Source organism: Oceanospirillum maris DSM 6286 (assembly GCF_000422865.1).
In the GTDB taxonomy this organism is placed as follows: Bacteria; Pseudomonadota; Gammaproteobacteria; order Pseudomonadales; family Halomonadaceae; genus Oceanospirillum; species Oceanospirillum maris.
In genome coordinates this window covers 1-57,671 of the sequence record NZ_AUGW01000012.1, presented here as the reverse complement: position 1 = coordinate 57,671, position 57,671 = coordinate 1, and the positions used below count along the sequence as shown (strand labels likewise).

57 protein-coding genes and 1 pseudogene (1 of these 58 running past the window's edge) are annotated in these 57,671 nt (G+C 47.4%); 18 read left to right on the top strand and 40 right to left on the bottom strand.

What is annotated here, in order from left to right; translation table 11 throughout:
- Positions 1-390: the 3' portion of a DUF934 domain-containing protein gene (locus G517_RS0105030; RefSeq protein ID WP_028303508.1), read on the top strand. The gene continues 99 nt to the left of window position 1, outside the view; the window shows 390 of its 489 coding nt (coding positions 100-489); its start codon lies off the left edge, out of view; the stop codon is at positions 388-390.
- 88 nt (positions 391-478) lie between these two features.
- Here G517_RS0105030 and G517_RS0105025 read toward each other — a convergent pair whose 3' ends face one another.
- Positions 479-1,282: a flagellar motor protein MotB gene (locus tag G517_RS0105025; protein WP_028303507.1), complete on the bottom strand. Its 804-nt coding sequence runs from the start codon at positions 1,280-1,282 to the stop codon at positions 479-481.
- A gap of 39 nt (positions 1,283-1,321) precedes the next feature.
- Positions 1,322-2,095: a motility protein A gene (locus G517_RS0105020; RefSeq protein ID WP_028303506.1), complete on the bottom strand. Its 774-nt coding sequence runs from the start codon at positions 2,093-2,095 to the stop codon at positions 1,322-1,324.
- Between the two features lie 314 nt (positions 2,096-2,409).
- On the opposite strand from G517_RS0105020, the gene G517_RS0105015 reads away from it, so the two are divergent.
- Positions 2,410-3,015, top strand: coding sequence for a MarC family protein (locus tag G517_RS0105015; RefSeq protein ID WP_028303505.1), 606 nt, complete (start codon positions 2,410-2,412; stop codon positions 3,013-3,015).
- A gap of 128 nt (positions 3,016-3,143) precedes the next feature.
- Entirely contained in the window at positions 3,144-3,788 is a 645-nt protein-coding gene (gene pdxH, locus G517_RS0105010; RefSeq protein WP_028303504.1) for a pyridoxamine 5'-phosphate oxidase, read from the top strand.
- Between the two features lie 79 nt (positions 3,789-3,867).
- On the opposite strand, the gene G517_RS0105005 is transcribed toward pdxH, so the two are convergent.
- The gene (locus G517_RS0105005; RefSeq protein WP_028303503.1) at positions 3,868-6,627 is read right to left on the bottom strand and encodes a bifunctional acetate--CoA ligase family protein/GNAT family N-acetyltransferase; all 2,760 of its coding nucleotides are present in this window, start codon (positions 6,625-6,627) and stop codon (positions 3,868-3,870) included.
- 109 nt (positions 6,628-6,736) lie between these two features.
- On the opposite strand from G517_RS0105005, the gene G517_RS0105000 reads away from it, so the two are divergent.
- A complete protein-coding gene (locus G517_RS0105000) occupies positions 6,737-7,666 on the top strand; it encodes a histone deacetylase family protein (RefSeq protein WP_028303502.1) in 930 nt (309 codons plus the stop codon).
- A 76-nt stretch (positions 7,667-7,742) separates the two neighbouring features.
- Here the strand turns inward: G517_RS0105000 and G517_RS21190 are convergent, their stop codons facing one another.
- The 3 genes from G517_RS21190 to G517_RS17820 form a co-directional block, all read right to left on the bottom strand.
- Positions 7,743-9,053, bottom strand: coding sequence for a methyl-accepting chemotaxis protein (locus G517_RS21190; protein WP_051206081.1), 1,311 nt, complete (start codon positions 9,051-9,053; stop codon positions 7,743-7,745).
- Positions 9,054-9,082: 29 nt separating this feature from the next.
- Entirely contained in the window at positions 9,083-9,610 is a 528-nt protein-coding gene (locus G517_RS0104990) for a PAS domain-containing protein (RefSeq protein ID WP_028303501.1), read from the bottom strand.
- 332 nt (positions 9,611-9,942) lie between these two features.
- Complete coding sequence (locus G517_RS17820; RefSeq protein WP_245543196.1) at positions 9,943-10,686, bottom strand: DUF599 domain-containing protein; 744 nt, start codon at positions 10,684-10,686, stop codon at positions 9,943-9,945.
- A 149-nt stretch (positions 10,687-10,835) separates the two neighbouring features.
- Between G517_RS17820 and rarD the strand changes: the two genes are divergently transcribed.
- The gene (rarD, locus tag G517_RS0104980) at positions 10,836-11,753 is read left to right on the top strand and encodes an EamA family transporter RarD (protein ID WP_028303500.1); all 918 of its coding nucleotides are present in this window, start codon (positions 10,836-10,838) and stop codon (positions 11,751-11,753) included.
- Positions 11,754-11,888: 135 nt separating this feature from the next.
- Positions 11,889-12,062, top strand: coding sequence for a hypothetical protein (locus G517_RS20710; protein ID WP_157833151.1), 174 nt, complete (start codon positions 11,889-11,891; stop codon positions 12,060-12,062).
- A gap of 109 nt (positions 12,063-12,171) precedes the next feature.
- On the opposite strand, the gene rimO is transcribed toward G517_RS20710, so the two are convergent.
- On the bottom strand, positions 12,172-13,494 hold the full coding sequence (gene rimO, locus G517_RS0104970; protein WP_028303499.1) for a 30S ribosomal protein S12 methylthiotransferase RimO: 1,323 nt from the start codon (positions 13,492-13,494) through the stop codon (positions 12,172-12,174).
- A 189-nt stretch (positions 13,495-13,683) separates the two neighbouring features.
- Here rimO and G517_RS0104965 point away from each other — a divergent pair, with 189 nt between their 5' ends.
- Complete coding sequence (locus tag G517_RS0104965; RefSeq protein ID WP_028303498.1) at positions 13,684-14,064, top strand: rhodanese-like domain-containing protein; 381 nt, start codon at positions 13,684-13,686, stop codon at positions 14,062-14,064.
- A 140-nt stretch (positions 14,065-14,204) separates the two neighbouring features.
- Here the strand turns inward: G517_RS0104965 and sohB are convergent, their stop codons facing one another.
- The gene (sohB, locus tag G517_RS0104960; RefSeq protein WP_028303497.1) at positions 14,205-15,269 is read right to left on the bottom strand and encodes a protease SohB; all 1,065 of its coding nucleotides are present in this window, start codon (positions 15,267-15,269) and stop codon (positions 14,205-14,207) included.
- Positions 15,270-15,452: 183 nt separating this feature from the next.
- On the opposite strand from sohB, the gene G517_RS0104955 reads away from it, so the two are divergent.
- A complete protein-coding gene (locus G517_RS0104955; RefSeq protein ID WP_028303496.1) occupies positions 15,453-15,767 on the top strand; it encodes an SCP2 sterol-binding domain-containing protein in 315 nt (104 codons plus the stop codon).
- A 120-nt stretch (positions 15,768-15,887) separates the two neighbouring features.
- Here the strand turns inward: G517_RS0104955 and gor are convergent, their stop codons facing one another.
- A complete protein-coding gene (gor, locus tag G517_RS0104950) occupies positions 15,888-17,249 on the bottom strand; it encodes a glutathione-disulfide reductase (RefSeq protein ID WP_028303495.1) in 1,362 nt (453 codons plus the stop codon).
- Between the two features lie 129 nt (positions 17,250-17,378).
- Positions 17,379-19,277, bottom strand: coding sequence for a propionyl-CoA synthetase (locus tag G517_RS0104945; RefSeq protein WP_028303494.1), 1,899 nt, complete (start codon positions 19,275-19,277; stop codon positions 17,379-17,381).
- 424 nt (positions 19,278-19,701) lie between these two features.
- Between G517_RS0104945 and G517_RS0104940 the strand changes: the two genes are divergently transcribed.
- Both G517_RS0104940 and G517_RS0104935 read left to right on the top strand, forming a co-directional pair.
- The gene (locus G517_RS0104940) at positions 19,702-20,031 is read left to right on the top strand and encodes an ArsR/SmtB family transcription factor (protein WP_245543195.1); all 330 of its coding nucleotides are present in this window, start codon (positions 19,702-19,704) and stop codon (positions 20,029-20,031) included.
- A gap of 352 nt (positions 20,032-20,383) precedes the next feature.
- On the top strand, positions 20,384-21,073 hold the full coding sequence (locus G517_RS0104935) for a hypothetical protein (RefSeq protein WP_028303492.1): 690 nt from the start codon (positions 20,384-20,386) through the stop codon (positions 21,071-21,073).
- Positions 21,074-21,412: 339 nt separating this feature from the next.
- Here the strand turns inward: G517_RS0104935 and G517_RS19975 are convergent, their stop codons facing one another.
- The 12 genes and pseudogenes from G517_RS19975 to G517_RS0104880 form a co-directional block, all read right to left on the bottom strand.
- The gene (locus tag G517_RS19975; protein WP_051206080.1) at positions 21,413-23,527 is read right to left on the bottom strand and encodes a hypothetical protein; all 2,115 of its coding nucleotides are present in this window, start codon (positions 23,525-23,527) and stop codon (positions 21,413-21,415) included.
- A 27-nt stretch (positions 23,528-23,554) separates the two neighbouring features.
- Positions 23,555-27,595 (bottom strand): hypothetical protein, encoded by a 4,041-nt coding sequence (locus tag G517_RS19970; RefSeq protein ID WP_102043347.1) that lies wholly within the window; start codon positions 27,593-27,595, stop codon positions 23,555-23,557.
- Between the two features lie 230 nt (positions 27,596-27,825).
- Positions 27,826-28,443, bottom strand: a complete 618-nt coding sequence (locus G517_RS20875; RefSeq protein ID WP_211224247.1) for a hypothetical protein — start codon at positions 28,441-28,443, stop codon at positions 27,826-27,828.
- A gap of 40 nt (positions 28,444-28,483) precedes the next feature.
- Positions 28,484-29,623, bottom strand: coding sequence for a hypothetical protein (locus tag G517_RS20870; RefSeq protein WP_211224246.1), 1,140 nt, complete (start codon positions 29,621-29,623; stop codon positions 28,484-28,486).
- Complete coding sequence (locus G517_RS0104915) at positions 29,623-29,802, bottom strand: hypothetical protein (RefSeq protein WP_157833150.1); 180 nt, start codon at positions 29,800-29,802, stop codon at positions 29,623-29,625. Before G517_RS0104915 ends, G517_RS20870 begins: the two co-directional genes overlap by 1 nt.
- Before the next feature lie 344 nt (positions 29,803-30,146).
- Positions 30,147-30,770, bottom strand: a pseudogene (locus G517_RS17795) (IS5 family transposase); the annotation flags it as partial.
- Between the two features lie 63 nt (positions 30,771-30,833).
- Positions 30,834-31,394 carry a type II toxin-antitoxin system HicB family antitoxin gene (locus G517_RS19965; RefSeq protein WP_084632080.1) on the bottom strand — a complete coding sequence of 187 codons (561 nt, stop codon included), beginning with the start codon at positions 31,392-31,394 and terminating at the stop codon, positions 30,834-30,836.
- A gap of 156 nt (positions 31,395-31,550) precedes the next feature.
- Entirely contained in the window at positions 31,551-33,143 is a 1,593-nt protein-coding gene (locus G517_RS0104900) for a phage portal protein (protein ID WP_036590444.1), read from the bottom strand.
- An 80-nt stretch (positions 33,144-33,223) separates the two neighbouring features.
- Entirely contained in the window at positions 33,224-33,724 is a 501-nt protein-coding gene (locus tag G517_RS0104895) for a hypothetical protein (RefSeq protein ID WP_028303488.1), read from the bottom strand.
- Between the two features lie 6 nt (positions 33,725-33,730).
- Entirely contained in the window at positions 33,731-33,922 is a 192-nt protein-coding gene (locus G517_RS0104890; protein ID WP_028303487.1) for a hypothetical protein, read from the bottom strand.
- Positions 33,923-34,085: 163 nt separating this feature from the next.
- Entirely contained in the window at positions 34,086-34,286 is a 201-nt protein-coding gene (gpW, locus tag G517_RS0104885) for a gpW family head-tail joining protein (protein ID WP_028303486.1), read from the bottom strand.
- 17 nt (positions 34,287-34,303) lie between these two features.
- Positions 34,304-34,963, bottom strand: a complete 660-nt coding sequence (locus G517_RS0104880; protein ID WP_157833149.1) for a terminase gpA endonuclease subunit — start codon at positions 34,961-34,963, stop codon at positions 34,304-34,306.
- 206 nt (positions 34,964-35,169) lie between these two features.
- On the opposite strand from G517_RS0104880, the gene G517_RS0104875 reads away from it, so the two are divergent.
- From G517_RS0104875 to G517_RS0104850, 5 genes are all read left to right on the top strand, one after another.
- On the top strand, positions 35,170-35,466 hold the full coding sequence (locus G517_RS0104875; protein WP_028303484.1) for a hypothetical protein: 297 nt from the start codon (positions 35,170-35,172) through the stop codon (positions 35,464-35,466).
- Between the two features lie 265 nt (positions 35,467-35,731).
- Positions 35,732-36,214 carry a hypothetical protein gene (locus G517_RS19960; RefSeq protein ID WP_051206077.1) on the top strand — a complete coding sequence of 161 codons (483 nt, stop codon included), beginning with the start codon at positions 35,732-35,734 and terminating at the stop codon, positions 36,212-36,214.
- A gap of 16 nt (positions 36,215-36,230) precedes the next feature.
- Positions 36,231-36,503, top strand: coding sequence for a helix-turn-helix transcriptional regulator (locus G517_RS0104865; protein ID WP_211224244.1), 273 nt, complete (start codon positions 36,231-36,233; stop codon positions 36,501-36,503).
- A gap of 413 nt (positions 36,504-36,916) precedes the next feature.
- Positions 36,917-37,210 (top strand): type II toxin-antitoxin system RelE/ParE family toxin, encoded by a 294-nt coding sequence (locus tag G517_RS0104855; protein WP_211224243.1) that lies wholly within the window; start codon positions 36,917-36,919, stop codon positions 37,208-37,210.
- A 2-nt stretch (positions 37,211-37,212) separates the two neighbouring features.
- Positions 37,213-37,521, top strand: coding sequence for a helix-turn-helix domain-containing protein (locus tag G517_RS0104850; RefSeq protein WP_028303480.1), 309 nt, complete (start codon positions 37,213-37,215; stop codon positions 37,519-37,521).
- 50 nt (positions 37,522-37,571) lie between these two features.
- Here the strand turns inward: G517_RS0104850 and G517_RS19955 are convergent, their stop codons facing one another.
- Positions 37,572-38,426, bottom strand: a complete 855-nt coding sequence (locus G517_RS19955; RefSeq protein ID WP_051206075.1) for a BRO-N domain-containing protein — start codon at positions 38,424-38,426, stop codon at positions 37,572-37,574.
- 376 nt (positions 38,427-38,802) lie between these two features.
- On the opposite strand from G517_RS19955, the gene G517_RS0104840 reads away from it, so the two are divergent.
- Together G517_RS0104840 and G517_RS0104835 are read left to right on the top strand one after the other, a co-directional pair.
- On the top strand, positions 38,803-39,606 hold the full coding sequence (locus tag G517_RS0104840) for a protein kinase family protein (RefSeq protein WP_028303479.1): 804 nt from the start codon (positions 38,803-38,805) through the stop codon (positions 39,604-39,606).
- The gene (locus G517_RS0104835; protein WP_028303478.1) at positions 39,607-40,437 is read left to right on the top strand and encodes a DUF3037 domain-containing protein; all 831 of its coding nucleotides are present in this window, start codon (positions 39,607-39,609) and stop codon (positions 40,435-40,437) included.
- Between the two features lie 85 nt (positions 40,438-40,522).
- On the opposite strand, the gene G517_RS20430 is transcribed toward G517_RS0104835, so the two are convergent.
- The 17 genes from G517_RS20430 to G517_RS17765 all read right to left on the bottom strand — a co-directional run bounded on the left by G517_RS20430 (position 40,523) and on the right by G517_RS17765 (position 56,999).
- Positions 40,523-41,203: a YbjQ family protein gene (locus G517_RS20430; RefSeq protein ID WP_211224242.1), complete on the bottom strand. Its 681-nt coding sequence runs from the start codon at positions 41,201-41,203 to the stop codon at positions 40,523-40,525.
- A gap of 179 nt (positions 41,204-41,382) precedes the next feature.
- On the bottom strand, positions 41,383-41,652 hold the full coding sequence (locus G517_RS0104825; protein WP_036590443.1) for a hypothetical protein: 270 nt from the start codon (positions 41,650-41,652) through the stop codon (positions 41,383-41,385).
- The gene (locus tag G517_RS0104820; protein WP_028303475.1) at positions 41,649-42,035 is read right to left on the bottom strand and encodes a hypothetical protein; all 387 of its coding nucleotides are present in this window, start codon (positions 42,033-42,035) and stop codon (positions 41,649-41,651) included. Before G517_RS0104820 ends, G517_RS0104825 begins: the two co-directional genes overlap by 4 nt.
- 9 nt (positions 42,036-42,044) lie before the next feature.
- The gene (locus tag G517_RS0104815; RefSeq protein ID WP_028303474.1) at positions 42,045-43,118 is read right to left on the bottom strand and encodes a hypothetical protein; all 1,074 of its coding nucleotides are present in this window, start codon (positions 43,116-43,118) and stop codon (positions 42,045-42,047) included.
- Between the two features lie 2 nt (positions 43,119-43,120).
- Positions 43,121-43,948 carry a hypothetical protein gene (locus tag G517_RS0104810; protein ID WP_028303473.1) on the bottom strand — a complete coding sequence of 276 codons (828 nt, stop codon included), beginning with the start codon at positions 43,946-43,948 and terminating at the stop codon, positions 43,121-43,123.
- On the bottom strand, positions 43,948-45,309 hold the full coding sequence (locus G517_RS0104805; protein WP_028303472.1) for a hypothetical protein: 1,362 nt from the start codon (positions 45,307-45,309) through the stop codon (positions 43,948-43,950). The genes G517_RS0104810 and G517_RS0104805 overlap by 1 nt, the downstream gene beginning before the upstream one ends.
- Positions 45,309-50,123 (bottom strand): hypothetical protein, encoded by a 4,815-nt coding sequence (locus G517_RS0104800; RefSeq protein WP_028303471.1) that lies wholly within the window; start codon positions 50,121-50,123, stop codon positions 45,309-45,311. Before G517_RS0104800 ends, G517_RS0104805 begins: the two co-directional genes overlap by 1 nt.
- Before the next feature lie 49 nt (positions 50,124-50,172).
- The gene (locus G517_RS20705; RefSeq protein ID WP_281167501.1) at positions 50,173-50,439 is read right to left on the bottom strand and encodes a DUF1799 domain-containing protein; all 267 of its coding nucleotides are present in this window, start codon (positions 50,437-50,439) and stop codon (positions 50,173-50,175) included.
- Positions 50,440-50,522: 83 nt separating this feature from the next.
- Positions 50,523-50,885 (bottom strand): hypothetical protein, encoded by a 363-nt coding sequence (locus tag G517_RS0104790; protein ID WP_028303470.1) that lies wholly within the window; start codon positions 50,883-50,885, stop codon positions 50,523-50,525.
- 89 nt (positions 50,886-50,974) lie between these two features.
- A complete protein-coding gene (locus G517_RS0104785) occupies positions 50,975-51,910 on the bottom strand; it encodes a phage tail tube protein (RefSeq protein ID WP_028303469.1) in 936 nt (311 codons plus the stop codon).
- Complete coding sequence (locus G517_RS20700) at positions 51,897-52,034, bottom strand: hypothetical protein (RefSeq protein WP_157833148.1); 138 nt, start codon at positions 52,032-52,034, stop codon at positions 51,897-51,899. The genes G517_RS0104785 and G517_RS20700 overlap by 14 nt, the downstream gene beginning before the upstream one ends.
- 19 nt (positions 52,035-52,053) lie before the next feature.
- Positions 52,054-52,452, bottom strand: coding sequence for a phage tail terminator protein (locus G517_RS0104775; RefSeq protein ID WP_028303468.1), 399 nt, complete (start codon positions 52,450-52,452; stop codon positions 52,054-52,056).
- Positions 52,449-53,036: a phage tail protein gene (locus G517_RS0104770; protein WP_028303467.1), complete on the bottom strand. Its 588-nt coding sequence runs from the start codon at positions 53,034-53,036 to the stop codon at positions 52,449-52,451. The genes G517_RS0104775 and G517_RS0104770 overlap by 4 nt, the downstream gene beginning before the upstream one ends.
- Complete coding sequence (locus G517_RS0104765; protein ID WP_028303466.1) at positions 53,036-53,359, bottom strand: hypothetical protein; 324 nt, start codon at positions 53,357-53,359, stop codon at positions 53,036-53,038. The genes G517_RS0104770 and G517_RS0104765 overlap by 1 nt, the downstream gene beginning before the upstream one ends.
- A complete protein-coding gene (locus tag G517_RS19945; RefSeq protein ID WP_051206071.1) occupies positions 53,359-53,709 on the bottom strand; it encodes a DUF2190 family protein in 351 nt (116 codons plus the stop codon). The genes G517_RS0104765 and G517_RS19945 overlap by 1 nt, the downstream gene beginning before the upstream one ends.
- Positions 53,710-53,812: 103 nt before the next feature.
- On the bottom strand, positions 53,813-56,026 hold the full coding sequence (locus G517_RS0104755) for a ClpP-like prohead protease/major capsid protein fusion protein (RefSeq protein ID WP_051206069.1): 2,214 nt from the start codon (positions 56,024-56,026) through the stop codon (positions 53,813-53,815).
- Positions 56,027-56,093: 67 nt separating this feature from the next.
- Complete coding sequence (locus G517_RS17765; protein WP_051206067.1) at positions 56,094-56,999, bottom strand: phage antirepressor N-terminal domain-containing protein; 906 nt, start codon at positions 56,997-56,999, stop codon at positions 56,094-56,096.
- Positions 57,000-57,410: 411 nt separating this feature from the next.
- On the opposite strand from G517_RS17765, the gene G517_RS17760 reads away from it, so the two are divergent.
- A partial coding sequence (locus G517_RS17760) for a transposase (protein WP_036590440.1) occupies positions 57,411-57,671 on the top strand: 261 nt, incomplete at its 3' end.

Sequence of the window (57,671 nt, the reverse complement as noted above, 5' to 3'; positions counted from 1 at the left end):
TATACTACATGGTTAGCCGGTGAGTTTGATTCTTCTAGCTATGAGGCCGTTGGTGTATGGATTCCGAATGACACTGTGTTTGATTCATCCGCGGATAAATTAAATCAGGTTAGCGTTGTTGCCATTGACTTTCCTGTATTTAGTGACGGTCGCGCCTACACCCTAGCTCGCCAATTGCGTGAACGCTTCGATTATCAAGGTGAACTACGGGCTATCGGCGATGTACTTCAAGATCAATTATTCTTTATGACGCGCTGTGGATTTAACAGCTTTGCAGTTCGTGAAGACAAGTCGATTGAAGAAGCGCTAACGGCACTTAAACCTTTTTCAAATGCCTATCAAGCCGCCCTCGATAAACCACAACCGTTGTTTGCTGAGCGTTGGAGCTAAGGCGCTTCTCTCCCAATCTTCACCCATAAAAAAAGAGATGCCGTGGCATCTCTTTTTTTATTTGCTTCTTTTATCGTTAGCTATCTTACTACCGAAGCAGTGGACTTTGTTGAATACCCTGATAAACATCGCGCTCACTATTCTCTTCTCGTTCAATTAAAAGAATTTCAACACGACGGTTTTTTATACGATTCGCTTGGTTAGTGTTTGGCACCAGAGGGCGGGCATCAGCATTGCCAACCACATAGAGAAACTTCTCTTCTAGATCTGTTAGCCAAGTTAGCTCATGGGCAACAGACACTGCACGGGCAGCTGATAAATCCCAGTTCGAGCGGAAACGATCGGTATTGATCGGTTGATCATCCGTGTGGCCCTCGACAATGGTATACATATCATATTCAGAGATTAGCTTACCTACTTTCTGCAAAACAGGTACAACGGCTGGTTCTAAATAGTCACTACCTGAGGTGAAAGCAGACTCATCTGGAAAGCGGATGATAATATGATCTTCATCTCGCTCAACAATAATGACACCTTTTTCAATCTCATCAGTAAAGTTAGTTTCAAGTCGGTTACCGATACTTTCCAGTTGATTTTCAACATCAGCGTCTTCAGCCTCGGTAGAAGGCTGAGGTTTAATCGGCTCAATGATATTCTCGTTCTTTGGCGGATTATCCGCTGGGATAATACTCAAAGGATTAAGGTCTTGCACACCAAATGAGCTTTGCATGGCCTGGGCGATGCTCTTATAACGCTCAACATCCGTTGTAGAAAAAGATAAAATCAAAACGAAGAAAGTTAACAGAAGCGTCATCATGTCCGCAAAGGTTACCATCCATTCGGGAACCACTTCGTTCTTCGCCTTTTTACGTTTCTTAGTATTAATATTCATCACCCTACTATCCTTCGCTTGCTGCTTGGATATCCTACGCTATATTTCTTCAGTCATAGACATACCTGAACGAAGATACTCAGGCAGATAAGTCTCTAACAATTCATCCATAACCGTAGGGTTAAGGCCTTCCTGAATACCCAATACTGACTCGGTGATCAGCGCCATATTAGATTCAAGCTCGCTACTTTTTAAAGCTAACTTGTCCGCTAAAGGCATCATTGCAAGCTGGGCGATTAAAGAACCGTATAGCGTCGTTAACAGCGCGACAGCCATACCAGGCCCAAGCGATGCAGGGTCATCAAGGTTGTTCAACATTTGAACCAGACCAACCAAGGTACCGATCATACCGAAGGCAGGTGCGGACCCTGCCATATTACGGAAAACCTTCTCACCCAGTTCTTTGCGATCTAAGGACATGCTCATTTCGTTCATCAAAACTTTCTGAATGAACTCAGGGGGATGACCGTCAACACAAAGCTGAATACCTTTGGCAAAAAAGGGATTCTCAATGGGCTCATCTTCTAGCCCTAAAAGACCGTTCCGACGCGCAATTTTTGCAAGATGATTGGCAAGCTGAATTATTTCCCGAGGATTGTCATTACTTTCAAAGAAAGCAACGGCAAAACCTTCTTTAATACCGAGGAAGAAGCTTGCAATGCGATATTTCACCAAGGTAACCGAAATTGTGCCACCGACAACAATTAAGACCCCTGGAATATTAATAAAAATGCTGGGGTCATCGCCTTGTGCAATACCCAAACCAACAAATGCAATACCTGTAATAAGCCCTAAAAGAGTGGCGAAATCCATTGACCCAACCTTATGATATCTACTTTCAACCAAGTTAAACGGAAGCATAACCCAGTGAATGTTTGATTAGTAGCCCTTATAACTGACTTTTGAGTAACACTGACTTTTCAGTAGCTTAGGGGTTATCGGCAGCTAGCGCGGATACTTTATCCAACGACACACATTCTTAAAGCCCCTGACCTTATTGACTAGTGTATCAGTATTTTTTACAGTTTTTTTAGTCATAAATAAAATGCATTTACTATATATAGATAAAAATAGCCTTAACGCCTTTATAATACCGTCACATTCAACTTCTGAGGCGACAAAGTAAGATGGCTCTATTTATATCCACGTTTATTCAATTTTTCTTTCTTTTTGCTCCCTTTTTTGTCGTTTCGATGTTTCTTGCTCTAACCCGAGGAGAAACCAAGCAACAAAAACGCTCAACCATTAACCGCGCCGTTCTATCCGCTGCTTTAATCTGTCTTGTGCTCTTTTTCTTTGGAACCACCTTGTTTGAGGTTCTAGGGATTACCCTCGACTCCTTTAGGATCGGCGCCGGCTGTTTACTGTTTCTATCAGCCGTTAGCTTGGTTAAAGATGGTGTTCGTAACCATGCAACAGGCGTACCAGAACAAAGTGGTGACGATATATCCGTTGTGCCACTCGCCATTCCCACGATCGTCGGCCCTGCAACCATCGGTGCGACACTGGTTTACGGTGCGGAGTTAAAAACAACGACGGAGACTTTAATTGGTGTTAGCGCTTTGATGGTGGCTCTATTTTCTCTCGGTGGATTGCTTTATATTTCCAGCGAAATAGAGCGCCTTTTAGGGAAAACAGGCTTAAATATTTTAAGTAAAATGACAGGACTTATTCTTAGTGCCATGGCCGCGCAGATTGTTTTTTCTGGCATAAAAAACTTTTTACAGCTTTAAGTCATGAAATCAAACGTTTCTCGACAGCCACAGCCTTTTCTCGTTGGCCCTGCTTTGTCGTAAGGTTTATGATACCTATCAAAATCAAGCTACCAAACTTTAGAAATGAGTAATGAGGCGTTAATACTATGAACCAGGATATTTCCTCGCTACGCCGTGTATTTGACCAAGAGGCCGTTACAGAGCAGGATCTAGCGAGTGACCCGTTTGATCAATTTCGACAATGGTTTGACGATGCCGTTAAGAATGAGCCTTTTGATCCTAATGCGATGACGTTATCAACTGTTTCTCCTGAGAACCGTCCAGCATCACGAATTGTTTTATTGAAAGGTATTGATCCCCAAGGTTTTGTTTTTTATACCAATTACCAAAGTGAAAAAGGAATGCACCTTGCGGGAAATCCTCATGCATCCGTTGTATTCTGGTGGGGTGAAAAACAACGTCAGGTAAGAATTGACGGTGTTGTTGAACGCATATCGCCATTACAGTCTGAAGAGTATTTTCATAGTCGTCCTAAAGACAGCCAAATTGGCGCATGGGTATCAAAGCAAAGTGCCGTTATCCCAAATCGTGAATGGCTCTCTCAGCGATGTGACCAGTTTAGTGAACAGTTCTCTGGGGATGCTTCTATTCCTAAACCACCTCATTGGGGCGGCTACCGTATTGTGCCTGACCTATTTGAATTCTGGCAAGGACAGCCAAGCCGCCTACACGACCGTTTTCGCTATACCATTGGGGGTGGTAAATGGAATATAGAGCGTTTGTCTCCTTAAGCGTTTGCTAAGGTTCTCTATAAAGCCGACGCATTGTCGGCTTTCTTATTCTTAGACCAAATCTCAGCGTCAGGTTCCGTTACAGTCCGCTGTTGCCTAAGCGGTGCTTCTGCCATTCGCTCTGAGGCTCGTTGAGTGACATTACAGCATCAATGACTTGTTCCTCTGCATTGTAGTGGCACTCAAAGCCTAAATACTTCATCAAACCTCGCATAGGATGATTTTCTATCAAAATCTTTCCTATCATTTCAAGGGTACCAACACTACGGGAATATTTGATCATTTTGCGCATCAATAGCGCCCCTAAACCCTCACCTTGCAAATCATCTCGAATAAGCACAGAGAACTCAGTGCGGATATTATCAGGATCGGTCCAGACACGAACCACACCTAATATCTCCCGCTCATTATTCTCTTTAATTTCTTCAGCAATAAAGGCCATCTGACGGTCGTAGTTGATAATCGTTAGATTAGCTAAGTCACGCTTACTAAGCTCAGCTTTGTTGTGAAAATAACGGAAACGAATGCTCTGTTCACTTAGCCGATTATGGAACTGTGATAGAGCCGCCGCATCTTCACCTCTTATCGGTCTAACCTCTACCAGCCGACCTTTTTTAAGCGTCACTGTTTCTCGTAACTCTTCGGGGTAAGGCATAATGGCGTGATAGCTTGGCTCGCCTAAATCAATCTTCACATCAATGACAAGCATCTCTTCACGGTTGATAATCAACGGATTGATTTCAAGGCCGTTCAGCTCTGGAATATCTGCAGCCAATTGACTTAATTTTACAAGAACCCCTGAGATCGCTTCAATATCATGCACAGGGTTATCACTGTGCTCTTTAATCAGCCGATAGGCATGGGAGCGTCGAATAAGTTCATCCGCAAGTGTCATATTCAAAGGCGGTAATGCAACATGTCTATCCGCAAGTACATTTTCTTTATAGCCCCCGACACCAAAAAGAATGATCGGGCCAAAAACAGGATCTCGTGTAATCCCCATATTCAGCAGCATAGAATGTTTGCCACGATGCATCGGCTGAATGCAATATTCATAAATAGTGCTTTCTGGGAATTTCTCGCATACCTTATCCCTAAGGCGAATGACCGCGCTCCGCATCGCTTCAGGTGTCATAATATCCTGAATCAAGCCTGCAGATACTTTATGGGGATGTTTACGATAAACGAAAGGTACGCAGTTCGTTTCATGGATGATTTTAACTGCGAGGGGTTGATCATGTTGGCTGGCAATAATCGCAGCTGAATTTTCATCTTTTGCATACCAGCTTGGCGCTACTTGTATGTTATAAGCTGCTAGAACCTGCGTGCTTTCCTGGTGAGTTAGGGCTACTCGGCCTTCTTTTTTAGCCCGCGCAACCAGTTTGCGAGCACTACGGCGAACTTCATAGGGTGTTTCATGGGGAATACTAGGCGGAGCTTCTTGCAGGAGTGCTTGGCTGCGGCGGTAATTCACCATATGCATAAAAGCCTGAACAGCATGTTCTGGCGATGTATAAGTGGGCATCCCCGCGAGGTTAAACTCTTTGCGAGCAGGTCGCGCCTCTTCCATTCCCATCCAGCAGGTTAGTACGCTTCTTCGGAACTTGCCTCGCTGATTGATAACCGCATTGGCAGCCTCTAAGCTTGGTGCTAATCGAGTAGGGGCGTGCAAGGCGAGCACCGCATCAATTTCAGGTGCGTTAGATAGTACTTCTATAGCCTGAACAAAACGCTCAGGCATGGCATCACCACCAATATCAATAGGGTTTGCATCCGACCAACCTGCGGGTAAGCATTCATCCAACTTATGGCGGGTTTCCTCAGAAAGTTTCGCAAGCTTCCCGCCAGACATCAGCAATTTATCCGCAGCAAGAATACTGGGGCCGATACCATTACTGACAATGGCTAGCCGATCACCTAATATCGGCTTAATGCGTGATAATGATTCAAGTGCATCAAATAGCTCTTCGACATTGTTAACGCGAACCACACCCGCTCGGTTTAAGGCGGCGGTGTATACTTGGTCACGATTGTTTAACCCAGGGGTTTTTACTGTTGGCCCTTCTAATGAGGAGATCACTCGCCCACTTTTAATCGCAAGTACTAACTTATTCCGCGACGCCTCTCGAATCGCCGTCATTAAGTGTCGAGCATCACTAATGTATTCAAGGTGAAGTAGAATCGCTTGGGCATGGCTGTGACGATTAATATAGTCAATAACGTCCGCCAACATAACGTCAGCACTATCCCCTAAAGTAACAACATGGGAAAAGCCAATGCCACGGCCATTTGCCCAATCCATCATCGCATTACCCAGCATGCCAGACTGACCAATATAAGCGACTTTACCGGGTTTAATGTTACGGGAGGAATAGCTCGCATTAAGTTTACGACCGGGCACCAAAACGCCAAGACACTCAGGCCCCATCACACGAATACCCGACTCCCGAGCAGCGGTCAGCATGTCATCTTTAAGTGATTTGTGACGTGGGTCTACTTTGGCTTTGGCACTGTCTGTACGAGATAAACCTCCTGTCAGTATCATCGCGGCCTTAACGCCTAAGTGACCAAGTCGGCCAACTAGGCTAGGCACAACCTCTGGCGGCGAGCAGACGATCGCAAGATCAGGAATTTCTTCCAGCGCTTCAGCGCTTGAGTAGCATTTCTCACCGAAAACTTCATCGTAACCTTTTGTGTTTACGGCAAATATTTTTCCGGGGAACTGCCCATCTTGCAGATTACGGATAACCTGACCACCCATGCTGAATTCTTTTTCTGAAGCACCAAAAACTGCAATAGACTTAGGTTCAAAAAAGTATTTTAAAAAACGAGTACCCACAAATAATTACTCCGAAGTCTTAACGAATATTGCACTGCATATATCGACTATATGCCAGTATCCCTCATTAGCCCACTTCATTAAACTAGTATCAAGAGGGAGAGTTTTAATGATTACATCTTATATCAGTCATTCAGAGTGTATGCTGCACGACATGGGGCCTTGGCACCCAGAGAGTCCGCATAGAATCTCTTCAATAAATCAACAACTTGAACGTAGTGCACTTGCGCAAGAATTGCAGCATTATAATGCGCGACCAGCGACTGAAGAACAAATAATTCGCGTACATCCCAAGGCCCATGTTCTTTCCCTTGAGCTGAGTCAACCGGCAGAAGGTGCGCCTCTTGTTCAGATTGATGATGACACGCTAATGTGCTCACAAACAATGCATGCTGCTGTTATGGCGGCCGGTGCTGTAGTTCGGGGCACAGAGCAAGTTTTAAAAAACCAAGCTGATAATGTCTTTTGTGCCGTTAGGCCTCCGGGTCATCATGCGGAGCGCGTTGAGAGCTTAGGCTTCTGCTTTCTTAATAACGTCGCGATTGGCGTTGAACATGCTCGACAAAACTTTGGCCTGAAGCGCATTGCCATTATTGACTTTGACGTCCACCACGGCAACGGTACTGTTGATATATACAAAAATGATCCTGATGTACTGGTATGTTCCAGTTTTCAGCACCCTTATTTTCCATGGCGCTTTGCGGAATCAGAATGGGATAATATCGTAAACACTCCGCTTAACGCTGGCTGTAACGGCCCTGAATTTCGGAAATTAGTCGAAGATAGCTGGTTGCCTGCGCTACAGATGCACCGCCCCGAAATGATTTTTATCTCTGCGGGCTTTGATGCCCACAAAGATGATCCTATGGGCGAAGTTAATCTTGTAGATGATGATTTTTTTTGGGTTACCAAAATGATTATGGATGTCGCTAAAACATACTCCGATGGCCGTATCGTTTCAGTTCTTGAAGGTGGGTATAACCTTAGTGCTTTAGGCAGTGCTGCCCATAAGCATATAGAGGCGTTGAAAGGCTTATAACATAAAATAGCTTAAAGCAAGCAGGAGGGGGCGGCACTGCTCTCTTGCTTCTTTATATCTTTTCAATTCGGTAGTTTTAATCGGCTTCGATCTGTTTTAGCTGCTTGATCAGAGAGTCGGCATCTTCTTCCCTGTTACAGTATCTTTCTACAAGATCGAACATCTTCTGACAGCTTGGTGCAGTATGTCGCGTCTTTTCTCGCAAATGCTCTAATGGTGTACACTCTTGATCAAAGTAATCGTCGGAACGATGAGTGATTTCTTCTTCAAGCAATGCGTATAAATTTTGTTTATAGATAACCTGAGCGATACGACTTACCGCGGAACTGGCATGTTCTGCAACAGTCGCCACTTTGGTTGAAGTTGCTAGAGCGCTATTCTCAAGGGAAGAGAATAGCTGGAGAAAGCTATCAAGCTGTTGAGTCACTTGAAGGCTTAGGGTATTGCTTGTTTGGGTTGCCGTTTTAATGATTTCAACCTGGGCATTCAAAGAATTTAGAACATCGTGCACTTCTGTAGCCGTATTCTTCGTGCGGTTAGAAAGATTTTTTACCTCATCGGCCACCACGGCAAACCCTCTCCCTGTTTCTCCTGCTCGTGCGGCCTCCACCGAGGCATTTAACGCTAATAAGTTTGTTTGATCTGCAATATCAGTGATTAACTTTAATGCTTTTGAAACGGCACCACTGGCCTTACTTAAAGCTTCTGCTTGTTGCTGAAGCTGGGCGATATTTTCTGTTGATTGGTGCAAATTATCGCTCATCTTATTAATCGACTGACTACTTTCTTGAGCGATGATATTATTTTCTTTCGCAATTAAATCAACATCTGCGATATCGAGCTGTATCGACTGAACATCCGACTCACTCTGCTGTAGATCTCTGCGTAAATACTGTAGGTTTAACTCATGAATCTGGCTTGTAAGGTCATTTCTTTCGGTAAAGACGGCATTTTCCTTAATCGCTTGAATCGCAATATTAATTGATTTTAATGACTCAGAAAAATCCCCAGGCAGCCCTGTTGTCTTAGCCTCTCGGCTAAAATCCTGCTTATTAACCCGTTGGAAACACAGCTTTACCTCTTTGAAATAGGTTTCAACAAAGTCCAATAGCTCGTTAATCGCCCACGCAACGTTTGATGTAGCACCATAGCCCTTTATATGGGTCACACGATGATGTAGCTCACCTTGGGCCGCTTGGTTCAAGACCTTACTAAGCTCTTGATATCGCTGTTTAGACCGAGAGTTAAGGTAGAGGTAAAATCCTAACCCTGCATAAACTTGCGATGATAATATAGCTAGCTCTAAAGATAGTGTTGAGCGATACCACGACAGGAGAAGTAGTGCTGCGGGCACAACCACAAAAGAGAAAACAATCAGTCGTTTCATATCAACGCCTTAACCACAGTTAATAAAGCTTACAAAGCTTGCAGCTGCATAACAAAACGCTCATAAGACACGCGTTTACTGTCCAATACTTGATTCAAATAGGAAAAAGAATGATGTGGAGCATCGGGCTTTGAGTGCCTACGCTCAATCTCAATCATATTTTTATAGATAGGCTCAATCACTTTGATAGCCTCCGCACTAGGGCTTCTTCGTACAGAGAAATACCCTTGCACCCGGCCCTTACTGTCAAAGTCTGGAGTGATGTTAGCAAAAACCCAATAAAACCCCTGGCCAATCGTCGCATTTTTAATAAAGCCAAAAAACTCATGCCCTTGTTGTAATTCTTGCCATAGGAATTTGAAAACCCCCTTAGGCATATCTGGGTGTCTAATCATATTATGAGGTTTATCTAACAAGGCTTCTTCGTCATACCCTGCAAGCCGAATAAAAGTCCGGTTAGCATAAGTGATACGCCCTTGTAGATCGGTCTTTGAAATAATCAACTCATCCGAGCCTAAAAAAACTTCATCGTCATGTAAAATTTTAGATGCGAGCATACCCTTGCCTCTTAATCTCAGCTTATTATTCGAACCTTTAATACGAAAAGGTTCGAACATAATGCGCTTAAAAAGGATTTTTTGAATGATCTAAGTCAACTACCAAGATAGACCGTAACTTAGCGCTCAAGGGTAAACAGCTATTAAGACAGAATGATTAACTATAAAACTAAAATATATCAGCTAATATCATTAGTTATTAATAAGCATGTTGTTTTAAAAGCCTGCCGGATCAAAATAAAATAAAAGAACCTATTATTGAAGCAAATCAAAGATTCGTGAACTGCATCAAATAAATAGAAGCTAATATAAGCAGGCAATAGAAGGAATGATTAACGGATAATTCCTGTAAATTGAATATTAGAATCACCTGCAGCAATTAAGGCCTGTAGGGATTTAGAATAAAACTCACGTCGATAAAGCACCAAAACCACCAGAACTGTTGCAAACATAAAAACGTAAGGATGCCAAAACCAGCACAATACAGATAACGCAAAATAGTAAGACCGTAACCCGTAATTGAATTGGTTCGCCGCGAGATCAATCAAATTTGCGGCATGTCTTGCATAGGCTTTTCGTCCTTGAGGACTAACGCTACTGTCGTTTGGATGAGGGGCAGAACCGATGAGAATGGCGCAGAAATTATATTGACGCATAGACCATGTAAAAGTAAAAAACGCATAAACAAAAATACCAATCAGCAGTAGAACCTTTAATTCCCATTCAAAACGAGTATTCGATGATGAAAACGGCAATTCAGACAAGATACCAAGTGCCTTTTCCGTAGCACCTAACATAGTGAAGAGTGCTGCAATAATTAACAAACTGCTAGAGGCGAAGAAAGAGCCATTGCGCTCCAAGTGGGTCATGATAGTGGTATCGGCAATACGGACTTCCCGTTCAAGTAATTTCGTCATCCAGTCTACGCGATAGCCGTGCATAACCTTGGCCAAGCATGGCTTCTTGTTCATTGCACTTTTAGAGAAAAAATAATAGAGCGTCCACAAAAGAATAAACCATATCAAAGCCATAACATCAGGGAGTGTTAGGTTAATAGGTGTTTGAAATGCTTGCACAAGAACCTCATTACGTCAAAATGGCAAACGGCCTTTTTCGCAACCTTATTTAGGCATACGTCCAAAGTCGTATGATACACATTTTAAGGGGGAATCTCCTTGCCAAAAACTAGACCGATGAACGGTTTGACCATCAACAGGATGACGTTATGAATATGCAAAAATTTGGCATAGGCTTGCTGGCCTATTTTCTTTGGGGCTGCTTTCCTCTATTTTTCTCTCTGCTGGCGCATATTGAACCATTAGATGTCATTTCTGCGCGCATTTTTTGGTCATTTGCCTTCTGCCTTATTCTCATTACGTTATTAGGTAAGTGGCAATTATTAAAACAAGCTGTGACTAAAAAAGCGCTACTTTGGTCAGCTATTGCCGCAGTATTGATATCGATTAACTGGCTGGTATTTATCTACGCAGTGAGCATCGGCCAAGTCATACAGTCGAGTTTAGGTTACTTTTTAACACCTTTAGTCAGCGTATTTTTGGCTCGATTTATTCTTAAAGAACAGATTCGCCCGATTCAAGTGGTATCCATTGTCCTCGCCTCTATTGCCGTACTTGGTGAAATCTATCGCGTTGGAAGTTTGCCGTGGATCTCGCTGGTACTGGCCATGAGCTTTGGTCTCTATGGACTCGTTCGCAAACAAGCTCCTTTCGAAGCTCTAAACGGTTTATTTCTAGAAACAGGCTGGCTGGTAATACCTGCGGTTGGCTTTATTTTAGTCTTAAGTGGTGTCGGCCTAAACCCAATGCCCGTTACGAGTACCGTAACAGCAGGCACAGCAGAGACAACAGATTTTACCGGCTTTTATCTGATGTTATCGGGAATTGTTACTGCGATACCCTTATTGCTGTTCTCCGCTGCGGCTCGGCAGCTTCCTTTAGCGGTTATTGGATTTATTATGTATATCAACCCTTTTATGCAGTTTCTGACGGCTATTTTTATCTTTGATGAGCCTTTCTCTAAGGGACAACTTGTAACTTTTTCTTTAATTTGGCTCGCCATTTTGATCTTCTGCTACGATTTGTATCAAGCCCAGCGTAAATATAATCTGACATCAAAAGCTTAGAAAGTACGGCCTATATCAACTTTTTAGCCATTTAAGATAGGTGCGCGCGCGTAACTAGTGTTACCATTGGGAAATTAGGTAACACTTTTCATTTATCTTAGATTAATAGCAAATATAGTTGCTGAGGAAGAAATCATGGGTGATTTTTCAAATCTTGGTATTAATATCGCAATGACAGTAGGCGTTGCAGCGATTGCTGGCGTTGCTTCAATCGCTTCTGAGGTTGTTCTGCCGGCGGTAGCTCTTGCTCCGGGCTTGGCGTTAGTGTTCGTTTTATGGCAAGCCGCTGTCGAGCGCCCAAGCTTGTAAGCTAGCGGGCCTAATCCGCCATTATAAAAAAAGAAGCCATTAAAAATGCCGGTTTTATACCGGCATTTTTATGGTCATTATTTAGTCTATCGCTTATTAATAATCCGCGTTAAACAAGCTCCGCCCACAAGTCATGGTCATCCGCCTCAATAATACGGCCCCGTACAATCTGCCCAGGCTCTAAGCCGGTTACATCAAGCAGGTGTACTTCACCGTCAATCTCAGGCGCATCCCCTTTTGTTCGACCGATCGCACCATCAGGGCCTGCATGGTCGATCAGAATATCCATCTCTTGGCCAACCTTATCTTGTAGTTTCTCAGCACTAATTTGTGCTTGAACATTCATAAAGCGTGCCAAACGCGCTTCTTTGACATCTTCTGGCACGGGGTTTTCAAGGGCATTCGCCGGTGCGCCATCGACCGCCGAATAAGTGAAACAACCGACACGGTCAAGACGGGCTTCTTTTAAGAAATCCAATAGGTATTGGAAATGCTCTTCCGTTTCACCAGGGAAGCCAACGATAAAGGTGCTACGAATAACAATTTCAGGACAGATTTCACGCCATTTTTTGATGCGTTCCATCGTCTTTTCAGAAGCGGCTGGGCGCTTCATCATTTTCAACACGTCTGGATGGGCGTGTTGCAGCGGAATATCCAGATAAGGTACAACGGCACCCTCGGCCATCAGTGGGATAACATCATCGACACTTGGATACGGGTAAACATAATGCAGCCGAACCCAAACCCCTAGTGAACCTAATGCTTGGCAAAGTTCTTTTAAGCGAGTTTTGGTTGGACGACCTTGCCAGAAGCCTAGCTTATATTTCTGATCAACACCGTAAGCGCTGGTATCTTGAGAAACGACAAGCAGCTCTTTCACACCGGCATCAACTAAACGTTGGGCTTCGTCTAATACGCTACCCACGGGCCGACTATCAAGATCCCCCCGCAGGGCTGGAATAATGCAGAAGGTACAACGGTGGTTACAACCTTCTGATATTTTCAGGTAAGAATAATGACGGGGTGTTAGTTTGATACCCTGGGGCGGAACAAGATCAATAAAGGGATCGTGATCTTTATTAGGGGGTAGATGTTCGTGTACCGCGCTAACCACTTGCTCGTATTGTTGCGGCCCAGAGACACTGAGCACTTGCGGATAAGCGTCTAAAATTTGATCGCCATCGGCCCCCATACATCCTGTAACGATAACTTTGCCATTTTCCTGAAGCGCTTCACCAATGGCTTGCAGTGATTCAGCTTTTGCCGCGTCAATAAAGCCACAGGTGTTCACCACCACAAGTCCAGCACCTTCATAGGATGGCGATATTTCATAACCTTCAGTGCGTAATTGTGTCAGGATACGTTCTGAGTCAACGAGCGCTTTAGGGCAACCCAGACTGACAAAGCCGACTTTAGGATTTTCTGTGGACATTCAAGACCTCGGAAGCAGATGTAAAAACTGGCGCATTCTACCTCAGCCAGCCCATTCGGTGTAGTCTTCTCTCGGCCACCTTGTTTATAGATCGTAATTTATTATTTATTAGCAACCTCTTAAGCAGTAGACTATCTGTAAACCCACTGAATCATCTAGCGATTATTCTATTTATAAACAGAGGTAATTATGGCTTTAACAACACAGGATTTTGTGACTGTAGCAAAATCACAAATCAATGAGTGTGATATTCACGTTGCTGCGGAACGATTGAAACAAGACGCTTTAGTTCTGGATGTGCGGGAACCACAGGAGTTTATGCAAGGCCACCTACCCGGTGCCGTTGAAATTCCCCGTGGTGTTATCGAGTTTCGGGTAGATGCTCATCCAAATCTGCAGGATAAAACACGGGAAATTATTGTGTACTGTCAGGCAGGGGGGCGTGGTGCTCTTGCGGCAAAAACATTGCAAGAGATGGGCTTTACCAATGTTACGAATATGCTGGGAGGCTACGCGGCATGGGCTGAAGCAGGTTTAGAACAGGAAAAAGATCCTGCGGAATGGCGCTAATCACACGTTGCTCAACATAAAAAACCGTTCAACCTCAGCGACAGAATCAAAGATAATTTCGTTGAGTTGAACGGCTTATTTTTTTATAACATTTAGAGCTTAGCTATCGGCAATTTAAGCTAGCGAAAAAAACATTCTGTTTAACGCTCAATTTCTGCCTGACGGGCACGGGTTAAAAACCGATCAGCGGTTTTACTAATACTCATGGAGACCATATCACCTAACCGGTCAACAAGGCTTGATTTAAACTCATAGCTAACCTCATACACATCTGCAGTATCACAGCTTTCTATCAGGTATTCATCACTGGTTTTAAGGCCATCAATGAGCCCTAAATCTAGGGCCTGTTTACCGTACCAAACATCACCATTGGCAACTTTGCTCAAATCCAACTCTGGGCGCTGCTCATGAATAAAGTCTTTGAACAGCACATGGGTTTCTTCCAAGTCCTGAACAAACTTTTTGCGACCTTCATCCGTATTTTCGCCAAATACGGTCATGGTGCGCTTGTATTCGCCAGCCGTTAGTACTTCATAATCAATATCATGTTTTTTAAGCAATTTATTGAAGTTCGGAATCTGGGCAACCACGCCAATTGAGCCAATAATTGAAAATGGGGCTGCAAGAATCTTATTGGCAGTACACGCCATCATATAACCGCCACTGGCGGCAACAGCATCAACGCAAACGGTCAGAGGGATCTTCTTGTTAGTGATGCGCTGTAGCTGAGATGAAGCAAAGCCATAGCTGTGAACCATGCCACCACCACTTTCTAGCTTAAGCACCACTTCATCTTTTTCAGGGCGTGCAATGGTTAAAACCGCACTGATCGTTTCCCTTAGAGACTCAACGTCAGAGGCACGAATATCACCATCAAAATCCAGCACAAAAACGCGCTTACGGGCTTCGTCATCAGATTCTTCTAGTTTGTTATTTTTAGCCGCTTTCTTTTTAGCTTTTTCTGCTTTCTTTTCTGCCTTTAATTCCTGCTCAAAGGCATCTTTATCACAAATAGCCTCTTTAACGGATTTAGTCGTTTCTGACAGCTTTTCGTTAAGATGTTCGATCTCGAACTCGCCCTCACCTGATTTGCGCTTACTTTGAGCAGCCGCAACTATCAGTAGTAAAATAGAACCCACAAAGATGATCGCCAAGGTTATTGTCTTAGCGAAGAACAGACCATATTCTGAAAAAAATTCGTACACGAATCACTCCAACTCTTCTATTTAAGCGACTGAAGCATACAGGATGCATTTCAGGCTGTGTATTCTTTCCTGACAATTAACTTGTTTTCAGGCTTGATTCAAACATCCGTTTGAAATATGCTCATTAAAACGTTAACCACAAGACCCTGCATAACTGCAAAAGATAATAAAAAGGTACTGACTATGACTGATGTTGGCAAAGCAATTGAAGAGTTACAAAAAGGCTTTAACCCTGATGCGGCTAAAGACATGAATGAAGTTTTTCAGTTTGAAGTGAAAGACGACGGTGAATATTTTATTGAAATTAAAGATGGCACCTGCACCGTAGGTACGGGTGAGCATGACGACCCTTCTGTTACCTTAATCATGAACAAAGCAACCCTGAAGGGCGTGCTAAGCGGTGAAGTAAACGGTATGACGGCGTTTATGACCGGCAAAATCAAGGCACAAGGTAATATGATGTTAGCGACGAAGTTAAACAGCCTGTTTTCTATCTAACGATAAGAAAACGTTGCGGGGTTTATGATAGAACCTCGCAACTTATCTCGCCCAAAAAAGGCTTTCAGCATGTTTTATGGCTGAAAGCCTTTTTTAGTCTATCTAAATGATGTTGTTAGATTAATTACGAGTAAGAGTGCGCATGGTAACAAACTCTTCCGCTCCCGTAGGGTGAATGCCAACCGTGCTATCGAAAACCTCTTTTGTGGCCCCCGCCTTAATCGCAATAGCGATTCCCTGCATCACTTCACCGGCATCCGTACCAACCATATGGGCACCAACGACTTTACGAGATGCAGCATCCACAATGAGCTTCATCAAATGACGCTCATCCGAACCCGATAACGTATGCTTCATTGGCCGGAATGCAGAGCTATAAATTTCAACGCGTTCAAAAGTATCTCTTGCAGTTTCCTCGCTCATACCGACGGTTGCAATATTCGGGTGACAGAATACAGCGGTCGGAATATTGGAGTAATCCATCTGTTTAGAGGGCAGCTCTGGCTGATACAAATTGTTAACCAGTGTCATCGCTTCGGCCAGTGCAACAGGGGTCAGTTGCAGGCGGTTAATAACATCCCCTAAAGCATAAATAGACGGCACCGAGGATTGAAATTGCTCATCAACCACCACTTCACCTGTTTTGCCTTGCGTAACACCCACTTGCTCTAAGTTTAAACCATCAACTTTGGGAATACGACCGGTCGCGCAAAGTACCAGATCAACCTCTAGCGTTTCTTGATTGGTTAAGGTGACTTTCAAGCCAGTATCGACTTTTTCAATGCGTTCAATATTGGCATTAAGGTGGAATTGAACCCCTTTCTTTTGCATCTCATCAAGGGCAAACTGGCGGACTTCTTCATCAAACCCTTTTAAAGGCTGATCACCACGGTAAACAAGATGACTTTCAGCACCTAAACCTTGAAAAATCCCCGCAAATTCAACAGCGATATAGCCGCCACCCAAGACAAGGCTGCGTTTAGGAAAGGTTTCTAGGTAAAAAACAGCGTCTGAACTAACCGCATATTCACTACCGGGAAATTCAGGCATAAAAGGTACACTGCCTGTTGCGATTAAAATTCGTTCTGCGGTATAGGTTTTATCACCAACAACCACTTCATTTGGTCCTTTTAGGCTGGCATACCCCTCGATAAGCTCTACACCAGAATCAACCAATAGATTGTGATAGATGCCATTTAAGCGTTCAATTTCTTTATTTTTATTATCCCTTAGCGTTGGCCAATCAAACGCTGAAGCACCCACGGTCCAGCCAAACCCTGCGGCCTGAGCAAACTCTTCATGAAAATGGGAGCCATAAGAAAATAGCTTCTTAGGCACACAACCGATATTAACGCAGGTGCCGCCTAAAAAGCGGCCTTCTGCGACGGCTACTTTTTTGCCTAATCCTGCGGTGGTTCTCGCTGCACGTACACCACCAGAACCCGCACCAATGACAAAAAGATCAAAATCATATTGACTCATATTACATTCCTAATCATTTACATTTTATGCAGTGTATCACAGGGTATTTAAGCACTAACAAATAGAAAAACCGATCACTAGGATCGGTTTTTCTGATGAGGCCATTTTATCTGAAATGATCAGATCTTTTTATTGACCTGCCACACCAATTTTATGGTCAGCCATAATGGATTCAATCTCAGGTAAGCTTGCAGGATCATCAATGGTTGAAGGTACTTGGTAAGATTTACCATCAGCAATTGAGCGTAAAATCCCCCGCAGAATTTTACCTGAACGGGTTTTAGGCAATCGATCAACCACCATCGTTTGCTTATAACAAGCGATGGCACCAATCTCTTTACGAACCAACGCAGCTAATTCTGCTTCCAGGGTAGCCTCATCAATGTTATAGCCATCTTTAGTGATAACCAACCCAACCGGTAGCTGACCTTTTAGCTCGTCATTAATACCAATAACGGTACATTCAGCGACACCTTCATGGGAAGCAATAATCTCTTCCATTTCGCCAGTGGAAAGACGGTGGCCTGCGACATTAATGACATCATCGGTACGACCCATGATGAAAACATAACCGTCTTCGTCAATGTAGCCTCCATCACCCGTTAAATAATAGCCATCAAAGGTATTAAGATAAGAGCTTTTAAAGCGCTCAGGATCACCGTAAACCGTTGTCAAACAACCCGGAGGCATCGGCAGCTGAATACAAACACTACCCTGCTCGCCTTTTGGCATTTGGCCGCCTTTATTGTCCAGAATCTGAACATTAAAACCTGGGGTTGGAACCGTAGCCGAGCCAGCTTTTGGTGTACGGGGTTCAATGCCCATTTGGTTCGCGGCGATAGCCCAACCTGTTTCGGTTTGCCACCAGTGGTCAACAACCGGTACACCAACAAGCTCTTGAAGCCAGAAGAAGGTTGGTGGATCTAAACGCTCACCCGCCAAGAACAGGTTTTTCAAGCAAGAGATATCATACTTTTTCAGTTCTTCGCCGTTTGGATCTTCTTTTTTCATCGCACGGAAAGCGGTCGGTGCAGTGAAAAAGCCTTTGATCTGATATTCTTCAATCAAGCGCCAAAAAGCACCACAATCGGGCGTTCTAACAGGCTTTCCTTCGTAAACAACACTGGTACAGCCCGCTAACAACGGCGCATACACAATATAAGAATGACCAACAACCCAACCCACATCAGATGCCGCCATAAAGACTTCACCGGGGTTCATATCGTAAATAGCTTTCATGCTGTATTTAAGCGCGACAGCATGACCGCCATTATCACGCACGACACCCTTTGGCTTGCCTGTCGTACCGGAGGTATAAAGAATATAAAGCGGATCGGTTGCTTTAACCGAGACACAAGGCACGGGATCGGCATCATTCATTAATGCCTGCCAATCAAAATCACGACCTTCAATTAGCTCTGCAATTGCCTGCGGGCGCTGAAGAAGCACACAAAAATCGGGTTTATGTTCAGCAAGCCCGATCGCCTTATCGACCATTTCCTTATAAGGAATAACTTTCTGGATTTCGATACCACAGGACGCTGAAATTATTGCCTTAGGTTTCGCATCATCAATCCGAACAGCCAGTTCATGGGGAGCAAAGCCGCCAAAGACAACGGAGTGCACCGCACCAAGACGGGCGCAGGCCAACATCGCAACAACAGCTTCTGCCACCATTGGCATATAAACAATAACCCGATCACCTTTGCCAACCCCTTTCGCAGCTAATGCACCGGCAAAGGTAGATACTTCTGTCTGAAGTTCTTTATAGGTAATCGAACGCTTAATATCGGTAACTGGTGAATCGTAATACAGAGCAATCTGCTCACCGCGACCGTTTTCAACATGGTAATCAACAGCGGCATAGCAAGTATTCATTTCGCCATCAATAAACCAGCGGTCGGTGCCAAAATCATCCTTACCAAGAATCTGAGTCGGTTTTTTGTACCAAGGTATATCTGCAGCTTTTTCAGCCCAAAATTGTTCGGGTTGCTGGATAGACTTTTCGTATTGCGCCTGATAGGTCATGTGGCAGACCTCTTTTTAGTTGTTATGGGTGTATGAGCGAGTGAAAGGCACGAATGATAGAAGCATTAGCAATTGTCGACACCTTCCCTCATAAATCGTCGACAACTCTAATGGATAAAGACCCTTTTGAAACTAAGACAAAAGGTGAACTTGGCTAAAAACCTTTACACAGCAAGCCTTACAGCCTATTTACAACTGTTTACGGTCGTTTACACTGTCGACAACCTTGACCATAAGGCCTTACTAATACTAAAGCAGACCCTATAATATGTTGACAATTAAATTTTAACTGCATGATTTCTTTCATGCAGGCGTAACACACTCTATAATCCTACATTTACAGAAATGAGACTGATAATTTGTTGATTTTCGTAAAATATACTAATATTAATTACAACTAAATTAGTTTAGCGAGTTATATACGATGGCAACGTTCGAGGAATCAGTCCAAGAAAACGTTGATCTAGTGGCAATGCGAGATAATGCCAAGGAAGCTACCGCACTACTAAAAGCCCTAGCCAACGAAAACCGTCTAATGATTTTATGCTACCTAGAAGGCAAAGAACTTTCTGTTAGCGAATTAAATGAATCATTGGATCTGAGTCAGTCTGCACTTTCACAGCACTTAGCAGTATTGCGCCGGGATGAGTTAGTAAAAACTCGTCGCGAGTCTCAAACTATTTTTTACTCACTCAACGGCGACCGTGCGAGTAGCATTATTCGTATGTTGCACCAGATGTACTGCCGACCCTGATCTTGAATCAGAAACAAGGAACCCCATGTAACTTCATGGGGTTTTTTTATGGCAGGCCATTGGTTAAGACAATGATTCACCGCTCAAAATATAAGATAAAACCGATTTTTACGGCCTTTTAACTAAAAAAATGACCTAAATTCATATTCAGCAAAAGTACTGTATAAAAAAACAGCCAGAAAGAATGGCGTAAAAAAAGACTGAAAAATACAGATGGTGATCTGTTTTCCTGGTAAACAGTGTTTTTAATTGGCTTCAATAGTCAGGTTTTTGTTAAAATCTCAATTAAACGTACAAGATTAACCAAGGCATTTCAAAGTAATGCCAAAAATACCCACAAGGAAGAGGAACGATGGATATTTGGTTTATTGATGTAGAGAATGTGGGCTGTTTTCTACTGAATCAACTTCCGATGGGTTGCGGTCAGCGCAATTGTTTTATGGTCTTCTCTCGCAGCAGTAATGCTCGAAAATGGTGTTCCCGCTATCCGTTACATGCCCAGCTGTTTGATGATTATGATGTGGGTAAAAATCAGGCCGATTTTTATATGATCTCAGTACTGACACAGGTATTGATGACCGAACTTGGCCCAACCAAACGCATTATTCTGTTGACCAAGGATCAAGAGCTCATTCAAGCGTTTAAAAGCCTCTGTAATCGACATCAAGTCGTGTTAACACTTTTAGTTTGCCTAGAACTACCTCAGCTGCCAGACCCGAAAATTGCCATCGAGGCAGGGGTTAAAGCCTTGAATTTGTCAGATTATTCTCAGCAAGATCAGCAGACGACAACGCTAAAAAATACCCCCTTACCTGCGATAAAACAATCTACAAAAGTTAGCGCTGAGCAGATAAATGAATGGCAAGAGGAAGTCAAAAAAGTACTGAAAAAACAGCCAATTACGATAAAAGAGCTAGCCCGTTTGCTCGAAATCACCTTCCGTGAGATTCAAGAAGTCACCAACCCATTAATAAAAAACGGCACTCTAATTCGGGTAAGTAAAACTGGGAAAAAATGGCGACTTGCTCAACCGAAAGATTAAAAACGTCAATACACCTATTTGGTAACTGGGGTTCCGAAATTTAAGGCAAAAAATCAGAGTATCGCCAGTATGGAAGCACAGAATTTTGAACACTACCCGGGAAGAGTTTTGTGATGTACAAGGCGCTCTTGTTGTGGCACATATACTCAGTCCAGCCATCTTCATACCCCCCTGCTGAAAGCACTCTTGGCAGTTCTGCCCATTTTTGTACGGCAAGTCACAACTCTGAAAAACATCTGGTTCAATGGTTTTTATAAAATAGTTAATGATTGATTCCATTTCTTTGTTTTCCATTAGAACAGTTAAATATTTCAAATTATTCTTTGTAAGGATAAAATATTAGTTTTCCAGCATCATTTTCGAGATTTTTTCTAACAGAGAGCTTTGCGTGATCTCTTTCTGTTTCAATAAATCCATAGTATAGGTACAAAGTAACAGCTGCGCGGCCGGCTCCTGAAGTACGTCAACCTCCTGACCATCAAAACGACGCCCAATAAAGTTATATGTCAGAATTCTTTTGCCAGGCATCTGCTTGATCTGATTTTTTGGTGTACAGAACACCAGAGCCTCATTGCCATTTTTCTGAATGAAAAGCTGTTGATACTGGTTAAGGTTATTTTCTTTGGGTTTGCGGGCTAAGTAGTATGGCAGTACGCTTTTATCCGGTTTGATGGACTTACTGATCTGCCCGTCGGCCCCCCTGGCTGTTTCCATAGAACAACGATCTACTGAGCCAATCACCGCAGGCACACGATTGGTGTTATATCGGCAGATCACAACTTCACGCTGTTCATCAATCAGGTAGAAATTATCGTTGTAGAGTTTTCCCACACTGTCTTTAAAAGCCTTAAGGTGAACCCTTGCTTTTGCTTCAGAATCGAAATAATCGGGCCTACCGATATGCAGGATACCCTCTGCAAACTCAACCCGGGTGGCTGCGATAAGCACTTTTTCACGGCCACCGCGTTGACGTTTGGTTTTGCGAACAGAAACCAAAATGTAGGTACTGTCAGGAACTTTAAAGCCGTGAATTTTTCCATGGGAAAATACTGCTTCTTTAAGCCATAACTGGTTTGCCAGAGTTTCTGTTTTGTGAGTATTTGGAGACTTGAGTGCGTTTGTCTTTTTATCAGAACCAAGATTACAACCCTGAAGGACCAATGGCAGATGCGAATTAGGTTTTTTTAGTCGCTGTACTTTCAGCTGGCTGTAGTAGTCCAGGTCATGCACGTTCCCTTTTCCTGCCACATGTTCCCAGGCTTGCCAAAAGCTATTAACCATTTTGCTCTTACTGTTACTCTCTGCTCCACCTTTATTTTTTGAGGCTTCAGTAATAACTACACTAGAACCGTTAGATTTTATCTCGTGGTTGAGCACCAGATAATTGCTGCTAGGGTTCAGCTGCTCAATAGGTAATGGTTGGATAATTTCGGTCGCACCTAAACTGTTTTTAAGCTCTTCAAGAACATCATCTCTATTGACGTAAGGGTAATGCCCCAGGTTATCAATCAGCACCAGAGGTCGTTTTAAATGGGTATTAGCCTTCTGAATAAAGTGGTTGTAGTGATGTGTTGCTTGAAAAATTCGGGGTGAGAAGGCAATCTCATATTCTTCAAAAATATCGCAAAGATAGCGCTGAATCTGATTTTCAGCATGGTTACGGCAGCCCCAATAGCTTTGCGTTGCAAAACGCATATAAGGTTTTTTCCCAAAGCGAGTGGTGCTGACCATTTCTAAGATCTGCTGAGTCTCTTTGTTCGTCAACAGCAGTCGATCCTCTCCGGAAACCAGCCCCACTCCCGGAGTTTGTGACTGAAAACACTTACCATGCAGCGCAAAGGTCAGGTCTTTAAAATCCGGTGAAAAATAGAGTTCAAAACTAAGGGCATCTACATAGAAATGCCCCCTTTTGTTGGCTTTATCTGACTGCACTTCCGCTGCGAAAAAGAGTTCGCTGTTGTAATCCACAATACCCAGCTCGAAATTATCTGCAGCTTCTTTAATCAGACGGCGCTTCAGATGCAACTCAAGTACGGCCTGAACCAATCGGTAAAGATCAAAGCCCTTGGCTTTAAACTCCTGCAGCTTTGACGGAGTGACATCAGGCTTGGGTGAGAGATATACCACCAGAAAATACTCTTTTATTCTCAGGGTGTGATACTGAAAATTGGGCTTTACCTTTGTATCAAGTGCAGACCCTATTGCTTTTCGGATCGTTTGATGTGCCTGTTTCATATATTCAGGCCAGTCTCTGCCTTTTCTGGCAAAAGGGAGCAACAAGATATCGATACTCAACTCGCTGCTCTCTTTTGGCTGCAGCAATTTTTCCAGCATACATTCAACCGGTTCAGACAGATCAAACAGCTGAGTCCGGGCTTTTGGGGCCTCTGCCAGGGGAAGAAATGACTGCATTTCATCCATCCTAATCTGATGTACAAAAGTTGAATCTGTCATAGTGTTACATCCTCTGTTACTGACAATTTAATGGGTAAGTGGAACTGCTGTTTCTGTGTCATCAGCCAACCTGGGCAACAAGGCCAATAACCCTGGATTCACCCGCAACTGATAATGGATCGCTGCGATGTAATTCCTTGTCTTATGTTTTTTCTCTGCATCCTGATAATAAGGCACTGATTTAAAAAGGTTCATAAAATAGAGCGCTTGGTCAGCACACTGCTCTGACCGATCATTTTGGGCGTTACGACTGTATCGCGTATTCAGATAGACGGCTTTTACATCTGAAATAGCCGGGTTTTTAGCTACAGCCTGAGTAACCTGGCATAGTTTCTGATGTGCTGAGCTGAACAGATTCCGACCTTGCTCTCGGTTGTTGCCCGTCATCTGCCAGTTTTTCACATCAACAGCCAATAGATGTCCGTCCCGAAGGAAGTAAAAGTCAAACTTCTCATAGCACGCTGCACCAAGATGCTCACATACCTCATCAGGACTTAAAGGGCTAATACCAAGCCTTTGCAAAAGCAGGCTGAACTGCCACTCACCAATATTCCCGATTAACATAGGCCTAAGCTTGGGAATAGGAATCCACTTCTGTAAAACATCAGGTTTTGTATTGAGTATCTGTTTAAATAGCTTCTGCTCCAGATCTGGCAGCACTTCAGTCATATCCTGATGATGCTGCGGGAGTATCAGCTCCGGTAAATAAGGTCTTGTTCCATTGGCCAAATCGGTCAACCCAAAAGGCTCATGGGGTTCTTGAGCAAGAATTACATTTTTCCAGCTGTCATCCCGCTGAAGATAAAAGTTCTTAATGCAAGCTTGGAGTAAAACATCGTTTTTAACGATGGCGTTTTTAAGTAAACGTTTGATATAAGAACTCGGGTTGGTAAAGGAGTCCGGGTGTCTGAAAGCCTCATTGAAGGCCAATGCATCGGGGTTACCTTGGCGGGCCGCTTGTAAAATATGCTGTTGAAAGGTCTGATCAAATTCATCGTAAAGCTCGCAGGCTTCCTGTACCTGCTGTTCAAATGCTTTACGCTTATCATCAGTCATAAAGCTGGCTTTTTCCAGATCTGAGAGCGCACGGCACCGCCAATTATCGTTATGCAGGCTTAAAGAGACCCGAAGCGTCTCGGCATCCGGATATTGTTCAAGATCACGAAATACACGCATCGCATTCAGATGGACATCATAGGGCAATCGGATCTGGCTCTGCATTATGGCGTCACGGCGTTCTGTACGGCCAATAGTTTGCATCGCAGTTTTAAATACTTCTACGCAGTGCTCACGTTCCAATAGCTGAGCAGAATCAGAATCCAGCAGATCGGTATCAAAATCATCAATGCTGCGGATAATACCGCTATGGGCATAATGTTTAAGCAGGGTGATATAATTGGCCAGTGTATTCCGGCTGCAACCATGATTGGTCTGTTGATTAACCTGGCTCCAATAGCTGCCGCAAACCATGGACATATTCTGGAAGTCCACCTGGAAAGGCTGAAGGGGATCCGGATAGGTCACATAATAGTTCAGCCCCGTTCCGGCTCCTTTAAAATGAGACACCATGCAAAGTGTCACGTCAGTATCATCCACCTTGAGATATTCGCGTACATCATCTTCTCGGTTCAGCATGGAATCAAACAGCACGACCCGTATGTGGTTTTTACCTTTAAATGGTTTTATCTCAAAGACCCGTGGCGGTTCATCCTGCTGACGATGATCCAGTTGCCGGATATTTTTCAAAGGTGTGGCACTGTTCAGTTGGTCTCTTACAAAACGGCCCAGCACACTAAAAACACGACTGCTAAGACCGATGCTTAGGGTATGTTGCTGGTTATATGCGGCCAGCAAAATTGCCTGCAGGTGCCGGATAAACTCTCGGTTGTGATAACGATTACGACGAATATCCGTCAGGTAGGGGCTTAAAAGCCGTAGCCAGTACTCATAGACCGACTTAAAGTCCGGTTCTGATATCTGGGGGCTGAGCTGTAACTGCTCGTCATTAAAAATACTGATATCAACCGGGCGGAAGCTTGTCCGAAGTTTTCGGATATGGGCCAGTTGGCTTGCAGACTCTGTATCGCGACGTCGAACTGCGACCCCCAGATCATGGCTATAGGCTTGCAGAAACGGCCGACTGTACTGACCGTTATAGGTTCCCGGAAAGCCCGATGTGGCGGATAAAAGCATCACAGTGTTCTTTGTTTGATAAAGCATTCGCAACAGTGCAATTTCCGGCAACTCCTTAATCAGCTCCATGCGGAATTTCAGCAAAATCCATCCTTTCAACTCCTTGGCCTGAATTTTGACTCTATCCCGCGGGGATAGTGCAAACAGAGTTTTGGGCTGGAAGTAGGTGAAAAAATCATCAATCAGCTGGTCGTGATCCCCTTTACCGGCTAACAGATAACGGGCCTCACCTTTTATCGCCTGCGCCGTGCCAATAAAAACGGATAGCGGGTTGTTATGATTGGAATGCTCCTGCTGAGAGAGCATATTTTGTATAGGGCCAGGCTTGGTGAGCTGCGCTGATGCGGCAAGGACAGCTGTTGTCGTCTGGTACACTTCATACAGGCTGAAGTTATCGTCCTGATAAGCTTCAGAATCTTCATCAGCGACATAAATTTCAGTGTAAGAACTTCGCCCATGGCTGCGAAGACGAATACGTTTCAGGTCTGCTTCCCGATAAAAACGCTGTATCTGATAACTGAACACATGACCGATCAAAGCGATCACCTGTTCGCTGTTACGTCCGTCTACCACAATATCTGCCAGTGAGTTCTGAAACAGCCGAGTCAATTTTTTCAGTTCAAAGTCTGTTCTCAGGTCACATTTTTTAAGCGCCGCATGGATTGCATCTACGTACTCTTTCAGCGGTGTATAGCTAAGGGCACGGGCGTCTTCTGCGCATCCATCAACAAACTCCAATACCCGGTGCAACGCGGCAAACAGGGATGGCAATTGTACATTTTCCGATAATAGAACCTTGGTCACACTCTCCTGGAAAATCTGATAAGCGTCATGCTCTTCATCCAAAACCAGAGTGAAACGGATATCCCGCTGTAAAAATGGTGAGCTCACATCTGATGGGAAGTACTCTTCTTTCAAAGCCTTAAGACGTTCAGTATGAGGCAGCTGAGCAATCTCTCCTAAAGGATTCTCTTTAAGTGTTTTTTTCTGGCCAATCAGATGATCCAGCGGTCGTTCAGATCGGGTGAAGTGCCCTTCCTGATTACACCTCAGCAAAGTCACATTGCCATCAAATTTTTTTGTGGTGGCCAGCAATATACAGCGGCGGTAAAGGGCTATCTGGAACGGGAACAGATGCTCCAGCATCTCCAAAGCCAGTTGCCCCTTTTGGCTTTTACCCTTCTCCACCAGGTCTACCAATTGATCGACCTCTTCTCCCTGGGCATCTAGAAGTTCAAGGCAGGTATTACGTAACTGATTGACTAAACTCAGCCTGCTGTCGCGCAGCTTATCCTTCAGCTGATCCTGAGAGTCGAGTGCTCCCGCTGCATACTCAGCTTTTATCTGTTGCTCAATGCCCAACTGTCCGGTGAGCAGAGCATCAAGGCGGGAAAATGCGATATATACAGAGCTTGTTGCGCCAAACAACCGTTTTCCCTGTGTTATCCAGCGACGATAACGGTTTGTATTGTTGCTCTTTTCACCCTGAGGTTCCTGCCCCCAGGGAATAAATTCAAGATCTGCAATAGAGAGAAAAGGCAGTACCCTTACCTGCTTCTCTGCTGCCAGCGCCAGTAACTCTGCTGGCAGATCAATTTGAGATTTCAGAGGGGTAATAAAAACCAGATTACGGTGTCCCTCGCCTGCATGTACTGCAGGATTTACTGCATCAAGATACTGTTTGAAAACGCTGTAGGTCTTTCCACTAGCGGTACCGTCCTGAGACTGAATCAGTAATGGCACCTCACTTTCATCAAAGCGGTAGAAAAGACCAGCCTCAGCTCGGGCCTGATCGATCTCTTGTTTAAGTGCAGGAGTGATTTTTTTTGGCTTATAGCTAAATTTATCCGTAATTTCTTGCGAATCAGGTTCCATCTGAACACCTCGGTAGCGGTTTATACCCGGAAGTTACCAATAAAAGCGATATCCTCATCAGAACATAGCACTGCGTCATAACTTGTTGCAAGACTGTGATTTTTAGAAACTGCAGATATGAAGATAGGCTGTTTTTGTTGCTATTATTAATATCTTCTTTATTTATACAGTTTTGTCATTTTGCTCAAACTATTCCAGATTTTTGATAATACAAGTGCCGCCAAACGTATTTAATTACGAAGCAAAACCTTAAACCTGCGTCTACCAATAGTTAAAAAATTCACTTCACTATCAAGACGCTGCTCATATTCCTTTCCTCTAAGATATCGATTTGTCTTACAAGACGAACAAGTGGCAATAAACCCGTTCGGAGCCTGATGAACAACTTCAACTGGACCGGAACAAACCGGACATTTCTGCAGTTCGACTATCTCTTCATGCCTTCTCTTCAGGTCTTTGGCTTGCTCTAAAGCATTTTCATGCACCAAAGAGCTTTCTAATTTGGAAAGATGCTCACTAGACAGAGCTTTGAGAATCCTGATCTGATGCTTCTGTTCATTCACCTCAATCCCTTCATCGAAAGGCATCGCCTTGAGCGTTTTGGTCGGAACTTTAGTGATTAAAGTGCCGTATCCGACAACCAGCTCGCTTTGCAAAAGTTGGTCGACCAACAGTCCAAATCTCTCCACACAGTACAGGTCGAATGGTGAAAGCTTTATCCAAACGCCCTCGGTCGCTGCGACATCTGAGCACAACGATTTATCATCAAGATTCGGCCATGCAATCATCCTTACTGGCCGCTCCTTCTCCTGCAGCGCACAAGATAAATCATGCAATCGGTTGCCCATGCACATCCATGGAATCACCTCAAGTAGAACTCGTTCAACGCTACCTGCATCGGATGCTGATAAAACTAACTGCCAATCGAGCCCACTTGGAAGACAGTTTGTTTCCAAGGTAAGGAAGCAGCGCATGACGAAGAACTAAACCTGCATATCGTGAATAAGCATGGTTTAGTATCACATTTTTCTCCTTCCGTTCCTCAGGTGTTGCTTGCTTGCCTCCCACGATGCTCTTCAATTCATTCCATAGAACCGCCAAGTGACGGTAGTGCTGATCGTGACTAAGAATATTTGTGAGATGGAGGCCATTACCTATCTGTGCAGAGCGGCTTACTAAAAGATAAAGCCCGCTTTGCTTTAGCCCCCGAATTGTTCCCAGTGCTTTTTCAAGATGCTCGAGTGTTGCCGCCAGCTGCTCAGAAGCTTTGCTGGTGGAGTCCTGTGTAAACGCTTTCCCCCAGAGCTTGCAGATTTCCTCCGTGAGGCGATGATGCAAGTCCTTAGCACCGTAAAACTCCAAAGCCTCAGTAACTGCCGACTGCAGCTGTAGAAGCGTACCGACTCGCCAAATCAAATACAGCTCAATCTTATCCAGTAACCGGGCGTAAACTCGGTTTTCATAAATGTTGAAGTCATCTTCACTGAAGCGCGCTTTGACTCGCTTGGGAATCACTCCTGACAAGGTCTGACGCTGCCAGCATTCAGAGTGTGAGGCGAGATGAACCAAGGCACCTTTCGCCAACTTTTTAGCCCTAGCAACATCAGTCACTTCGTCTTCATAGTGCAGATCAAGCCTTGGCCTCACGGATATTTGATGGAGGTGTCCAGCATCCAGAGCCTCCAGCAATTTAAGCTCGAAAGCGTTTAAATGACTGTTATCATTAACCACCCCCTCAGGCATAAGTGGTGAAACCAAATCACCATCGTCCTCGGGGACGGAATCAATTGTCTCAAGTATTCGCTCAAACAAATCCACCTTTTGATCCAGAGACTTTGGGGCAGAAGCGAATATATGGCGTTGACCGCGAATGACAACGGACTCCGTGCCATCGCTAACCAAAAGGCCACTGTCCCCTGAGTCCAGGATTTGTCGGCCGGAGGAAGGCTCTGTGTCCAGATATCGCCCAGGCTCAATAACGTCTGGTAATCGATTTATCTGCTCACCGGTCAGTCGATCTATCCACATCAAAAGCCAACCTCTTTGCGCTTGATGTCTTTCTCCATCAGCTCCAGCGACTTCTCGGGCAAGCCTTCAAGGCTCGACTTGTCCCAGAATGTCTCAAGTGCGCCCATCAAGTTACGGATAGCATCTGCGCTGACATCAAAACGTCCAGTTACCTTTCCCTGGCGCATTACCCTGCTCATAAGCAGATGGTCCAGCGCTTCGCCTTTAGAGGCCCCTATAGCCAACATCACCGAGATAAAACGTAACGCCTGTTTTTCAAAACGGTTACCCCAGCCAAGACCAAAATCACTCTCAAGTTGAGCTGTGAAACCATCTGCTGTTAGCTCTTCAAGCAGGTTTTGAACAGGCCCTGAGTGATCCTTACACGCCTTACCGAAAGCCTCTTACAGCGACCGAAAAGAATAGCTCACAGGCTGGCAATCCTTAATCTCGAACCTGTGGTCTTGCTTTGGCAACGTCATTACGTGAGAGCGATCATAGGTTTTATCAGCCAACTCATTCGTTGTTTCATCATGGTTGGCCGTAGCTTATCCGTCTGGGTGATGTCGTGGACATTCGCCGCTGTCGTTTCCAGACTATGGATGGCACCTGATACATCATCAACCCCAATGTGCATTTTCATGCCAAAATACCACTGATTGCCCTTCTTGGTTTGGTGCATCTCAGGGTCTCGTTTCCCTGTTTTATTCTTGGTCGAAGAGAGGGCCTCAATAATAGAGGCATCAACAATCGTGCCTTCTTTCAGAAAGAATCCTTGTTCCGCTAAGTGCTGATTAATCGTCTGGAAAATGACTTCGCAGAGGTCATTATTTTCTAATAGGCAGCGGAAGTTCAGAATCGTTGTTTCATCCGGTAATGGGCCAGAAAGCCGTAATCCGGCAAAGCGGCGCATGGATTCAATTTCATAAAGGGCATCTTCCATGGCCGGATCGCTCAGATTGTAGAAAAGCTGCATGCAGTGAACCCGCAACATAGCGGACATGGGATAAGAAGGTCTGCCACCCTTACCTTTGGGGTAAGAGGGAGTGATGCACGCCTCCAGTTTTGACCATGGAATCAAAGCGTCCATACGTTCGAGGAATTTCTCCCGACGTGTCTTACGCTTTTTATGCTGAAACTCAGCTTCTGAAAATGACATTTGATCCATGATTTAGCCCCGCGCTGTTGAAGTGGATATTATCCCTCAATTTGGGACTTTTTCAGAGACTCCCTAACGTCCTTTCCGATCTAGGTATTCACCAATCTGACGCTTAATTCGATGAAACTCATTAACTTCAACATAAATATGCTGACCGTCAGAAACCCCTGTACCAATGTAGACCCAAATAAACTCGTATCCACCAGTCATACTGATCCGCATGGCATCTGAGCCAGTCTCAACCGTGTTGATAGTGGCCATATTTAGCAAATAATCGTCACTAATCTTCAGCTGCTCTGACTTGACGTTATCTCCCAAGTAATAAGCTACCGACTGTTTAATCACATCATTGATCGAGCAACCCTTTTCTAAAGACCTCAGACACGCCTTCTTGTGCAACTCTTCACCTATACGGATATTAAAGCTGCCATTCATTGACTTATCTGGGGCTTTGCCCTGTTCTTCACAGGTTGCAAGATAATCATCTACGGCTTCTTCGAATGCAGCTTTCAATCCCGCAATATCTTTGGCCTCATAAGTGACCAGGTCGTTCACTGCCTCAATCTTGCCATGTAGAAGTTGTTGGTTGAGATCAAACTCTACGGACCCCAAATACCCTTTATGCTTCATCATTCCTGCCACGAAATTTCTCCATTGCTCATTCATGTAATCATCAAACCAATTGCAACTATATAATAGTTGCATAAATCCAGCAACCAAAATTCAGTTGTAAGAGATTTAAAAGATTCAAGCAGGCAATTTGCTGGCAAAAGCATCAAGGGTTTCAGATTAGTTTACCTCCTCCCCCTGCCCCATCACTTTCATGGCATTCAGTGTGGGTAGATCTGTCGGTAGCCCTCTGGCTTCCCGCTCTGCGATCTCCCGCGCTTGTTGGTCGAACACTTCCTGATAATCCTTGCCCATCAGGGCCAGTTCATCCTCATAGGTGCTGAGGCCTGCTTCAATCCGCAGGATGGCTTCTTTGGTCTCTTTAAGACCATCAATGGCTAACCGGCCTGAGCCGATCCAACGGCAGCGGGTCCAGGCGTTGGTGGCTTGGTAGAAGTCTCGGGTTGCGCCTTTGGGCAAGGTGACTAAGCCCCTGAACAGCAGTTCTTCCAGCACTAAGCGGAAGATGACGGTGGCTTTACGGGCGGCAATGATCTTGCGGCGGCCCATAAAGTAACGCCAGTTCTCCCCTAGGCTGGCACGGGCGGCGCTGTAGCTGATCTGTTTAAAGTCTTTGGCCAGTGTCTCATAGGGCAGGTTTAGCCCTGCGGCCAGCCAGCGCAGTACGCTGCCTTCTAATTCTGTGTAGCCGTTATCGGCATTGGCGGCGGTTTGCAGGTTAAAGCGTTCACCGGCCACCAGATGCGGTACCCGTACGCCATTCATTTTGATGCCGTTTTCTTTGTGGTAGCCGTTCACCTGCTGCATGTAGTTCATGACTTTGCTCATGCCCTGATCGCCGTCGCCCATTAGGACTTCGCCCAGCACATCAGAGGGTAGGTCGCTTTCTACGGTGGCGGCGAACATGGCGCTGACGATGGCGTTCTGCAGTTTGGTGTGCTGCATTTTGGGCAGCATCTGCATCTGTTCCAGTACGGTGAGGAACTGGTTTGCGCCCCGTGTTTGGCCGTCTTCGGTGGGTTCAAAGATATGCACGAACTTGGGTCGCCGGTGGCGGGTTTCTCGGCTAACGTATTGCCAACTGTTTCCAAGGCCGTTGCCTAGGCCGTAGGTGTCTGACCCGCTGCGAACGTGATAACCCACGGCGGCCCCGTGTCGGTTTATTGCAACGCCTGCTTTAAGGCGGCTGGTGTTGAGCATACCGCTGGGGTTACAGACCCGTTTGGGTGTGATCGACTTGATAGCGGTGCTGATTAGGGAGCCGCTGCGGTCGATCCACTCTGCGGCAAACATATCTTCACCCAGTCGGGTATGTTGGGCGATGCCTTCGCGGATCATCATGGTGAAGGTGCGTTTGCGCTCTGCATCCAGATAGCAGCCTGTGGGGTCTTCTGCAATTTCATGCCAAGCGGCTTCCACGTCTCGGGCGAAGGCGGCGGCATCTTCCTGTGAGATACCCAGTGCTTTGTGATCGGGTTTGTAGCACAGGCGGAACAGGTCTCCCACGATATTATCAACGTGTAGCTGTACGCCGTTACTGGCAAAGGCGTTGTTACGCACTACATCTTCTGCACGGGCGTTACCTAAGTTCAGGTTGGGCAATAGCGCTGCGTCAGCGGTTTTAAGACCGGGATGCCAGTCTCGCAACTGACCACCAAAGCCATTACCCGCCCCCTGATAACTCATGGATTGACGCAGAGGGTTACCGGCCAGATCAAGAATGGCTGGGGCTTCTGGGCTTTGGTTGGGCATGGTTGAGTCCTGTTGGGTTTTCTATAGTCATAAAAAAAACCCGCCGGAGCGGGTTTTGTCGAAAACTGAAAAAATGCCAGCTATTTGCCTGAAGAATCATCTGCAGAGATAATTTTAACTTCAAAAATTTGCTCAATCACACCTTTCGGAGAAGCTGACAAGGACCATACAGCAAAGTAGAGAACCCCTGTCAGCATCACAAATAAGAGCGAACCTGCAGCACCTTTGACAATATCCAGAAAATGACGGGGCTTTATCGAGTCAAGGTGGCTGCTAAGCTTTGAATGCAGTAAAGCTGAAAAATGCTCATCTCGCTCCCTAAGATCTTCATCAAGTACGTTAGACAAAAATCTCTGTGTCAATACAGTGGCTTCACTTTTGTAAAATTCCAGCTGCGCGTCAGAGGTCGATAAATCAGTAAATGGCTGCAGCTCATCATCATTTGGCATGCGGCCATGCTTGCTTTCAAAATCTTTTATAAACTGTATTTTTTGACGCTTATAGACCGAGTAGGAAATGATGCCATGAATGTCATCCTCCGAATCGACAAGCTTGTCATAAATATAGTTATACTGAGTCAATTGCTTTTAGCCTCTGGCATGCTGTTTTGTTGCAATTGATGCATCTTTCCAAGCAACTTTTAAATCATCACCAGATAGTTGCAACGCATGGTTGCTAAAACTGTAAGACGATTTTGGAGCTGATGACGGATGAGAGTCCAACACACCTTGAGCAGCTCTGAGCACTGCCGTTGTCTGGAATTTCAGATATTTTTTCATGATGTGCCACCTACCTAAATTTAAGCTATGCACCCCTTCTCATAAAACGAAGAGATGCTATCCGTATAGGATAGCATTAAGCCCTGATCCAGTCATGCTGTATACTTCAACATACCTGATCTGATCGCGCATTTTCAATTTCTTTTACAGTTTAGACAGCCTGCTAATAAAACCGAAACGCCCGTCTTACTGACCGGGCGTTGAGTTCGCTTTCTAACTGGTTGATGTAGTTCTGCAGTTGGGCTTTGTTGGCTGGGGTGTATTCTACTTTTCTGCCATCCCGTTGCAGGCTGACGACGGCTTTGCCGGTCATCAGGTTGTGCAGGGCGGCTTTGGCTTCCTGCAGTTGTTGCGTTGTGGCCATGCGGGCCTCCGTTCTGGTTAGTCATCCCGCATCATTCGGGCGATATCCGCTAGGGTTTTGGGTTTGCTGTGTTCTGTTTCTTGTTTCGGTTGCGCCTGTGTCGGCTCTGTTTGACTGCGGGTTCTGGGTTTCAGGCTGCGGGGTTTTAGCGCTCTTGGTTTGGGCTGTGGCTGTTCCGGTGTTGGTTGTAAAGGCTTAGCGGGTGCCGGTTGTTGTCTATCGGCTTGATTCGGTTCCGGTTCGGCCTGTGGCAATTCCAGATCGTCTGCATCCACGGTGCGGTCTGTGTGGATCTCGGTGATGACGGGCTGTTCGTCGCTACTGAGTAGGTCGGTCTGCATCAGTCTGGCTTGGTAGGCTTCCCAAGCATCTGGCCCCCATAGGTGTATCCGTTCGACTCGTGCGGCGTGCAGGGCGTAGTTTTCACAGTCTAAGGCTTCTACCCGTGCGCCGGATTTTTTCGTCCATTTCTTGCGGCCTCCTCGTTTGCGATCGGGGATTTTGCTTTCGCCTAGCATTTGGTCGAAGTAATCTGCCCGAACGTCTTTAAAGGCGTGCATGATGACGGCTAATCGGTCGGTATCGACACCAACCTCATCAAAGACCCGGACGTAAAAGCCCGCGTCATCGAATACCAGCGCGAATGCTATCAGGCACTGTTCCAATACTGGACACAAGGCGAAGCGGTAAACCCGCGCAGCCAGCCCTCAGACGTTGCCGACCGTAAAGCCCTGAACATCGCTGTGCGCTCACTGGCCAACGCCCGGGCAGAACACGGCAAACAGGCCGACTTTGCCGGAGTCTGGCCCATCGTCCACGGGTATCTGGGTGTTGAATCCATCAGCGACGCCACCACCGCCCAGGTGCAACAGGCCTGACCTTTGTGCAGAAAGCCATCGAAGGCGAATACCTGCCCGCACAAGACACCGCCCCGGTACTGGCCGCCACGGAAGAAAACAAACGCAAAGCCGCGATCAATATTGATATGTTCAGCCGCGTCGCCCGGCACCGCTGGTACGAACTGGACAAACTCAGCGAACGCCAACGCCACCTGATCCGCCAACAGGAGCAGCTGGCCCGGCAGCAGAGCGACCTGATTGCAGAACAGCACCAGCTGGAGCAACAGCTCAGTGCCATCAACACTACAAGACCTTCTACTGTGCTTGGCAGCGACGATTGAAGACTCCCTGATTGAAGCGGGCGCTAATCTTGGTAAAGACTATTCAAGGCTTGATTTGTATAAGCTTGCTTAGCCCTTTGCGTTACAGCGTTTTGGAGATCCAGACGCGAATATTAGCTTCGACATCAGATGGCCAAAAAACGAAGACTAAACGCAATCATAAGACCTTCAAGATAGTCAGCACTAAAATTTTAAACACAGCATAAGAGTAATATCCCACCCCAAACCCGGCCCTGAGCCGGTTTTTTATTGCTCAGAGAAAACCATGTCCAATCTATACACAAACAAAGATACCCGCGAGCAGGTATATCTGATCCGCTCCGGCATTGTCGTCACCGGATCAGACATCAAGCTGGTTGAATACGCGCCAGCATCTGACCCAGCTAACAAGCAACTCATGCTTGCAGATCAATGGCAACAGCAGATGTACCAACCGCTGCACAAGCTGGAGTGTCCAGCCTGCACCGGCACAGCCAAAGATCCGGCCCGACCAGTCAAACCCTGTCCTACTTGTTTCGGTAGCGGCTGGGTCAATCACTCAGGTGAACCTCTTGCAAACTGCCGGGAAACTGCCATCGCGCTGGCGGAGATTCACCGGCAGTTCAGGCAGCTGCGCGGGATCGTTAATCGATCAGACGTACAGCAATTATTAAAAGATGCCCAAGACGACGCCATTGCCCGGCAAGAACGAGAATGGCGCAACGGCCAAGGTTGTGGGCCTGAAGGCAAGAGACATACAGCAGATTAGAAATCAGGATAATATAATGAACGAACCTAATACCACTCTCGCTATAAGCAATATTTCTGCGCTCAGCCCAAAACGCCACCAAAATAAGATGCAAGACGCTGTATATCCCGTCGCATTACGCATCGAAGAAGCCGCTAAATATATAAACGTCAGCCGCAGGCAGCTTTATTCGATTTGCGAAAAAGACCCCACGTTCCCGAAGAAAATATATTACAGCACCGGATGTGCTGTTTTTCTGAGAGAGTCACTGGATAACTGGCTTAAAGAGAAAGAGCGCCAAGCGGTTTAGATGTTACCGTGGCTACTTTTTAAAATCGAAAAAATCAAGAAAATAAAAAAGCCGCTTAACATCTCTGCTAAGCGGCTGTTTTTATTAACTTATTCTGGTAGACATGACTGGACTCGAACCAGCGACCCCTACCATGTCAAGAATACGCCTTTATCAAAGTATCCTATTGTAATTAAACAACTTTATTCCTTTAAGCTGTATGTAAAAACAGTGATTTGTGCTCTATATAAATCAAGGAGTTATGACTCCTTTTTGCAAATAGATTCCCACCAAACTCCCCTCCTGTTTTACCTCACATTTGCAGAGGCCAGCCTTAGTATTCATTTATTCTAAAAGCTTAAAAAACCCAATAGGGTTGTATTTTATATGCGCCATTGGCGTATAATGACACTATGATTTTTATTGAAACCCCGATGTTTACCAAACGCCTACGCGGCCTGCTGGATGATGATAGCTATGCTGATTTTCAGCGTGAATTAGCTCAGCATCCTGAGCAAGGCGATGTTATTGAAGGCACTGGCGGTTTGCGTAAAGTGCGTGTGGCATCCAGTGGACGAGGCAAACGTGGCGGTTCTCGGGTGATTTATTATCACTTTGTATCCAAGTCTCACATTGCGCTTTTACTGATCTACCCAAAAAATGAAAAAGATGATCTGAGTTCCGGTGAGCGCAAAGCCCTGAAACAACTGATTGAACAGTGGAGATAACCATGAGCACTTTTTTTGACGACCTGATGGAAAGCGTTCAACAGATGGATGAGATCCAGCGCGGTGAACGTACACCGTCCCGTGAGTTCACTGTTGATGCGCTTCAGGTCAAAGAGATCCGCAAGGCAACCGGATTAACTCAGGCACGTTTTGCCAACCTGATTGATGTTCAGATTGGCACACTACGCAACTGGGAACAAGGTCGTCGCGAACCCACCGGCCCAGCTAAGTCTCTGCTGCGCGCCCTGCGTAATGACCCGATACACGTTATAAAAGCGTTGAGTGATGAGGGTGCTGTAAAAGCACAGTAATCGCTTTACTCTGAAAACAAAACCCGCTTTTCGGCGGGCTTAATCGTAATCTAACGCGCTGGCCCCATATTGGCCATGCGGTGAATATCCGTCAGTTTATTCCGGTAGCTTTCATACCAGTGCAGGAGTGAGTTCAGCTCCAGTGCGAGCTGTTCGGTGACACCAGACTCCAGCTTAACGGTTTGGCCTTCATGCTCTTTGAGCCACTTAACCGCCCACAGCAGATCTACCCGCCAACCACAATCAAACATCTGCTCCGGTGACAAAAGGCCGTGGCGCTTATCAAATCCAGAGGGGGTGCGTTTGGCTTTGAATACCGGCAAGCTTTCAGGCTGTTTTTCAGCCGCTAGGTATTCGCCCTCGATGGTGTAGCTGGCGATAAAAGTACGGGCATCGTTAAATTGGTCTTCTGGAATATCCATACCGGAGCAGACATCAAAGGCGGTGTGCAGTTGGTTCCAGAGACGGGTTGAAGCGGATTGTTGATCGCGGCCTTTCAGGTGTGAGGTTTTACCCTTGATCAGGGCGGACAGGCAGCGCATGCCTTCAGAGCCGATCACCTGTTGGGGTTTGGGTGCGTTACCGTAAAAGCCATGCTTACGGATCGATGGCAGCACTTCAGCCGTGACCCACTTTTTGAAGCGCTTGGCTTCGGGCTTACGGCTGCGAAGGATAGCAGAGTACATGCCGGATTCGTTAATGATCGTCATTTCTTGATTGCCCGATAGGGTGGGCATAATGTGCCTACCCCGTTCATCAGCATCAAGATTACGAGTCATATCCTTGGCTGTTTTGTATTCAAGTGATTTTGCAATATCACTGGCTACAAACCAAGGTTGGTCATCGATCAGAAGAGTACGGATTTCACGGTTCTCAAACGCGAAAGGAATTACTTGAGCAGCCATAATGGCCTCCTGTTTGTTTCTCTCAAATTGCCCATTTGCCGAATGGGTGTCGGGAGGTTGAGAACGGCCAAACAGAGCCGCGGACTTATTCCCCTTACGGGTATTTTATTCGTCGCCCTCCCGACCTAAAGGGCGCACCATAGGCGCAATTCGGGTGGGGAGTGTGCCAAATTTCAGGCACAAAAAAACCAACACTTTCGGGGCTGGGTCTATCCGCTGTTTGATGAGGTTCTCACGCCTCAGGGGATAATGTTGGAGGATTCCGTAGGATATTGCAATAACATTTACAACTATTAGCCCTTCAACCTATACATAAAATCAGCAGGCTATGGTAGATTGCGAACCCACACAATAAAGACATTTCAAGGGACTGATTATGCCTGCTGACAAAAACAAAGCGGCCACTAAGGCTGTGCAACCCAAGTCTAAGACAACATCAGGCGCTTACCAAGTCACGCTGTTTCCCATTGAGATTATAGAAGTTTATCCAAGTAACCAAGAAACTGCTGACTTAAAGACTATTGGCAAAGGCGCTAACAGCAAGCATTACGCGATCAAAACAATTTACGAAAACAATGGCATGATTCCCGCCAGCGAGCTGTTTTGCTATCACTTATGTCGGTTATTAAACATTCCAACCCCTGACTTTGATCATGTTGAACATCAGAACGAAATCGCTTTCGGCTCAGTTTGGGAAGGGGGAGTAGAAGACCACCTCGCATCTGAAGCTAGCCTTATGGCCATAATCTCTGGGGATGAGTTCCCAGAGGCCCGAGAATTTTTCGGCAAAGTTTATGGGCTGGATCTCTTTATTAACAATGATGACCGCCACTTTGGGAACTATATTTTCAGAGAGAGCTTTAACAATAGCAAAATCGGATTGGCTTTCGATTTTAGCCGTGCGTGGATGGCAAACGACCCTCACGGGAATCATTGCCTGCACCCTGATTCAAATACCCACGCCTGCAATCAAGCGTTAAGAAGCCTTGGTACATTTGACCACCTAGCAGCTATAAATATTTTAGACGAAATATCGAAGATTCATGTTGATGACATATCATCTATTCTCGAACAAATGCACGATACGTGGATGACCGACACTCAGAAGAAAATGATTACAGACTGGTGGGGTGGACAAGAATTTCACGACCGAATTAACCGGATGAAGGGGGCTGTATAAATGCTGAAATTTGACTACGTTACTGTTAGATATACGCCTAGTGCTATTCGTCAAGAGACAGTCAATGTTGGCATTATTGTGCTTAACGATAAGCTGGATATTCGGCTGTTGAAATCTGCGTCCAAGCTAAGAATCTTAGATAATGATTCATCCATTTCAGATATTATCCGATTTGGGGAGTCTCTAGAGAATTTAAGTCAGAAAATTGAAAATACAAACCTTATTCTCAGCATGTTTGGGAAAGGCAATTCTGGCATCAGCTTTTCTAGCCTAGGTAGCTTCACCCTTAGCAACAAAGGTGAATACAATGACAAGGTGGAAAGTTTATTTAAAACTCTAGTCCTTCCTTATCCTGCCAAGGAAAGCGGACGCAAAAACCCAACAAGAATCACCACAAAAATTAAAGAACGATTTAGAGCTATTGAAATTTTAGCGGAAAACAAAAGTGAGCTTAGTGAGCATAAGGTTGTTCCAAACTTTGTTCTAAATGAACAAACAGGAATGACCGCTGACTTCCTTTTAAAGAACAGCATATATCATTTAACTGAGGCCATTGACTATAACGTTTCCGATACTAAAGGAAAGTTTAAAGAAACCTCATTAAAACTAATGACATTTGCTGAAGGAAAACGCGCCCTAGACGATACAATGGCTAGTTATTTTGTTTACTCAGCAACAGCTAACAATGAACGCCTTGCTTTACCGCAAATTAACTTAGCTGAAGAATATAGCGATGAGATCTTCAATCTCGATTCAAAAGAAGATGAAGCACGTTATTTCAGCCTGATTGAAAAAGCCGTTGGTCGCAGAGATATAATAACGCTTCAGTAACAATATCAGTTATTACGAGGACTTTTAGCGAGAAAATGCCAGACTATAATCTGGCATTCCCCAGAATGACTAATACCTCTACGGCTTACTCTTGGAACGGCTCAATAACAACAGCTGTTCCTGTTACCGCAACAAACAACATTGACTTGCCGCCGCCGGAAAACTCGCTGTAATCAAGATTAACACCAATAACAGCATTAGCTCCTTTCTGATAAGCCTCTCGCCTTAGATCGGTCAGGCTGGCGGTACGGGCATCACGCAAGGTGCTTTGAATTGCGCCGCTACGACCACCGGTAACATCCGTTACAGAAGCAAACCAGTCTTTGAAGATATTCATACCAAAAGCACACTCTGCACCGATAATGCCTAAGTTTTTTACAGCACGGTAGCCGTCTACTTCTGGTGTGGTTGTCAGCACGATGTTTTCTAGGTTTTTCAACTGGTTGAACTGATCATCAACAAAGTCAAAACGGCCTTTAAACTCTTCAGCATCTGGATCAACTTCAAAGAAGGTATTTTCAACGTCAACCGGTAACAGCGACAAGCCCAGAGATCCAGACGGAAGAGTCACTTTCTTCAACTCACCTTTGCGGGCTAAGGTAATCGTACATTCAGCACCGTTAAGCCTCTGCATTAGGCTAACGAGCTCATCAACTGAGTCCAGTTTGTGTTGATCCAGCCCTATCAATACATCATCTATAATGATTCCGGCTTTGTGGCCATTACCATCAAAATTAACAATATCCCGAACACGAAGTCCCTTCATTTCTTTACTCCATCAACGACTGTTAATACCTAAATAGTGCAAGGTGATGCACCATCCAAAAGAGCAAAACATTAGCATATTAAGACTTAGCGCAACACCTCACCAATAGGCCAATCCCCAGACACAAAAAAAGCGACTAATGCCGCTCGGGTGATAAGGTTCATGGCCTACTCCTTTTGCTACTCTGCCAGCTCTGAGCGACTAATCCTTGCCCGCGCCCTTTCAAGATCCGCGTGATATGCTTTTTTGCAGTGGTCTTCTTCATACACGCTGAACAGCCAATCCACAATTTTACGCATCTGCGACCAGCCTTTGTGACCTCCCAGCACCCCTTCTCGATAGGAGCGGCCTGATGTGGATTCATCGGGGGTTCCGCCAAGTAGGATTGTATTAAGCGCCTGACTGGCCAGATCGCCAACACGAACTAAGTAGGGGCGCTTGTCTTTCATAACTTGGCTCCTTCGATAAACAATTGATCCAGACCTTCATCCGTGAGACCCAGTGCAGCGGCCATTGCCAACAGCTGCGGGTGGTCACGCTCAAACTCTAGCCGGTTGTCCCAGTCGTTTTGAGCTAAAGCCCGCTGCAGTGGGTCACTGATCGCATCAATAGAGGGCTGAACCTGATCAATCAGCCCTGCCAAGATCAGTGCGCCACGAGCCTGCGCACGGGAGAGTTTTTGCGGGATAGCCGAACCATCACTAACCCACGTCTCTCCATCAAAAATATCGGTTTCGTTAGCTGGCCCTTTATCTGTGGCACCTGCCGGTAATGTCGCGCTTTCACCATAGCCGGAGTACCGACCCGCTTCATCAAAGTAGTAAACAATCATAAAATCCCCTTAAGCGATTTTCTGCACGTAGCAGAGTGTGTAATAGGGCGGCAAATTTGCATTGGCTGCACTCTGGCCCGCTTCATTGACAGTTACCGAGTGACTGTGGCTACCACTCGACCCAACAGAGACCGTATGTGTATGTGCTCCTGCCGCATCGATGCTTACACTATGAGAATGACTGCCAGACGAACCTGTTACAGCATTAGCATCATAATACGGACTGGCTGCTCCGCCGCCGCCAGTAGAGTTTTTCCAGTAATCCGAAGGCGAGGCCGCCGTACTATGACTGTGCTCACCTGCCGTAGTCGCTGTACCTGCATGACTATGAGACCCACTAGAGCTTACCGTACCTGTATGCGTATGCGATCCAGCGGATGACGCACTACCTGTATGCGAATGAGCCACGACAACAGCATCACGGCTACCACCTTTAACACCAACACCATCATCATCAACCGCGCCCAAAACAAACCGATCACGTAGATCAACCCTGCCATCTTGCCCATCACACAACGCCCAACCAGCAGGTATTGTGGAGACCTGACCCGACCAGATCATAATCATGCCGATGGGCACGACATACGCGAGCGACGCCGCCAACTGAGCTTCTTCGGCGGCTGCCTCTGCCAGTTGCCGAGACTGATCCGCTGCCAACGCTCGATCACCTGCAATACCTGACTGCTCGGTTGAAGTTTGCGCGGCTGACGTAGAAATACCCGCTTGCTCAGCGGCGGTTTGTGCTGCTGACGTAGAAATACCTGCTTGCTCTGTAGATGTACTCGCCGATGCTTCCGCCTGCTCTTTCTGGGCAATGACATCAGACTTCAACTGCTGAACAGCGGCTTTATCTTCAGCAACCTGCGTGCCCGTCTGCACAATTTCAGCGTGACGGGTGCCGATTTGATCCGCTACGGATTGCAGGTCTGTGGCGCACCATGTGAGCTGTTGCGCCCAGTTTTCCAGATCAGACTGTGTACCGTTAATCTTTTCGATAAACGCTACAGTGTCGCCCACTGCGACGCGGTATTGCGTAAGATCGACGACACCGGGGACGCGGATATTGACTGTCTCTTCAGACATAATTAAACCTCCAAAAATGCTAAGGGTGCTTTCCAGTTTTGATAGTGACTATGAGTGTGACCAAAGGAGGCTTCGCGGCGGCAGACCATCGTGTGTTCCAGTTGCAGCAGCTCGTTACCCTCGGGATAGAGCGCAACCAGCAGATCCGCACCCAGACCGACTCGAACGAGCTGAGTCACGAGCTGCACACGATCCGCATCGGTCAGCCAGTCCAGTTGCAGTGCAAAGCTTCGACGCAGATCACCACCGCCCACGGTACGCAGTGATCCTGCCTCTGTCGGGATATGCTCGCCAGACTCCTGCCACTCCACACCAACACCCCAGTTGAAATTAACGCTGGGTGAAATACTGAGGCCGATAAAGATCCGGCCAATTTCCATGTAACTATCAGGCCCACCGCTATCCAGCGTGATTTTGTAGCTGTCGATGGCAATGGGTTGATCCAGCCAGTGAATCCCCAAGGGGGAGCCCGCGGGCATTTCGTCGTTATAGGATGCCGCCCACCCATCAATACCGGCGCGCCACACGCCCGCAGGAACCAGCAGAGCGGTTGGCGCTGTAATCGTCTCACCAACCTGGGAACCGGCATTAAAAAACTCAATTTTCAGGATGCCGGCACCCGCCAGATTATGTCGTGCCAGCGCAATGCAATCGACAAAACCACCATCCGGTAACGTCGCTGTGATTTGCTGGGTTTGCAGATCTGCTGAACGCCAGACCCGAGACCGTTCGCTGCGTTGGGTATTGCTGATTGGCAGCACCTCACTGGTAGCGGTTAGCGTTGCCGTGTCGTGTAGATTGGTGGCCAGCAGTCGGAGTGTTTTGCTCATCAGTACCAGATCTCCAGTTCAGTTTTATCTCGCAGCGGGTTGCTGCGACTGCTGATGACACGTCCGATGCGGCCTGCTGTGCGCGGATGATCCATCCGCACGACCTGCCCTACAATGTCCTGCAAGCCGGGGCGCAGCACGGTGATGCGATACACATCATGCCGCGTGCTTTTAATCTGCAGGCGTCGGTTACGCTCAGTGAGGGCGTGAGCCTGTGTTTGCAGGGCGGTGTCCAGTGATTGATCCGGCGCTAACGGATAATCTGCAGCCGAGTTGCTGCCAGAAACCGCCAGCCACTCGCTCATTAGTCGCTCAGCATCGGTGGCGGTGATGCTGCCAGCCACTTCGCTGATGAGGTTGTGGTTGCGAGCGTAATTGAGCGTGAGGGTTTTTAGCGGTTCCTGAGTCTCTGTCAGCGCGATCTGACCGAACTCAATATCATCGGCATCGATGATCAGATCCGGCTCGGCACCGGGCAGCTCAAACACGCTGACCGTCAGCTCCCCCAGGGCGTTAATCTTCCAGTGGCCGCCGATGGCAGTGCAGACATCATCCAGCACCTGAGCACCGGTAACCGCCCCGTCATAACGCAGACCCAGCGTATAACCGGGCAGGTTGAGCCCACTGGCCAGCGGGATGCTGTATTGATCCGCCACCCAATGGACGATTTGCAGCGGTGTTTGGTGCGGCTCGACCACCTCACACATTAGGGTGCGCGGGCTGTAGCTGGACGCGACAAACTGCCCGCTGCTGTAGTCCGCTGTGTGACTGATGACAGGGCCGTTGCCATCCCGAACCACCAGCGATGTCACCGGCAGCCAGCTCACGCGGTAGGTGAGCGTACTGGTGCTGATGCGAGTGGCTGGGGCGCAAAAAACCCGCCCCAGAATCAGCGGCACGGGTTGCCCGCTGGGCAGCTCTGGCCGCTGAATCTCCTGCTGCAGCTGTGCCGCTGCATCATAGATACCCAGCTGAATTTTACCGCGCCGGGCATCCAGAATACCGCTATTGATCTGACGGGCGATGATCCGAAAATCATCCAGCGACCACGACGGATCTCCGAGTTTGAGCACTACCGTATAGCCCCGCCAACGCCGGTTAACCCAGTGCGTGATGCTGCCATCATCCACCAAATCCAGCGCCCCCAGCTCCAGCTGAGAATCAAGGCGGGCACTGATCTCCAGCTCGCCCTGCAGCAGATCATCATAGATACGATTAGGGGCACTATCGGTTGGCTGACTGATATACGGGCGGCTGCTGACGTACTCAGTGCCCGCGCTGTGCTCCAATTCTGCAAGCACCACGCGGGGCTGATTGGGCTGCGACAGCCATTGCTGGTACTGCTGATCTGCAATAGGCATCAGAGTACCCCCACAGGTGTTTTTGCGGCACGGGCGACAGACTCCGTGGCTCGCTGCTGATCACTGCGCTGCTGCTCCGCTTTACTTGCAGATTGAGCGCGCTCAGATCGAAACTGAGCAACTTCAGCACGTAGCTGCTGAATCTCCGCCAGCAGGGCCGGATCTGTTTGCACGATGACCTGAGACGACTTAGAGCCAGCGCTCATAGACTCACGGATGTGATTTGCTACGTCCGCAGTGAGCACCATCTCGTTTTTATGCAGCTCTGCTTTGTAGCCATCAAACGGCACAGAATTTAAACCAGCAGCGTGTGAGCCGTGGGTTGCTCGGTAATGCTCAAGATCCGCAGCTGACAACTCACCTTTTCCAGCGGCAATATCTGCTGCATAACGCGCTAAGTCAGCATCGTTATAATCACCCCCACCAGATGCATTCCAAGCATCCAGCACCTGATCCATGATCTTTGAGTTGTTGCTTTGGTAGTACGCTAATTCTTGATTGATCTGGCCCATATCTGTAGCGCCACTATCTACTTGGCTGGCATATCGACTTAGATCGCTATCCGAATACGTGCCTCCGCCCATCTGATCCCATTGCGACAAAATCAGCGACTCGGTCGCTGATGATGATGCCGCAGTACCTGTAACAGTATTCAGCTGAGACGCTAAAGACTCTGGCAGCACCCCAAGCAACTGCTCTATAGACGTTAGAGCGCTGTATTGTGACACTGTCCACGTTAGCTGCTCGCTAGCGTAATCACGGATACGCTGCTGCTCTGAGAGCATTTGCGCAGTGAGCTTTTCAACTGAGTCTTCATCAAGACCACCCATAATATCCAGCCCCATTCGATCAAGGCTTTGGGTGACTTCTTCAAAAATTGACGTATACGGATCAGACCGCCCGTAGTAGCTATCTGCATTTTGCAGGTACGCATTAGCAGCACTTTGCAACTGGCCAGCAGCATCCATATCACCGGATTCAGCTTTCACCAGCAATGCAGCAAACTGTTCTGTTGCTAGTTCGAGTTTTTCGGATGGGTCGTAGGGCGATAGCTCACTGATTTTTAACTGCTCAACATATTGGCGCAGCTCCCGACCGATGCGGTACTGCTCTTCAGCAAGCGCGATACGTTCTTGGTAATCAGACTCGATACGGGACAGTTCTTCGGATGACCAGTCAGCGAGGTTTTGCAGGTAAGGCGACAGCATATCTTGCAGGCGCTCTCGCTCTGCTGCAGCGGCTTGTTCTGCTGCGGTGCTCGATGCTTCAATCGCATTGTTGTATCGAGCAAGGGCATCAGCGGCGACTAAGGCGTTAGCAATCTCTTCTGGTGAGCTAGCGGCTTCGTAAAAAGCCTTCACCGCTTCGGTTGAAGCGTCGAGATCTTGCTCAGAGAACCCCAGAGATAAGAACTCTTGTTTAGCAAACTTAGCGGTGCTTGCTAACTGCTCGACCTCAGTTAGGTAGTTTTCAGCGTATGAACTTGCAAGCGCGCCAAATGCCTCCTCGGCTTCTCCAGTGTCAATATTTTTAATATCAGCAATTGATGAGACGATGCCCTGATTAAAAGCTACGACGGCATCGTTGTATACATCGTCGATCCGACTATTAAGTTCGCTAATATTCGCAAGTATTGGGTCGATATACGTTTCAATTCTACCCTCGGTTCGCTTGATGGTAGCAGCTTGATCAAGCAGGCTGTCTTCAAATGCCTCAGTAATTATCTGCTGATATGCATCGCTGAACCCGCCGAGACCTGACATTTGTTCAGCAATGCTGGCTCTTAACTCCTCGTCTCTCCAGCCGCCGCTCTTATGTCCTGTGAGGGCCTGCCCAATGATATTTATCTGAACTTGCTTCAGTTTTTCCTGAGATGCTGCTAAATCCGCGCTGTACGCATCGGCAAGCCTAGAGGACTCTTCGTCGATCCAGCCTGAACTTTTATTCGACAGCGAGACACCTGTAGTCTTAAAACTTTCCGTGAGACTTTCAGCAGTGTCTGCGAGACTGCCGAACGTATCAGCCGCAGACTCTCCCAGCAATTGATACTTTTCTATTGCTGCTAGCCCAGACCTTGCCATTTCGTCTGCAAGCTTTTCGCCTGCGCCCGCCAGATCACCATTCTTATCCTCGATGACTCCTGTGTACTCATCTATTGCTATACCAAGCGCGCTGGCATCGTTACCCACAGACGATGCCGACCTGTCTAGCGAGTTGCTGACGACATCAAACTCAGAAAGAAGCATGTCGCTGTAGGAAGTCCAGCTTTTAGAGCTAAACATCGAGGATTTCTTGAATGACTTACTGAACTCAGCAGAAAACAGCGCGCCGGACTCGATGCCAAGCCGGTAGCCTTCACCGGTCATCTCAGTTGTTGAGCCAGCAAATACACCTGAGACCAAGCTACCGACAAGCGAGCCGCCTACTCCGCCTAAAATACCTCCGGCTGTACTGCCGATGGCCCCAGAAAGCGAGCCAGATATTGCATCAGATGCTGCGCCACCAAGTGACGATCCCAAGACATTTCCCAGCGCCGAGAAATCACCGCTCATAATAGACTCAGCCAGTGCGCCGCCAAGGTCTGCTGCATCAACGAAAGATTTTCCGAATTCTTCACCGGCCTCAGCAGATTTCTTAAAGCCCTCTTTCAGTTTTTTAATATAGGCTTCGCCCTGAGCTTCAGTCAGATCTCCGGACGTAACAGCGGCGTTGATCTTCTCGATCTCTTCTGAGAGTTTGCGGGCCGGATCCGCTGCGTCTTTTACTTTTTCAAGCCACGTCTGATAGGCTTCTGCTGCGCGCTCAGCTTCCGCTGCAGCGGATTTGGCTGCCTTTTCTGCTTCGGCTTCTGCTTTCTTACGAGCTTTAATCGCTTCGATGCTTTTATAAATCGCCATCGCGCGGGCGATTTCGTCATCGGTTGCGTTCTGCTGACTAAGTTTGTACGCCAACATCTGCTGGCCGGTTAGATCGAGCTGACGCTCTTGGTCTTTAAGCTGCGCAATGAGCTTAGCAACAGCAGCAGCTTGCTCATCGGTTCGACCGACAGTCCCTTCGACCTCCACACCTGCGGCTTGCAGACCAGATTTAAGGCGGGCAATCTCTTCATGATGAGATTTAATCTGGTCGCCAGCACCGGCCACTGCAGTTTGCAACGTAGCATAGGTTTCTGAAAGCGCTACCACGGTAGCGGTTGGCAGACCGCCCGCATCCAACTGCGTACGAATGCGTGCCATACTGCGTTCGGTTTCAGCGACTTTCGCCTGCAGCGCTGCCAGGGCTTTTTCCTCAGATTCCAGATTTAACTGCATGGTTTCTGGCTCTGCAGCCTTAGCTTTAGCCGCATCGGCCAGCGCGGTAACACGCTCCAACTCATTAGCCGTGGCCTCTGCCCGCTGCTTCAGCAGGTAAAAAGCCCCTGCAATAGCAGCAATACCCACCACCGCCGCAAGCCCCCAAGGGCCGCCAAACAGAGCCAGCACGCCACGCAAGCCCCGAGATGCCAAACCTGCCACAGTTGTTGCGCTGGCTAGGCGCAAGCTGGATGCCGCTGCGGCATTTTGAGCAACCGTTGAGCTTGCAACCGCAGCCGTATGCTGCGCCTCAACACGAGTTAACGCGGCGGTAGCGGCGGCTAACTGCCCCCGCGCCGCTGCCAAGCGGTTAACCGCCTGACGACGACCCTCTGCGCTAATCTGGGCGCGAAGGCGTACTTGCTCGCGAGCTATCTCTGCCCGAGTTGACTCAACGACCAGCCTATATGACTGAACCTCCGCCACTGCAGTCTGGGCACTGGCACGGGCAGCGGTTGCTGCTGACGCATCCCTAGCGCTGGCTAATCGCAGCTCTGCAACAACCGCTGCACGGCGGGCTAGAACCGATTTCCCATCTTCAATCCTCGCAGCAACGCTTTGAGCGATATAAACCGTCGCAAAACCGACAACGCCATATTTCGCAATCTCAATAGCGCTAACAATAGACCCCATATTATCTACCACCGCGTTAGCCATCGCTGACAGCGCCGGAGCAATATGCATATTAATCTGACCGGTTACAGCATCACCGAGCCGCTCAAACGAGTCCGCCATCTCAGCCATGCCGCTGATATCCGTATCAGACAAAATAACATTCAGGTCATGGCCCTGCTGGACAAGCTCACGATAACCTGCGGCGCCGTCCCTTAGCAGTGGCAATAGCACCGTTAGATCACTGGCCAACATCTCCAATACAGCCGATTTTTCCGCTTCGGTATCCATTTGATCAATAGCTGCACTAATATCCAGCAACATATCAACCGGTGATTTTTTTACCAATTTCTCAGCAGACAGCCCAAGCTCTTCTAGCGCCTCTTTACCTTCACCGCTATCAAACTTCACGGCTTCACCGACTTTCTCTGCAAGATCCTTTAGCATCGCCATTGACTCACCGGCCTCGACACCTTGATATTTGGCGGCGTAGGCAAACTCTGACATCTGACCGGCACTCATACCCAGAGCATCCGCCATGATCTGGGTTTCTTTCGCGGCCTGCGCCTGAGAGATCGCCAGCGCTGATGCAGCAGCAACGGCAGCACCCGCCGCCACGCTGGCCCAGCCCATCAGGCTGCTGGTTGCAGTATCTGACGTATCTGACATCCGCTGCTGATGGCGACTGGCGTCAGCGACTGCAGATCCATAACGTCTGGTGCTGCTTTCTGCGGTGCCTTGCTGACGAATCAAACGGCCCAGCTCATCATGAGTAGCGCGCGTAGCACCTACGGCACCGCTGGCATCACCACCGATTACTAGGTCTGTTCTAAATTGACGTCCCGCCATAAATCACCCCAACATCACTACAGGCACAAAAAAGCCCGCACGGGGCGGGCTATTGCTTCTGTTCATTCATTGTTTTTAGGGCACCGTGTTCAATCAGCCGGATCTGATCGAACAACCGGTGCCGTTTTTTCTTACTGCTGATCTTCAACCGCAACAACGATTCAACAGCGGGATAATCCAGCCCTTGATAAAAGACACCACCGAACCCGGCGACTATGCGCCACTGCCCCTGCAACGCCAGAAATAACTCCAGCGCGGACCAGCAATCCGGCAATACCTCAAAGTGCTCCGGCTCTGAGGATTCAGGAGCCTGAATACCCAGCCAAGCCGCATCTTCATCAACTTCATCTTTGCCGGAACCACCCCGGGTCAGAGAGACCCAATAGGCTCCGGCCTCGATTAGTTTTTTTCGCGCACCCGCTTCATAAAGTCTTTGCCAAATAGCATATTGGTCAGCTCTTCAGTAAAGGCTTTACGCACATATTCGACATTCATTAGCTGATGCACCAGATCCTTGCCGAACGGGATCTCGGCACCGGAGGGATCTTTCACGCCTGGGATATCAACCACCAGCTCCTGAATCAGCTCTTCATCCGTAGTCCCGCCATCTTTTAGACGCTCCTGATAGTCGCGGATTTCTGCAACCGAGAGCACCTTCCAATGCACTTCTAGGGTGTGAGTTTGCTTCTTGCCGAAATCCAGCGGCTCCACCGCTTTAACAACCGTTTTAACAATTTCTTTAGGGGCTAATACAAAGGACATAACGCGCTCCAATAATGCAAAAAATAGAATCAGTACAAAAAACAGGCACAAAAAAGCCCGCACGGGGCGGGCTATAAAACGGGTACAGACTACTTCAGGGTTAGCACAAACTCATCATCACCCGCATCGGATGGAATCAGGCGCGTATTCATGCTGTACGTGAGAATACCGTCGGAATCCCCCATGCTAATACCGGAGAGCTGCACTTTAGGTGCCGACAATTCCACGATCTGCCCCGGCGTTTTGCCGTGGGTTACGCTCAACGGATGCAACGTGACACCACTGTGGCTGGCCGACGCCGCAAAGAAATCTTTAGTCGCCAACTCCGGGGCTTCAATGGTCATGGAACCTGCTGGGGCACGATCGGTAATCAGCACCTGCTGCGAGTTAATCACATCACGGAATACCACGGAGTTAGCGATATCAATATCAACACTCTCCGCATTGGCAGCGTAACCCGCAATTTCAAGCGCTGTATTGACCGAGTTAACCGGCAGCGGCGTAACAAAGGCGCTGGTATCCAGACCAGTGGGCGCAGGAGCTACCACGGGCTGATGCCACTTAGCCGTAAACTCAAAGCTCATCTCCGGCATACCGCCAGAACTCAGACCAAATTTAACCGTGCCACGGGCAGCGGTTGCTTTGTGCAGCTGACCGTTATGGGGGATATACAGGGCTACAGCCTCGAAACCCTCAGACACCGGCTGATAGACTACATCCGTATCCGGTGCAACCGTTTCCGAAAAGCCGCAGGCGCGAATGATCGCCCCCCAGCCAGGTGCTGTACCCGCAACACCGGAGGCGGCTAACTCAACACTGAACGTCACTTTTACATAGGGCGCGGTATTAAATTCAATATCATTGCCTAGGGCATCACGGTCAATATCACGCTGAACCGTATTACCCTCGTAAGGCGACACGGTCAGATTTTTAGTGACAACCGCGTTACCGCCATCCGGTACCGGATCAACATCAAGATCCGGCTGAATCTTCGCCAACAGAATTTTCTTTTTAGCTAACAGCATCGTTTACCTCCGATTCTGTTTTAGCAGCAGCTTTTTTTGGCTGCGGCTTTTCGATCTTTTCAAATTCAGCACGGGGGATGCGCTTACCGCTCGACATCACGTACTGACCACCTTTGTTGGCCATAAATACCTCTTATTTTTACCTAACCCTGACGAATCCAAACTGGTAGCGCCCAATACTCACGCCACCAAACAATGTCTCCAGAGATGTTCTCTGCCCCACCTTTCACATAGCGAACGTCCCCAGACATTTCATCCGGAACCCATCCCAACAGCGTCTTTCGCAACTCTGTTCGAGATTGATCGAGGTGATTCCTAGAGGCTATGACCCAAACCCCATAGGTTTGCATCACCTGCTGGGTTGTTACCAATGAGGCAGGCTCATCAGCAACAGCCCCATCACCAGACAACCAGACCAGTGCTGCTGGCAGCTCTTTGTCCAGCTCATCCAGAGCGTCCATAAACCAAGGACAATCAACGGTGACAAAAGCAGGGCATTGCGACTCAATCATGCCGATTAACTCATTTGATCGATCAATCATCTATTGGCCGCCTTCCAGATTTCATTTTCCATACGGTTGATAAACTGGTTCGGCAGATCTTCACGAACAAAGTCCTGCACCCGATCCAGCAACTTAGGATTATCCACCATCTGGGCAATCGCTGGCCCATACTGAACCCAAGGGTCACTCTTGTTGTCTGCCTGATCAGACCGGCGCATAACCTGCCCTTTGGCGATCCACGCCCCTTTAAGAACCTGACGCCCTTTGTCTTTTCGAACCCGTGCAGTCACCCGCTGACGTCTGGCCCGATAGCTACCGTTAACCGGATGATTATTGATAGTGGTTTTAATGATGCGGCTTGATGGCTTAAATTTTTCCATCGGCAGATGACCACCGGCATAAAGCAAAACCCGATGCCGATCCCGCCGCGCCCGCTTGATCTGCAAAGCCCCACGAATATCACCTGCTTTAACCGCAAAAACCTTGCGCACATCTTTGCTGATTAAGGTGGCTGCTTTTGATGTGGTACGGGACAACGCGGCCTGAAAGGCTTTTTCTACCATTTCAGGGTCATAAGCCTGACTAAGTGCCTGCAAACTTGAATAACGCAAACTTATCGACATCACACCACCTCCCAACTTTCTAAGCCCCGATCCCGCTTAACAAGCTGCAGCAGCCGATAAACACGACCGGAGACTTTTACCCGCAGATCACGTTCAGGCTTAACGCCCGCCATCAGCAAATCAGGCAGATCAATCACGGTAAGCACTCGGGGATAGCCCTCGCCGTCCATCGCCTGATAGTTCTCGATCAAATCCGCCAGACACTCACCTGATGGTGGATCTGTTGAGGCATCCAGTCCCGGTGTCCAGAACACAGCAGATTCACCAAACGCATTCATTAACCCGTGCTCACACTCAGCCCAAGCATCATTAAAGCCCACCATTAGCCAATCTGCCCAGTGAGCATGACGCAGGCGGTTGTATCGCCATCAATAGCCGGATATGTAAAGAAACCCACTGGCTTATTAGGCTCACCACCATCATCGGCGGCTGTTGTGATCTCACTGGCCCCGTCATTCCAGTAAGCCGCTTCAAACTGCCCCGGTGCGTCAGCCGCTGCTTTAGCCAGCTCAAACTCACCGCGATACATACCGGATGCCAGCTCACCCTCTGCCGCATCATGATGAGGAACAATCAGCAGATCACCGATCAACTCAGGCGAACCACCCATCACACCACCGGCCGGAGCTGTGAAATTAACAACGCCGGATTCTTCTGATTTGTAATTTTTCATACCACCACCCAAATTGCGCCCACGGCAAAGCCCACCGCGATAGCCGTGTGCGCTTCAATTAAAAAAGGGAAAACTAAAAAGAGATCAGATCAACCAGGAAGGATTACGCAGGGGCTGCGCCCGGATTTTTGTACAGGGTACGGTGAGACAGCGCTGCAACGCCTGCATCATGGCGCACTTTGAACTGGGTACCATCCACTGACCAGTTTTCTTTCTGCTCAAGGTACGGCTGCTCATTACCATCCAGATAAGCGACTTCAATCGTACCTTGTGCCGCATCTGCTGCCAGGAACCAAGGCACCTGAGCATTGGCTTTTTTCGCCGCTTTATCGATACGGGCATCCGTAATTACCTGACACATACCCTGTGCTGTGTTCGGTGCTGTAGAACCCTGTTCATCAGGATCATACTGAGCGGTCATCAGGGTGTTAGCCCGCGCCTTATTAGTACGTCCGGTAATCAGGAATTTCGGCTCGATATTCAAAGGCGTTTCGGCGCTGTCTTCATGCATCGCCATAGCCACATCCGCCGCATCCAGCGCCGCCATAGAAAGCGCAGAAGCATCGCCTAAGTTTCCGTGATCTGCATGGAACAGGGGTTTGCCATCCTTCATCTTAGGGTTCGACATCAGCAACGCATAAACCAGATTACCGATGGTACGCATGGCCGCACGGCCCATTAAAGACGGGATCTCAGTAAAGGCACCCAGATCATCATTGATAATGGTCTGACGACTGATACCAAAGCCCTTACCATAGGTGGCCAGCTTGATCTGCTCAGAGCGATCATTAATGGTGGCTTGCTGATACTTACCGCCATCCGGGATTTCATCCAAGGTCGGGAAACTATCCAGCGCCACACGGTTACTAATCTTAAAGTCAGACAGCGAACCCTTCTTAGTCCACAGCTGGAAAGTCTCTGCCGCAGCCTCAACACCCGTCAGCAGGGCCTTATGGGCCACATCCATCATGATATTGCCGAAATCAGAACTGGAATGGGTAAACGCCATGCCGATCATCTCCATACGGTCCATACCGTAGGCAGAGATGCCTTTTTCAGACAGCGCCATACGCGCCATCTCAATCAGCGCCATACCGCGATAGCTGTTATCCTTTTCCAGTGGCTCAATACCGGCACGGGACGCCAGCGCATTTGCCAGGCCCTGACGGACAAAATCACCATTACCCGCATGAATATGCGCCATAGAGCCGACACCGGCAGGTGCAGGGTTCGGGTTAATACCCTGTTGGCCCGCCCCCTGACCTGAACCGCCTTGCGGGACAGGATTAAGTGCCGCCAGCAAACGATCTTTAGCCGCCTGAGCCGTGCACGCCATATCATCCAGACACTGACGCTGCAGCTCTGCATGGGCACTAAAGCCGGTAAACACCAGGTTAATCTCATCACGGCGGGATTGCTCAAGCTGCTGCCACTGAGCAAAGCCAGCCTGAGGATCAGGTTGTGCCGGAGCGGGCTGAGGTGGTGTCGCAGGAGCCGCACCCTCACCAGAAGGAACAGGCTGCGGAGCCGGATCTGAAGCAGGCTTACCACCCGCATCACCGGATGGCTTAGGTGGCGCGCTACCCTGAGCACGCGGGTCAATCAAAGGCTTAACTTGTTCTGGAATACTCATAAAATCCAACGCTCTGTTATTTGCATGGGCGCTCATTTCGACCGCCTCGGTTAATTGATCAGCAAAACCAGCATCTACCGCTGCCTGCCCCATCATCCAGGTTTCATCCGTTAACAACGGCGTTAACTCATCCCGACTTTTGCCGGTTTTCTTCTCATAGGCCAACATAAGGCCAGCCTCCCACTGATCCAGCAGATCCGCATAACGACGCATATCGTTGGCATCACCCAACTGACCGCCCCACGGCTTATGCACCATCATCCAGCCGTTTTCCGGGATATAGACCACATCCCCCGCCATCGCGATAACCGACCCCATAGAAGCCGCAATACCCGCGATATAGATCTCAACCCGAGCCGAGTGCTTAAGCAGCATGTTATAGATGGCAAGGCCTTCCATAATGTCGCCACCCAGCGAGTGCAGCAGCACCCGGATCGTGCTCACGTTTTTGGCGTTCTCTACCAGATCACGGGCAAACTGCTGGGCACTGATACCCCAACCACCGATATCCCCAACAATCAGCAGATCTGCCACGTTTGAATTAGCAGCGGCCTGCGCTGTGAACTGATACCAACTACGGCCACCCTCAGTGGTTTTAAGGTCCATCACCGCAGCAGCCTCAGCTAAAACCGCAGGATTACGCTGTACCGCAGAGGCCAAAGGCCGCATAAACGGTTGATTCATACCTACCCCCTTACTTTTTTGAAGACATAAAAAAACCCGCCGGAGCGGGTTTACATCATTATTTCAGCTACACAGCCAAACGACGAATATCCATCAGTTTATTCCGGTAGCTTTCATACCAGTGCAGGATCGAGTTCAGCTCCAACGTCAACTGGTCGGTAAGACCCGACTCCAACTTAACGGTCTGGCCTTCATGCTCTTTAAGCCACTTAACCGCCCAGAGCAAATCAACCCGCCAACCACAATCAAACATCTGCTCCGGTGACAGCAGGCCATGACGGCGGTCAAAGTCTGACGGGGTACGTTTCGCCTTAAACACTGCTTGCGGGGTTGGCTTTGGTTTTGATTCGCTAGCAGGCAGATAATCCCCTTCCAGCGGTAGCCGTGCTACCAGTGAAACGGCTTCGGTATAGTGTTCAGTGGCAATCTCTTTGTAAGAGCAGCCAAACTTACTCTTTAACGCTGACCAGCAAGTGATCGCCGCTTTTGCCCGTTTTTCCTGCGGTAAAGCATCTACCCGATAGTGAACCATCTCTTTAATGCCGGTTTGCTGCTCTTTGGTCAGGCAGCCCAACTTTGGCGGCTGTTGAGTCTTCTTGCGTTTACGGGGATTCACCGCCTCACCCTGTGTCCAGTAATTGAACAGCGCCTGATAGCACTCACGCTGGTATTCAGTAACACGGGCTTTAACTTCAGGATTTTTGATACGACTGGTATCGATACCGAACAGCCAGCCATTGAGCAACTCCAACGGTAGACATACGGTTTCCTGATATCCACCTTTTGAAGGTACCTCCATCATGGAGGCACCCTCTGAAAGCACTTCATTACGCTGAATACGCTTACGTTGCGGTTCCCACAAAACCCCAATGTTTTCACAAATCGGTTTGATGGCGACCAAAAGCTTGTCTTCGTGAGGAATAACGGCCAGATCCTGACCATGGAAAGGTACGGTTTTAATTTGAGCAGCCATAGTGGCCTCCTGTTGTTTTTCGAAGTTATCGCCCCATTTCGACGTGGGTGCCGGGAGGTTCGAAACGGTCAACAGTCACCGCGAGCTTATTCCCCTTACGGGTCTTTTATTCGCTGCCCTCCCGGCCTAAACGCATAATTCTGGCGCAACTAGGCTAGGGAGTGTGCCAAATTTCAGGCACAAAAAAACCAACGCTTACGGGGTTGGGAGTTACCGACTGTTGAAAAGAGGTTTCGACGCCTCAGCCCAAAGGATAGGGCTGAGGTGGGGCGAGTGTCAAGGGTAACTATTTGGCAAAGCAGGAATTCCTGCTTTGGTAATTCAGGAACCTCCATCATGGAGGCTCCTTGTGGTAGTGTTCAAAAGTCTGTGTCACCCCTATAGTTAACCCTCTACAGGGAGTGACACATTATGTCCGATAAATACGAAATCGACATTCAGGCCTTCGCTAAGGCTCTTCAGTCCGGTCAGGGACTTAATGGTAAAGATGGCCTTCTGACACCACTGATTAAACAGATTACCGAAGCGGCCTTGGGCGCAGAACTCGATGAGCATATGGCTCAGGATGACCAGCCCAACCGTAAAAACGGTACCTCCCGTAAAACAGTTAAAACAGCCTCTGGCTCGTTTGAGCTGGACACACCCCGTGACCGTAATGGCTCGTTCGAACCG

Coding starts and splice junctions, on each gene's coding strand:
- G517_RS0105025 (WP_028303507.1), bottom strand. CDS start 1,282: ATGAATATTAATACTAAGAAACGTAAAAAGGCGAAGAACGAAGTGGTT.
- G517_RS0105020 (WP_028303506.1), bottom strand. CDS start 2,095: ATGGATTTCGCCACTCTTTTAGGGCTTATTACAGGTATTGCATTTGTT.
- G517_RS0105015 (WP_028303505.1), top strand. CDS start 2,410: ATGGCTCTATTTATATCCACGTTTATTCAATTTTTCTTTCTTTTTGCT.
- pdxH (WP_028303504.1), top strand. CDS start 3,144: ATGAACCAGGATATTTCCTCGCTACGCCGTGTATTTGACCAAGAGGCC.
- G517_RS0105000 (WP_028303502.1), top strand. CDS start 6,737: ATGATTACATCTTATATCAGTCATTCAGAGTGTATGCTGCACGACATG.
- G517_RS21190 (WP_051206081.1), bottom strand. CDS start 9,053: ATGAAACGACTGATTGTTTTCTCTTTTGTGGTTGTGCCCGCAGCACTA.
- G517_RS0104990 (WP_028303501.1), bottom strand. CDS start 9,610: ATGCTCGCATCTAAAATTTTACATGACGATGAAGTTTTTTTAGGCTCG.
- rarD (WP_028303500.1), top strand. CDS start 10,836: ATGAATATGCAAAAATTTGGCATAGGCTTGCTGGCCTATTTTCTTTGG.
- G517_RS20710 (WP_157833151.1), top strand. CDS start 11,889: ATGGGTGATTTTTCAAATCTTGGTATTAATATCGCAATGACAGTAGGC.
- rimO (WP_028303499.1), bottom strand. CDS start 13,494: ATGTCCACAGAAAATCCTAAAGTCGGCTTTGTCAGTCTGGGTTGCCCT.
- G517_RS0104965 (WP_028303498.1), top strand. CDS start 13,684: ATGGCTTTAACAACACAGGATTTTGTGACTGTAGCAAAATCACAAATC.
- G517_RS0104955 (WP_028303496.1), top strand. CDS start 15,453: ATGACTGATGTTGGCAAAGCAATTGAAGAGTTACAAAAAGGCTTTAAC.
- gor (WP_028303495.1), bottom strand. CDS start 17,249: ATGAGTCAATATGATTTTGATCTTTTTGTCATTGGTGCGGGTTCTGGT.
- G517_RS0104945 (WP_028303494.1), bottom strand. CDS start 19,277: ATGACCTATCAGGCGCAATACGAAAAGTCTATCCAGCAACCCGAACAA.
- G517_RS0104940 (WP_245543195.1), top strand. CDS start 19,702: ATGGCAACGTTCGAGGAATCAGTCCAAGAAAACGTTGATCTAGTGGCA.
- G517_RS0104935 (WP_028303492.1), top strand. CDS start 20,384: ATGGATATTTGGTTTATTGATGTAGAGAATGTGGGCTGTTTTCTACTG.
- G517_RS19975 (WP_051206080.1), bottom strand. CDS start 23,527: ATGACAGATTCAACTTTTGTACATCAGATTAGGATGGATGAAATGCAG.
- G517_RS19970 (WP_102043347.1), bottom strand. CDS start 27,595: ATGGAACCTGATTCGCAAGAAATTACGGATAAATTTAGCTATAAGCCA.
- G517_RS20875 (WP_211224247.1), bottom strand. CDS start 28,443: ATGGGCAACCGATTGCATGATTTATCTTGTGCGCTGCAGGAGAAGGAG.
- G517_RS20870 (WP_211224246.1), bottom strand. CDS start 29,623: ATGTGGATAGATCGACTGACCGGTGAGCAGATAAATCGATTACCAGAC.
- G517_RS0104915 (WP_157833150.1), bottom strand. CDS start 29,802: ATGAGCAGGGTAATGCGCCAGGGAAAGGTAACTGGACGTTTTGATGTC.
- G517_RS19965 (WP_084632080.1), bottom strand. CDS start 31,394: ATGATGAAGCATAAAGGGTATTTGGGGTCCGTAGAGTTTGATCTCAAC.
- G517_RS0104900 (WP_036590444.1), bottom strand. CDS start 33,143: ATGCCCAACCAAAGCCCAGAAGCCCCAGCCATTCTTGATCTGGCCGGT.
- G517_RS0104890 (WP_028303487.1), bottom strand. CDS start 33,922: ATGAAAAAATATCTGAAATTCCAGACAACGGCAGTGCTCAGAGCTGCT.
- gpW (WP_028303486.1), bottom strand. CDS start 34,286: ATGGCCACAACGCAACAACTGCAGGAAGCCAAAGCCGCCCTGCACAAC.
- G517_RS19960 (WP_051206077.1), top strand. CDS start 35,732: ATGTCCAATCTATACACAAACAAAGATACCCGCGAGCAGGTATATCTG.
- G517_RS0104865 (WP_211224244.1), top strand. CDS start 36,231: ATGAACGAACCTAATACCACTCTCGCTATAAGCAATATTTCTGCGCTC.
- G517_RS0104855 (WP_211224243.1), top strand. CDS start 36,917: ATGTTTACCAAACGCCTACGCGGCCTGCTGGATGATGATAGCTATGCT.
- G517_RS0104850 (WP_028303480.1), top strand. CDS start 37,213: ATGAGCACTTTTTTTGACGACCTGATGGAAAGCGTTCAACAGATGGAT.
- G517_RS19955 (WP_051206075.1), bottom strand. CDS start 38,426: ATGGCTGCTCAAGTAATTCCTTTCGCGTTTGAGAACCGTGAAATCCGT.
- G517_RS0104840 (WP_028303479.1), top strand. CDS start 38,803: ATGCCTGCTGACAAAAACAAAGCGGCCACTAAGGCTGTGCAACCCAAG.
- G517_RS0104835 (WP_028303478.1), top strand. CDS start 39,607: ATGCTGAAATTTGACTACGTTACTGTTAGATATACGCCTAGTGCTATT.
- G517_RS20430 (WP_211224242.1), bottom strand. CDS start 41,203: ATGAAGGGACTTCGTGTTCGGGATATTGTTAATTTTGATGGTAATGGC.
- G517_RS0104825 (WP_036590443.1), bottom strand. CDS start 41,652: ATGAAAGACAAGCGCCCCTACTTAGTTCGTGTTGGCGATCTGGCCAGT.
- G517_RS0104820 (WP_028303475.1), bottom strand. CDS start 42,035: ATGATTGTTTACTACTTTGATGAAGCGGGTCGGTACTCCGGCTATGGT.
- G517_RS0104815 (WP_028303474.1), bottom strand. CDS start 43,118: ATGTCTGAAGAGACAGTCAATATCCGCGTCCCCGGTGTCGTCGATCTT.
- G517_RS0104810 (WP_028303473.1), bottom strand. CDS start 43,948: ATGAGCAAAACACTCCGACTGCTGGCCACCAATCTACACGACACGGCA.
- G517_RS0104805 (WP_028303472.1), bottom strand. CDS start 45,309: ATGCCTATTGCAGATCAGCAGTACCAGCAATGGCTGTCGCAGCCCAAT.
- G517_RS0104800 (WP_028303471.1), bottom strand. CDS start 50,123: ATGGCGGGACGTCAATTTAGAACAGACCTAGTAATCGGTGGTGATGCC.
- G517_RS0104790 (WP_028303470.1), bottom strand. CDS start 50,885: ATGTCCTTTGTATTAGCCCCTAAAGAAATTGTTAAAACGGTTGTTAAA.
- G517_RS0104785 (WP_028303469.1), bottom strand. CDS start 51,910: ATGCTGTTAGCTAAAAAGAAAATTCTGTTGGCGAAGATTCAGCCGGAT.
- G517_RS20700 (WP_157833148.1), bottom strand. CDS start 52,034: ATGGCCAACAAAGGTGGTCAGTACGTGATGTCGAGCGGTAAGCGCATC.
- G517_RS0104775 (WP_028303468.1), bottom strand. CDS start 52,452: ATGATTGATCGATCAAATGAGTTAATCGGCATGATTGAGTCGCAATGC.
- G517_RS0104770 (WP_028303467.1), bottom strand. CDS start 53,036: ATGTCGATAAGTTTGCGTTATTCAAGTTTGCAGGCACTTAGTCAGGCT.
- G517_RS0104765 (WP_028303466.1), bottom strand. CDS start 53,359: ATGGTGGGCTTTAATGATGCTTGGGCTGAGTGTGAGCACGGGTTAATG.
- G517_RS19945 (WP_051206071.1), bottom strand. CDS start 53,709: ATGAAAAATTACAAATCAGAAGAATCCGGCGTTGTTAATTTCACAGCT.
- G517_RS0104755 (WP_051206069.1), bottom strand. CDS start 56,026: ATGAATCAACCGTTTATGCGGCCTTTGGCCTCTGCGGTACAGCGTAAT.
- G517_RS17765 (WP_051206067.1), bottom strand. CDS start 56,999: ATGGCTGCTCAAATTAAAACCGTACCTTTCCATGGTCAGGATCTGGCC.